49 protein-coding genes (2 of these 49 cut by a window edge) are annotated in these 56,470 nt (G+C 67.3%); 27 read left to right on the forward strand and 22 right to left on the reverse strand.

Annotated features, from left to right (window positions below):
- The 4 genes from ACNFIA_RS19455 to ACNFIA_RS19470 form a co-directional block, all read right to left on the reverse strand.
- Positions 1–1,301 carry the 5' portion of a short-chain fatty acid transporter gene (locus ACNFIA_RS19455; protein WP_259754774.1) on the reverse strand. The gene continues 139 nt to the left of window position 1, outside the view, so 1,301 of the gene's 1,440 nt are visible here — the first part of the coding sequence; the start codon lies at positions 1,299–1,301; its stop codon lies beyond the left edge, outside the window.
- A gap of 252 nt (positions 1,302–1,553) precedes the next feature.
- On the reverse strand, positions 1,554–2,735 hold the full coding sequence (locus ACNFIA_RS19460; protein WP_259754773.1) for an acetyl-CoA C-acetyltransferase: 1,182 nt from the start codon (positions 2,733–2,735) through the stop codon (positions 1,554–1,556).
- 116 nt (positions 2,736–2,851) lie between these two features.
- Positions 2,852–3,508: a CoA transferase subunit B gene (locus ACNFIA_RS19465; protein ID WP_259754772.1), complete on the reverse strand. Its 657-nt coding sequence runs from the start codon at positions 3,506–3,508 to the stop codon at positions 2,852–2,854.
- A 152-nt stretch (positions 3,509–3,660) separates the two neighbouring features.
- On the reverse strand, positions 3,661–4,356 hold the full coding sequence (locus ACNFIA_RS19470; RefSeq protein WP_416787840.1) for a CoA transferase subunit A: 696 nt from the start codon (positions 4,354–4,356) through the stop codon (positions 3,661–3,663).
- A gap of 384 nt (positions 4,357–4,740) precedes the next feature.
- On the opposite strand from ACNFIA_RS19470, the gene ACNFIA_RS19475 reads away from it, so the two are divergent.
- The gene (locus ACNFIA_RS19475; RefSeq protein ID WP_416787842.1) at positions 4,741–5,643 is read left to right on the forward strand and encodes a LysR family transcriptional regulator; all 903 of its coding nucleotides are present in this window, start codon (positions 4,741–4,743) and stop codon (positions 5,641–5,643) included.
- A gap of 298 nt (positions 5,644–5,941) precedes the next feature.
- Here ACNFIA_RS19475 and ACNFIA_RS19480 read toward each other — a convergent pair whose 3' ends face one another.
- The gene (locus tag ACNFIA_RS19480; protein WP_416787845.1) at positions 5,942–6,673 is read right to left on the reverse strand and encodes an IclR family transcriptional regulator; all 732 of its coding nucleotides are present in this window, start codon (positions 6,671–6,673) and stop codon (positions 5,942–5,944) included.
- A gap of 99 nt (positions 6,674–6,772) precedes the next feature.
- Between ACNFIA_RS19480 and hmgA the strand changes: the two genes are divergently transcribed.
- Positions 6,773–8,065, forward strand: a complete 1,293-nt coding sequence (gene hmgA, locus ACNFIA_RS19485) for a homogentisate 1,2-dioxygenase (RefSeq protein WP_416787848.1) — start codon at positions 6,773–6,775, stop codon at positions 8,063–8,065.
- 1 nt (position 8,066) lies between these two features.
- Entirely contained in the window at positions 8,067–9,371 is a 1,305-nt protein-coding gene (gene fahA / locus ACNFIA_RS19490; RefSeq protein WP_416787850.1) for a fumarylacetoacetase, read from the forward strand.
- 270 nt (positions 9,372–9,641) lie between these two features.
- Here the strand turns inward: fahA and ACNFIA_RS19495 are convergent, their stop codons facing one another.
- From ACNFIA_RS19495 to paaY, 5 genes are all read right to left on the reverse strand, one after another.
- Positions 9,642–11,132, reverse strand: a complete 1,491-nt coding sequence (locus ACNFIA_RS19495; protein ID WP_259754766.1) for an aldehyde dehydrogenase family protein — start codon at positions 11,130–11,132, stop codon at positions 9,642–9,644.
- A 16-nt stretch (positions 11,133–11,148) separates the two neighbouring features.
- A complete protein-coding gene (locus ACNFIA_RS19500) occupies positions 11,149–11,553 on the reverse strand; it encodes a c-type cytochrome (protein ID WP_416787853.1) in 405 nt (134 codons plus the stop codon).
- A gap of 405 nt (positions 11,554–11,958) precedes the next feature.
- Positions 11,959–12,876 (reverse strand): transcriptional regulator FeaR, encoded by a 918-nt coding sequence (gene feaR / locus ACNFIA_RS19505; RefSeq protein WP_416787856.1) that lies wholly within the window; start codon positions 12,874–12,876, stop codon positions 11,959–11,961.
- A 165-nt stretch (positions 12,877–13,041) separates the two neighbouring features.
- The gene (gene paaX, locus ACNFIA_RS19510; protein WP_259754763.1) at positions 13,042–13,965 is read right to left on the reverse strand and encodes a phenylacetic acid degradation operon negative regulatory protein PaaX; all 924 of its coding nucleotides are present in this window, start codon (positions 13,963–13,965) and stop codon (positions 13,042–13,044) included.
- 77 nt (positions 13,966–14,042) lie between these two features.
- Positions 14,043–14,648 carry a phenylacetic acid degradation protein PaaY gene (paaY, locus tag ACNFIA_RS19515; RefSeq protein WP_416787859.1) on the reverse strand — a complete coding sequence of 202 codons (606 nt, stop codon included), beginning with the start codon at positions 14,646–14,648 and terminating at the stop codon, positions 14,043–14,045.
- A 376-nt stretch (positions 14,649–15,024) separates the two neighbouring features.
- On the opposite strand from paaY, the gene paaF reads away from it, so the two are divergent.
- The 14 genes from paaF to ACNFIA_RS19585 all read left to right on the forward strand — a co-directional run bounded on the left by paaF (position 15,025) and on the right by ACNFIA_RS19585 (position 30,781).
- Positions 15,025–15,798, forward strand: a complete 774-nt coding sequence (gene paaF, locus ACNFIA_RS19520; RefSeq protein ID WP_416787861.1) for a 2,3-dehydroadipyl-CoA hydratase PaaF — start codon at positions 15,025–15,027, stop codon at positions 15,796–15,798.
- Between the two features lie 51 nt (positions 15,799–15,849).
- Entirely contained in the window at positions 15,850–16,641 is a 792-nt protein-coding gene (gene paaG / locus ACNFIA_RS19525) for a 2-(1,2-epoxy-1,2-dihydrophenyl)acetyl-CoA isomerase PaaG (RefSeq protein WP_416787864.1), read from the forward strand.
- 3 nt (positions 16,642–16,644) lie between these two features.
- Entirely contained in the window at positions 16,645–18,162 is a 1,518-nt protein-coding gene (paaH, locus tag ACNFIA_RS19530) for a 3-hydroxyacyl-CoA dehydrogenase PaaH (RefSeq protein WP_416787867.1), read from the forward strand.
- Complete coding sequence (paaI, locus tag ACNFIA_RS19535) at positions 18,155–18,595, forward strand: hydroxyphenylacetyl-CoA thioesterase PaaI (RefSeq protein ID WP_416787869.1); 441 nt, start codon at positions 18,155–18,157, stop codon at positions 18,593–18,595. The genes paaH and paaI overlap by 8 nt, the downstream gene beginning before the upstream one ends.
- Positions 18,596–18,600: 5 nt before the next feature.
- Complete coding sequence (gene pcaF / locus ACNFIA_RS19540) at positions 18,601–19,806, forward strand: 3-oxoadipyl-CoA thiolase (protein ID WP_416788014.1); 1,206 nt, start codon at positions 18,601–18,603, stop codon at positions 19,804–19,806.
- A gap of 171 nt (positions 19,807–19,977) precedes the next feature.
- Entirely contained in the window at positions 19,978–21,297 is a 1,320-nt protein-coding gene (paaK, locus tag ACNFIA_RS19545; RefSeq protein ID WP_416787872.1) for a phenylacetate--CoA ligase PaaK, read from the forward strand.
- Between the two features lie 671 nt (positions 21,298–21,968).
- Positions 21,969–22,322 carry a DUF1428 domain-containing protein gene (locus ACNFIA_RS19550; protein WP_416787875.1) on the forward strand — a complete coding sequence of 118 codons (354 nt, stop codon included), beginning with the start codon at positions 21,969–21,971 and terminating at the stop codon, positions 22,320–22,322.
- A 423-nt stretch (positions 22,323–22,745) separates the two neighbouring features.
- The gene (paaA, locus tag ACNFIA_RS19555; protein WP_416787878.1) at positions 22,746–23,738 is read left to right on the forward strand and encodes a 1,2-phenylacetyl-CoA epoxidase subunit PaaA; all 993 of its coding nucleotides are present in this window, start codon (positions 22,746–22,748) and stop codon (positions 23,736–23,738) included.
- Positions 23,739–23,888: 150 nt separating this feature from the next.
- The gene (paaB, locus tag ACNFIA_RS19560; protein WP_017520939.1) at positions 23,889–24,170 is read left to right on the forward strand and encodes a 1,2-phenylacetyl-CoA epoxidase subunit PaaB; all 282 of its coding nucleotides are present in this window, start codon (positions 23,889–23,891) and stop codon (positions 24,168–24,170) included.
- A 10-nt stretch (positions 24,171–24,180) separates the two neighbouring features.
- Positions 24,181–24,954 carry a 1,2-phenylacetyl-CoA epoxidase subunit PaaC gene (gene paaC, locus ACNFIA_RS19565; protein WP_416787881.1) on the forward strand — a complete coding sequence of 258 codons (774 nt, stop codon included), beginning with the start codon at positions 24,181–24,183 and terminating at the stop codon, positions 24,952–24,954.
- The gene (gene paaD / locus ACNFIA_RS19570) at positions 24,941–25,474 is read left to right on the forward strand and encodes a 1,2-phenylacetyl-CoA epoxidase subunit PaaD (protein WP_416787883.1); all 534 of its coding nucleotides are present in this window, start codon (positions 24,941–24,943) and stop codon (positions 25,472–25,474) included. Before paaC ends, paaD begins: the two co-directional genes overlap by 14 nt.
- Before the next feature lie 167 nt (positions 25,475–25,641).
- On the forward strand, positions 25,642–26,718 hold the full coding sequence (paaE, locus tag ACNFIA_RS19575) for a 1,2-phenylacetyl-CoA epoxidase subunit PaaE (RefSeq protein ID WP_416787885.1): 1,077 nt from the start codon (positions 25,642–25,644) through the stop codon (positions 26,716–26,718).
- A gap of 313 nt (positions 26,719–27,031) precedes the next feature.
- On the forward strand, positions 27,032–29,083 hold the full coding sequence (gene paaZ, locus ACNFIA_RS19580; RefSeq protein WP_416787888.1) for a phenylacetic acid degradation bifunctional protein PaaZ: 2,052 nt from the start codon (positions 27,032–27,034) through the stop codon (positions 29,081–29,083).
- A 357-nt stretch (positions 29,084–29,440) separates the two neighbouring features.
- Positions 29,441–30,781 carry a hypothetical protein gene (locus tag ACNFIA_RS19585; RefSeq protein ID WP_416787890.1) on the forward strand — a complete coding sequence of 447 codons (1,341 nt, stop codon included), beginning with the start codon at positions 29,441–29,443 and terminating at the stop codon, positions 30,779–30,781.
- 134 nt (positions 30,782–30,915) lie between these two features.
- Here the strand turns inward: ACNFIA_RS19585 and ACNFIA_RS19590 are convergent, their stop codons facing one another.
- Positions 30,916–31,158 carry a DUF2790 domain-containing protein gene (locus ACNFIA_RS19590; RefSeq protein WP_416787892.1) on the reverse strand — a complete coding sequence of 81 codons (243 nt, stop codon included), beginning with the start codon at positions 31,156–31,158 and terminating at the stop codon, positions 30,916–30,918.
- A 261-nt stretch (positions 31,159–31,419) separates the two neighbouring features.
- Here ACNFIA_RS19590 and ACNFIA_RS19595 point away from each other — a divergent pair, with 261 nt between their 5' ends.
- Entirely contained in the window at positions 31,420–32,382 is a 963-nt protein-coding gene (locus ACNFIA_RS19595) for a GlxA family transcriptional regulator (RefSeq protein WP_416787894.1), read from the forward strand.
- A 431-nt stretch (positions 32,383–32,813) separates the two neighbouring features.
- Here ACNFIA_RS19595 and ACNFIA_RS19600 read toward each other — a convergent pair whose 3' ends face one another.
- On the reverse strand, positions 32,814–33,275 hold the full coding sequence (locus tag ACNFIA_RS19600) for an Lrp/AsnC family transcriptional regulator (RefSeq protein WP_416787896.1): 462 nt from the start codon (positions 33,273–33,275) through the stop codon (positions 32,814–32,816).
- Between the two features lie 273 nt (positions 33,276–33,548).
- Here ACNFIA_RS19600 and ACNFIA_RS19605 point away from each other — a divergent pair, with 273 nt between their 5' ends.
- The 6 genes from ACNFIA_RS19605 (at position 33,549) to ACNFIA_RS19630 (ending at position 40,510) form a co-directional block, all read left to right on the forward strand.
- Entirely contained in the window at positions 33,549–34,781 is a 1,233-nt protein-coding gene (locus ACNFIA_RS19605) for a 3-methyl-2-oxobutanoate dehydrogenase (2-methylpropanoyl-transferring) subunit alpha (protein WP_416787899.1), read from the forward strand.
- Complete coding sequence (locus ACNFIA_RS19610; protein WP_081519779.1) at positions 34,778–35,830, forward strand: alpha-ketoacid dehydrogenase subunit beta; 1,053 nt, start codon at positions 34,778–34,780, stop codon at positions 35,828–35,830. The genes ACNFIA_RS19605 and ACNFIA_RS19610 overlap by 4 nt, the downstream gene beginning before the upstream one ends.
- A complete protein-coding gene (locus ACNFIA_RS19615; RefSeq protein ID WP_416787902.1) occupies positions 35,831–37,117 on the forward strand; it encodes a dihydrolipoamide acetyltransferase family protein in 1,287 nt (428 codons plus the stop codon).
- 14 nt (positions 37,118–37,131) lie between these two features.
- Positions 37,132–38,538 carry a dihydrolipoyl dehydrogenase gene (gene lpdA, locus ACNFIA_RS19620; protein WP_416787904.1) on the forward strand — a complete coding sequence of 469 codons (1,407 nt, stop codon included), beginning with the start codon at positions 37,132–37,134 and terminating at the stop codon, positions 38,536–38,538.
- A 671-nt stretch (positions 38,539–39,209) separates the two neighbouring features.
- The gene (gene aroQ, locus ACNFIA_RS19625) at positions 39,210–39,650 is read left to right on the forward strand and encodes a type II 3-dehydroquinate dehydratase (RefSeq protein WP_416787906.1); all 441 of its coding nucleotides are present in this window, start codon (positions 39,210–39,212) and stop codon (positions 39,648–39,650) included.
- A 5-nt stretch (positions 39,651–39,655) separates the two neighbouring features.
- Positions 39,656–40,510 carry a shikimate dehydrogenase gene (locus ACNFIA_RS19630; protein WP_416787908.1) on the forward strand — a complete coding sequence of 285 codons (855 nt, stop codon included), beginning with the start codon at positions 39,656–39,658 and terminating at the stop codon, positions 40,508–40,510.
- A 430-nt stretch (positions 40,511–40,940) separates the two neighbouring features.
- Here the strand turns inward: ACNFIA_RS19630 and ACNFIA_RS19635 are convergent, their stop codons facing one another.
- Both ACNFIA_RS19635 and quiC read right to left on the reverse strand, forming a co-directional pair.
- Positions 40,941–41,606: a TetR/AcrR family transcriptional regulator gene (locus ACNFIA_RS19635; RefSeq protein ID WP_416787911.1), complete on the reverse strand. Its 666-nt coding sequence runs from the start codon at positions 41,604–41,606 to the stop codon at positions 40,941–40,943.
- Between the two features lie 100 nt (positions 41,607–41,706).
- The gene (gene quiC / locus ACNFIA_RS19640) at positions 41,707–43,617 is read right to left on the reverse strand and encodes a 3-dehydroshikimate dehydratase QuiC (RefSeq protein ID WP_416787913.1); all 1,911 of its coding nucleotides are present in this window, start codon (positions 43,615–43,617) and stop codon (positions 41,707–41,709) included.
- A gap of 540 nt (positions 43,618–44,157) precedes the next feature.
- On the opposite strand from quiC, the gene ACNFIA_RS19645 reads away from it, so the two are divergent.
- Positions 44,158–45,492 (forward strand): MFS transporter, encoded by a 1,335-nt coding sequence (locus ACNFIA_RS19645; protein WP_259754735.1) that lies wholly within the window; start codon positions 44,158–44,160, stop codon positions 45,490–45,492.
- A 168-nt stretch (positions 45,493–45,660) separates the two neighbouring features.
- Here ACNFIA_RS19645 and ACNFIA_RS19650 read toward each other — a convergent pair whose 3' ends face one another.
- The 3 genes from ACNFIA_RS19650 to ACNFIA_RS19660 form a co-directional block, all read right to left on the reverse strand.
- Positions 45,661–46,074, reverse strand: coding sequence for a cupin domain-containing protein (locus ACNFIA_RS19650; RefSeq protein ID WP_416787917.1), 414 nt, complete (start codon positions 46,072–46,074; stop codon positions 45,661–45,663).
- Between the two features lie 248 nt (positions 46,075–46,322).
- A complete protein-coding gene (locus ACNFIA_RS19655; protein ID WP_416787919.1) occupies positions 46,323–47,204 on the reverse strand; it encodes a Dyp-type peroxidase in 882 nt (293 codons plus the stop codon).
- Positions 47,205–47,271: 67 nt separating this feature from the next.
- Positions 47,272–47,880, reverse strand: a complete 609-nt coding sequence (locus ACNFIA_RS19660) for a DedA family protein (protein WP_416787922.1) — start codon at positions 47,878–47,880, stop codon at positions 47,272–47,274.
- Positions 47,881–48,261: 381 nt separating this feature from the next.
- Here ACNFIA_RS19660 and ACNFIA_RS19665 point away from each other — a divergent pair, with 381 nt between their 5' ends.
- Complete coding sequence (locus ACNFIA_RS19665) at positions 48,262–49,713, forward strand: sodium:solute symporter family protein (protein ID WP_017520910.1); 1,452 nt, start codon at positions 48,262–48,264, stop codon at positions 49,711–49,713.
- 422 nt (positions 49,714–50,135) lie between these two features.
- Positions 50,136–51,707 carry a diguanylate cyclase gene (locus ACNFIA_RS19670; RefSeq protein ID WP_416787924.1) on the forward strand — a complete coding sequence of 524 codons (1,572 nt, stop codon included), beginning with the start codon at positions 50,136–50,138 and terminating at the stop codon, positions 51,705–51,707.
- On the opposite strand, the gene ACNFIA_RS19675 is transcribed toward ACNFIA_RS19670, so the two are convergent.
- The 5 genes in view from ACNFIA_RS19675 to ACNFIA_RS19695 are tightly spaced (at most 13 nt apart) and all read right to left on the reverse strand, a layout consistent with a single transcriptional unit that may run on beyond the window.
- Positions 51,704–52,600, reverse strand: a complete 897-nt coding sequence (locus tag ACNFIA_RS19675; protein ID WP_416787927.1) for a LysR family transcriptional regulator — start codon at positions 52,598–52,600, stop codon at positions 51,704–51,706. The two genes, ACNFIA_RS19670 and ACNFIA_RS19675, sit on opposite strands and share 4 nt — an antisense overlap.
- A gap of 2 nt (positions 52,601–52,602) precedes the next feature.
- On the reverse strand, positions 52,603–52,920 hold the full coding sequence (locus ACNFIA_RS19680) for a DUF202 domain-containing protein (protein ID WP_259754729.1): 318 nt from the start codon (positions 52,918–52,920) through the stop codon (positions 52,603–52,605).
- A 10-nt stretch (positions 52,921–52,930) separates the two neighbouring features.
- Positions 52,931–53,296, reverse strand: coding sequence for a YidH family protein (locus tag ACNFIA_RS19685; RefSeq protein ID WP_416787929.1), 366 nt, complete (start codon positions 53,294–53,296; stop codon positions 52,931–52,933).
- 13 nt (positions 53,297–53,309) lie between these two features.
- Entirely contained in the window at positions 53,310–54,662 is a 1,353-nt protein-coding gene (locus ACNFIA_RS19690) for a DUF1329 domain-containing protein (RefSeq protein ID WP_416787931.1), read from the reverse strand.
- 13 nt (positions 54,663–54,675) lie between these two features.
- On the reverse strand, positions 54,676–56,470 hold the 3' portion of the coding sequence (locus ACNFIA_RS19695; RefSeq protein ID WP_416788016.1) for a DUF1302 domain-containing protein. It continues 35 nt past the right edge of the window; 1,795 of the gene's 1,830 nt are visible here — the last part of the coding sequence; its start codon lies beyond the right edge, outside the window; its stop codon occupies positions 54,676–54,678.

Below are 56,470 nucleotides of genomic sequence, written 5' to 3' on the forward strand. Positions count from 1 at the left end.
AGCGGCAGCATGTAGAACGGGTTGATCAGGTTCGGCAGCGCCTCGGCGGCGTTGTAGATCTGCACCGCCCAGCCCAGGTGGTATTGCAGCTCGTTGGCCACCTGCATCACGTAGGGCGCCTCGATGATCCACTTGCCGCCGCCGGACGGGATGAAGAAGCCCAGCACCGCGGAATACACGCCCATCAGCAGCGCGTAGGTGTCGTGGGAGGCGATCTGCACGAAGAAGGTGGAGATGTGGTGGGCGATGGTAGAGCCGTCGCCGCCCTTCACGGTGGTCAGGATCGCGGCGATGGAGCCGTACAGCGGGAACTGGATCAGCACACCGGTGGTGGTCGGCACCGCGCGGGCCACGGCGTCAAGGAAGTTGCGCGGACGCCAGTGCAGCAACGCGCCGGCCATGATGAACAGCAGGTTGTAGGTGTTCAGCCCGGAGATCGCGGTGATCGCCGGCTTGGTGCTGAATTCGTGGACCAGCCAGCCACCGGCCAGTGCCACCAGCATCAGGATCAGCAGCGGGCTGTGCTCCAGCCATTCGCCAGGGCGGGTAGCCTTCGGCGCGCTCGGCGGGGTGAAGCTGACGTCCACGCCGCAGGCCTTGGCGTCACGGGCGCTGGCCGCGCCGGGCGCGGTCATGTAGGCGATGACCAGGGACACCAGCACCAGGGCCAGCAGCATCACGCCGGATTGCCAGAGGAAGATGGTCTCGGTGAACGGGATGACGCCGGTGATCGCCAGGATCGACGGTGGCAGGCTGGCAGGGTTGGCCTGCAGCTGCGCGGCCGACGACGACAGGCCCAGCGCCCACACGGCGCCCAGGCCGAGATAGGCGGCGGCGCCGGCGGCGCGGTAGTCCATCTTCAGGTCTTCGCGGCGCGCCAGGGCGCGCACCAGCAGGCCGCCGAACACCAGCGACAGGCCCCAGTTGAGCAGCGAAGCGACCATGGAAATCACCGCGACCCAGGCGACCGCCGAGCGGCCGTTCTTCGGCACGCGGGCGAACAGGTCGATCAGTCTGGAAGCCGGTCCGGAGCTGGCCACCACATAGCCGCCGATGACCACGAAGGCCATCTGCATGGTGAACGGGATCAGGCTCCAGAAGCCGTCACCGAAGGCCTTGGCGGTCTCGGTGGCCGGCGCGCCGATGGCCAGCGCAGCGACAGTGACGATCAGCACCGCGAGCGCGGCGAAGACCCAGGAGTCGGGGAACCAGCGTTCGGCCCAGTTGGAGCAGGCCATCGCGAAGCGTGCCGAGCGGCTGTCCTGCAGGGCCGTGCCGGCGGTGTGCACGTGGGAATTCATAAGGCTCTACCTCGTTGTTCTTGTAATGGCTCATCGTCGAACGGGGTTTGTGGCAATACCCGTCCTGGAATGAAAAACCGCCCGGCCTGCGTGGGGCCGGGCGGTGACGCAAGGGTTTGCCGACGCCGGGGGACGTCGAAAAACCGCGGCAGGATGTGCGTCTGTCGGTGTGCCCACCGTCCATCCCGCCTGCCGGTACGGCATTGCTACATGCCGGCCGGCGCTCGCCAATCAAACGTTGGTCGGATGGCCTCAGTCGCGCACGAGGGCCATCGCCACACCCTGGCCACCGCCGATGCAGAGGGTCGCCAGGCCCTTCTTCGCATCGCGGCGGAGCATTTCATGGAGCAGCGTCACCAGCACGCGGGCCCCCGAAGCGCCGATGGGGTGGCCGAGGGCGACGGCGCCGCCATTGACGTTGACCTTCTCGGCGTTCCAGCCCAGTTCCTTGCCGACCGACAGGGCCTGGGCGGCGAAGGCTTCGTTGGCTTCGATCAGTTCGACCTCGTCGAGGCTCCAGCCGGCCTTCTCCAGGCAGCGGCGGGTTGCGGTGACCGGGGCGATGCCCATGATCGACGGGTCGACGCCGCTGCTGGCATAGGCTTGGATGCGCGCCAGCACCGGCAGGTTCAGACGGCGTGCGCGTTCGGCGCTCATCAGCAGCACGGCGGCGGCGCCATCGTTGAGCGTGGACGCGTTGCCGGCGGTGACGGTGCCGTCCTTCTTGAAGGCCGGCTTGAGCTTGGCCAGGGATTCGGCGGTGGTGCCGGCGCGCGGTTGCTCGTCGGTGTCGAAGGCCACCGGGTCGCCCTTGCGCTGAGGGATCAGCACGGGGGTGATCTCGTCCTTGAAGCGACCGGCTTCGATGGCCGAGGCGGCTTTGAGCTGGGACTGCGCGGCAAAGGCGTCCTGCGCCTCGCGGCTGATGCCGAACTTCTCGGCCAGGTTCTCCGCGGTGATGCCCATGTGGTAGTCGTTGAAGGCGTCGATCAGGCCGTCGCGCAGCAGGGTGTCCTGCAGCTCGGCGTGGCCCATGCGCAGGCCGGTGCGGGCCTTGGGCAGCACGTAGGGCGCGAGGCTCATGCTCTCCTGGCCACCGGCGATGATGGCATCGGCGTCGCCACAACGGATCGCCTGGACACCGAGGAACAGTGCCTTCAGGCCCGAGCCGCAGAGCTTGTTGATGGTCATCGACGGCACTTCCACCGGCAGGCCGGCGCCAATGGCGGCCTGGCGCGCGGGGTTCTGCCCGGCGCCGGCGGTGAGCACCTGGCCGAGGATGACTTCGTCGATCTGGTCGGCTTTCACGCCGCTGCGCTCGAGCAGCGAACGGATGACCAGGCTGCCCAGTTCATGGGCGGGAATGTTCGCCAGGCTGCCCTGGAAGGCGCCGATGGCGGTGCGGGTGGCGGCGACAATCACTACGTCTTGCATCGTGGACTCCGAAGCTGGCATTTGCCCCCTGTAGGAGCGAGCTTGCTCGCGAACGCTCTTGCCCCGGAGTCCGGGCGGGTTCGCGAGCAAGCTCGCTCCTACAAGGGATCACGGGATCAGAAGGTCATTTCCTTCACATCGTCCGGCACGATCAGGCGGCCGGCGGTCTTCTCGGCGATTTCGGCGACGCTCACGCCCGGCGCGGTCTCGCGCAGGATGAAGGCGCCGTCCTCGATCTCCAGGTAGGCCAGATCGGTGAGCACCTTGCGGATGCAGCCGGCGCCGGTCAGCGGCAGCGAGCAGCGCTCCAGCAGCTTGGATTCGCCGTCCTTGGAGGCATGGGTCATGGTGACGATGATGTTGTCCGCGCCGGCCACCAGGTCCATGGCGCCGCCCATGCCCTTCACCAGCTTGCCGGGGATCATCCAGGAGGCGATGTTGCCCTGTACGTCCACCTCGAAGGCGCCCAGCACGGTGAGGTCGACGTGGCCGCCGCGGATCATCGCGAAGGATTCGGCGGAGGAAAAAATCGACGCGCCCTTCACGGCGGTCACAGTCTGCTTGCCGGCGTTGATCATGTCGGCGTCGACGGCGTCTTCGGTGGGGAAGGCGCCCATGCCGAGCAGGCCGTTTTCCGATTGCAGCATCACTTCCATGCCCTCGGGCACGTAGTTGGCGACCAGGGTCGGGATGCCGATACCCAGGTTCACGTAGAAACCGTCCTGCAGCTCGCGCGCCACGCGCTGAGCCATTTGTTCGCGGGTAAGTGCCATGGCTGAATCTCTTCTCTTTTCAATGCGGTTGAAGATCGAGCGAGCTAGCGACTGGCTAGGCGGATCTGAAACGAGGACGCGGAGTTTAGATGCCCTAAATGAGCAGGCCTTGTTTCAAATCCAACGCCGCCAGGCCGACGCGCAGCCGATCCTTAGCGAGTCGTGCGTTTTTCGATGCGCTTCTCGAAGGTGCCTTGGATGATGCGGTCGACATAGATGCCGGGGGTGTGGATCTGGGTCGGGTCCAGCTCGCCCGGCTCGACGATCTCCTCCACCTCGACGACCGTGATGCGGCCCGCGGTGGCGACTACCGGATTGAAGTTCTGCGCGGTGTGGCGATAGATGACGTTGCCGTAGTGGTCGGCCTTCCAGCCCTTGACGATGGCGAAGTCGCCGGTGATGGCGCGCTCCATCACGTAGTGGCGGCCGTCGAACTCGCGCACTTCCTTGCCTTCGGCGACCGGGGTGCCGTAGCCGGTGGCGGTGAAGAAGGCCGGGATGCCGGCGCCGCCGGCACGGAGTTTTTCCGCCAGGGTGCCCTGCGGGGTCAGTTCGACCTCCAGTTCACCGGACAGCAGCTGCTGCTCGAACAGCGCGTTCTCGCCGACGTAGGAGGCGATCATCTTGCGGATCTGGCGGTCCTCCAGCAGCACGCCGAGGCCGAAGCCGTCGATGCCGCAGTTGTTGGAGACCACGGTCAGGCCCTTCACGCCCAGCTTGCGGATCTGTGCGATGAGGTTTTCCGGAATGCCGCAGATGCCGAAACCGCCCGCCAGTACCGTCATGTCGTCGGTGAGCCCGGCGAGGGCTTCCTCGTAACTGCCTACACGCTTGTCGAGTCCTGCCATGTTGCTGCTGCCTCTTGTATTTGTAGGGCCTGCTCCCGCTTCGGCGTGAGCCGCGTTGCCGCGACACGTGTCGCCAGGCTAGACGCGGGACGCAGGCAATGGTGGTCCCTTGGCAAGTCCCGCAACAACGCATGGCGACACGTGTCGCGCAACCCGAAGGGACGGGCCATTTTTTGCGCGGTGCTGCCGTTTCGTGGCTGCCTGGAATCACCAGTAGTCTCTCCTCGCGCCTTACTCCGTGCAGAAAATGGTTCGTCGCGACCGCGACGAAGCGGGAGAAGGCCCTGGGTCCGACCAGCCGGTCAGAGAGCGATTGCAGCTTCACCGCCCTGGACTGATTTGTTAAGTTTGTTTTTCCAATGGATTGATCCGGATTTCTTATCAGTGACCGTCAAGCAACTGCGCGCCTTCCTTGCCGTCGCCCAGACCCTGAGCTTTGCCCAGGCCTGCGAGCGCCTGCACCTGTCACAACCGGCGCTGAGCCTGGCGATCAAGAGCCTGGAGGAATCCCTGGGCGGCCAGTTGCTGGTGCGCACCACCCGCAGCGTGGCGCTCACCCCGGAGGGCGAAACGCTGCTGCCCCTGGCGCGCCGCCTGCTGGCGGACTGGGACAACGCCGAGGAAGTGATGCACCAGCACTTCACCCTGCAGCTGGGCAAGGTTTCCATCGCCGCCATGCCCTCCTTCGCCGGCAACCTGCTGCCCGCCGTGCTGCGGACCTTCCGAGATCGCCACCCGAAGGTGAACGTGGCGGTGCACGACGTGATCAACGAACAGGTGCTGGAGATGGTGCGCAACCGCCGGGTGGAACTGGGCATCGCCCTGGAGCCGGACAGCCTCGACGGGCTGAGCTTCACGCCCTTCTACACCGACCGCTTCGTTGCGGTGCTGCCGGCGGATTCACCGCTGGCGGGCGAATCCAGGATCACCTGGGAGCAATTGCTGGAGAACCATTTCATCACCCTGCAACGCCCGTCCGCCGTGCGCTTGCTGCTGGAGGACCAACTGGCCTCGCGGCATGGGCGGCTGCCGGTAGCGTTCGAAAGTCATCAGTTGGTGACCGTGGGCCGCATGGTCGCCGAGGGGCTGGGCGTCAGCGCCGTGCCGCGCCTGTGCCGGCAGCAGATGGAAGAACTCGGCGCGCGCTGCGTGGCCCTCGACGAACCGCGCATCGAGCGCCGCGTGGGGTTGTTCTGCCTGGCCGAACACCAGCTCTCCAGCGCCGCGCAGGCGTTGAGCGATGTGCTGGTGAAGGGGACGGACTGGGCGGGGATGGAGCGGGAGTGAGCAGGGATTTGTAGGAGCGAGCTTGCTCGCGAACCGGCCCCGCTGCGGAGCTGTTCGCGAGCAAGCTCGCTCCTGCGAAGGCTCTCTCCCTGAAGGCGACTCGCTCTGCCCACCACCCTCTCCCCCGCCCTCTCCCTGAAGGGAGAGGGAGCCGAATCGGCATGAAGCGCAGCGATGGTTTCCTCCTCATGCCAAGGCGTCAGCAAAGCACAGACGCCGCGCCTCACTCGGATACCCCCTCTCCCTTCAGGGAGAGGGCTGGGGAGAGGGCACGCCCGAGCACCGAAACCTCAGACAGTCAAACCTCTCCCCCCATCCGCCCACTCACCTCCCGCGCCATCGCCAGCAACGCTTGGGCCGCCTCGCCATGAGCTTCGGCCGCAAAGCTCGCCTGCGATCCCACCACGGTAATCACCCCAGCCAGTTCCCGGCCGGTCTTGAACAGCGGCACCGACAGCGCATTCACGCCCGGCATCAGCAACCCATGGATGGCGTGCAGCCCTTCGCGGCGAATGCGCTCCAACACCGCCACGTCCGCGCCCTCTTCCAGCCCGGTCTTGTAGGCCGCGAACACCAGCCCGGTGGACGAACCGTGCAGCGGCAGCACCGATCCCACCTGGGTGACCAGCGTGACCATGCCCTGCGCCGGCTCGACCTGTACCACGGTCGGCCCGTGGCTGCCCCAGATGGCCAGGAAGCAGGTCTGCCCCAGCGCATCTCGCAACTCGGCCAGCGCCGGGCTGGCGAGCTTCACCACGTCCAGCCGGCGGATCGCCGCCAGCCCGACATACAGCGCCTCGCGCCCCAGGCCGTAATGGTTGGTGACCGGGTCCTGCTCGGCGAAGCCGCTGGCGATCAGCGCCTGCAAATAGCGGTGGACCTTGGCCGCCGGCATGTCCAGGTACTCGCCCAGGCGCTTGAGCGAGGTGCTCGGCGCCAGGTCCGCAAGCGCCTTGAGGATCTCGGTGCCGACCTCGGCGGACTGCACCTTCTTGCCCTTCGTCGGGACGGAGTCTTCAGCGTCGTTCATGGTCTTCAACTTAAAGGAACCCCCAGACGGGCTTGACGGCCCGCCGACACGAAATTACGTTAATCGTAATTCAATTACGATAACAAGAGAAAAACCACCATGACCGCCTCTCCTGCCTACCAATCCGGGTTCGGCAACGAATTCGCCAGCGAGGCCCTGCCGGGTGCCCTGCCAGCGGGCATGAACTCGCCGCAGCGGGTGCCCTTCGGCCTCTACGCCGAGCAGTTCTCCGGCACAGCCTTCACCGTGCCGCGCAGCGAGGCCCGGCGCACCTGGATGTACCGCATCCGCCCGTCCGCGGCGCACCCGCGCTTCGAGCGCCTGGAACGGCAGATCACTGGCACCGCCCTCGGCCCGGTGACGCCCAACCGTCTGCGCTGGAACAGCTTCGCGATGCCCGAGGAGCCTACCGACTTCGTCGACGGCCTGCTATGCATGGCGGCCAATGCCGAAGCCGAGGCCGTCAGCGGCGTCAGCCTGTATGCCTACCGCGCCAACACTTCCATGCGCCGGGTGTTCTTCGACGCCGACGGCGAGCTGTTGATCGTGCCCCAGGCCGGCCGCCTGCGCCTGGTCACCGAACTGGGCGTACTGGAGGTGGAGCCGCTGGAGATCGCCGTGATCCCCCGTGGGATGCGCCTGCGCGTCGAACTGCTGGATGCTGAAGCCGCCGGGTATGTGGCGGAGAACCACGGCGCCGCCCTGCGCCTGCCCGACCTCGGCCCCATCGGCAGCAACGGCCTGGCCAATCCCCGCGACTTCCTCGCCCCGGTGGCGCACTACGAGGATGTGGACGCCCCGGTGCCACTGGTGCAGAAGTTCCTCGGCGAGCTCTGGGTCACCCAGCTCGACCACTCGCCCTTCAACGTGGTCGCCTGGCACGGCAACAACGTGCCCTACAAATACGACCTGCGCCGCTTCAACACCATCGGCTCGATCAGCTACGACCATCCGGACCCGTCCATCTTCACCGTGCTGACCTCCCCCAGCGACACCCACGGCATGGCCAACATGGACTTCGTGATCTTCCCGCCGCGCTGGATGGTCGCCGAGAGCACCTTCCGTCCGCCGTGGTTCCACCGCAACCTGATGAACGAATTCATGGGCCTGATCCAGGGCGTGTACGACGCCAAGGCCGACGGCTTCGTCCCCGGCGGTGCCTCGCTGCACAACTGCATGAGCGCCCACGGCCCGGACAACGCCACCACGGTGCAGGCGATCGCCGCCGACCTCAAACCCCACAAGATCGACAAGACCATGGCCTTCATGTTCGAGACCGGCCGCGTGCTGCGCCCCAGCCGCTTCGCCCTCGACTGCCCGCAACTGCAGCGTGACTACGACAGCTGCTGGAGCGGCATGCAGAAGACCTTCGACCCGTCCCAGGAGCAGTAACATGAGCGTCGCCCACAACGCACAAAGCTGGATCGAATCGGCCAACGGCCACCCCGACTTCCCCCTGCAGAACCTGCCCCTTGGCGTGTTCAGCCCACCCGGCGACTCTCCCCGTGGCGGCGTGGCCATCGGCGACTACATCTTCGACCTGAAGACCGCCTGCGAAGCCGGGCTGTTCCACGGCGCCGCGCACCAGGCCGCGCTGGTGGCCAGCGGCGACAGCCTGAACGCCTTCTTCGCCGCCGGCCCCACCGCCCGCCGCACCCTGCGCGAGGCCCTGCTCCACCTGCTCAGCGAAGGCAGCAGCGAACGCAAGCGCATGGAGCAACTGGGCGCCGCGCTGCTCAAGCCGCAGGCCGCCTGCCGCATGCACCTGCCGGCCAGGGTGGGCGACTACACCGACTTCTATGTCGGCATCCACCATGCGCAGAACGTCGGCAAATTGTTCCGCCCGGACAACCCGCTGCTGCCCAACTACAAATACGTGCCCATCGGCTACCACGGCCGCGCCTCCACCATCGTGCCGTCCGGCACCGAAGTACGCCGCCCCAACGGCCAGACCCTGCCCGCCGGCCACGACGTGCCGGTGTTCGGCCCCTGCGCGCGGATGGACCTGGAGCTGGAGCTGGGTATCTGGATCGGCCAGGGCAACGACCAGGGCAAAGCCATTGCGATCAACGCCGCCTCCGGGCACATCGCCGGTTTCTGCCTGCTCAACGACTGGTCCGCCCGTGACGTACAGGCCTGGGAATACCAGCCGCTGGGGCCGTTCCTGTCCAAGAGCTTCGCCACGAGCGTGTCGCCCTGGGTGGTCACCGCCGAGGCCCTGGAGCCCTTCCGCGTCGCCCAGCCGGCGCGCCCGGAAGGCGACCCGCAGCCCCTGCCGTACCTGTATGACGAGGGCGACCAGCAGCACGGCGCCCTGGATATCGAACTGGAAGTCCTGCTGCACACCGCGCACATGCGCCGCGAGCACCAGGGCCCGGAACGCATCGCCCTGAGCAACACGCTGAACATGTACTGGACCGTGGCGCAGATGGTGGCGCACCACAGCGTCAACGGCTGCCGCCTGCAACCGGGCGACCTGTTCGGCTCCGGCACCCTCTCCGGCGAAACCCCGGACAGCTTCGGCAGCCTGCTGGAGCTTACCGGCGGCGGCAAACAGCCGGTGGTACTGAGCAACGGCGAAGAACGGCGCTTCCTCGAAGACGGCGACGAAATCATCCTCCGCGCCCGCTGCCGCCGCGAGGGCCATGCGTCCATCGGCTTCGGCGAATGCCGCGGGCGGATCCTGCCGGCGCACTGACGCAGCCCCCGCCGATCGTAGGGCGCATAACGCGCCAGCGTTATCCGCCGGATCGCCGGCGCGCGTTGCGCGTTGCGCGATCGCGGGCATGGCCCGCTCCTACAAGGAGCAACTGCTCTTCGTAGGAGCGAGCTTGCTCGCGAACCGCCCGGCCGCATTGTCATCAGCTGTTCGCGAGCAAGCTCGCTCCTACAAGGTGCCGCTGAACTCCGCGCAAAAAAACGGGCCCGAAGGCCCGCTGCTAAACGAGGGTGTTGCTCTCACTCTCCATCAGTGCGCAATGCACACCGACTTGATCTCGGTATAGGCCTCGACCACCGCGCGGCCGAATTCGCGCCCCATGCCCGACTGCTTCACGCCACCGAACGGCATGCTCGGGTCGAGCAGGACGTGGGCGTTGACCCACACGGTGCCGGACTCGATGCGCGGCACCAGGTTCAGGGCCTTGGTCAGGTCGTTGGTCCATAGGCTCGCGCCCAGGCCGTATTCGCTGTCGTTGGCCATGGCGATGGCCTCGTCGTCCTCGTCGAACGGCAGCACCGCCAGCACCGGGCCGAATACTTCGTCGCGGGCCACGGCCATCTGCATGGTCACGTCGGCCAGCACGGTGGGTTGCACGTAGAAGCCACCGCCGCCGACCCGCTCGCCACCGCAGACGATGCGCGCGCCCTGCTCGCCGGCGCGGGCGATGTGGTCGAGCACGCTGCGCTGCTGTTTGGCCGAGACCAGCGGGTTGATCTGCGCGGTCGGGTCCATGCCCTCGCCCAGGCTCATGCCGGCCACGGCAGCGGCCAGCTTCTCGACGAACTCGTCGTAGCGCGAACGGTGCACGTAGAAGCGCGACGCCGCCGCGCAGACCTGGCCGTTGTTCAACAGCCCGCCCAGCAACGCGCCCTGCACGGCGTTGTCGATGTTGGCGTCGGCGAGGACGATCATCGGGTTCTTGCCGCCCAGCTCCAGGGCGAAGCGGGTCATGTTCTGCACGGCGGCCAGACCAACGCTGCGGCCCACCGCCGTGGAGCCGGTGAAGGAGACCTTGTTGACCAGCTTGTGGCTGGCCAGGCCGCCACCGATGCGCGGGCCGTCGCCGGTCACCAGGTTGAACACGCCGGCCGGCACGCCAGCCTCGAAGGCCAGCTCGGCCAGGCGCAGGGCCGTCAACGGGGTTTCCGAGGCGGGCTTGATCACCACGCTGTTGCCGGTGGCCAGGGCCGGGATCAGCTTCCACACGGCGATCATCAACGGGAAGTTCCACGGCACGATGCCGGCCACCACGCCCAGCGGCTCGCGGCGGGTATACGCGGTGAACTTGGCGCCCGGCGGCAGCGGGATGGACACGTTCAGCGACTGGCCTTCGATCTTGGTCGCCCAGCCGGCCATGTAGCGCATGAATTCGACGGTGGCGCCGACATCCAGCATGCGCGAGATGTTGATCGACTTGCCCTGGCTGAGGGTTTCCAGCTGGGCCAGCTCTTCGCCGTGGGCTTCCACCAGGTCGGCGAAACGCAGCAGGATGCGCTCGCGGTCGGCCGGGCGCAGGTCGGCCCATACGCGGGATTTGTAGGCGGCCTGAGCAGACTGCACGGCGCGGTCGAGCAGGTCGGTGTCGATGTCGGCGACGCTGGAGATCGCCTGGCCGGTGGCCGGGTTGAGCACGTCGGTGCGTGCGCCCTCGGGCACCACCCAGGCGCCGTCGATGAAGCAACCGTGCTTGCGGGCGAGGAAGGCCGTGACCTGAGGCAGGGTCTGTGTGACGTTCATGGTCTCTCCTGGAGGTTCAGTGCTGCTGGCTCAGCCAGCAGGTGAGCGCCCGCCGCTCGGCCGCGTCGGCCAGGCCTGCGAAGGGCATGTAGGTTCCGGGCACGGCGGCCTGGGGGTGGCTGACGAAGGCGTCGAGGTTGTCCCGCGACCAGGCCGCGCCCTTGCCCTTCATCGCCTGCGAATAGCTGAAGCCAGCGAGCGAACCGGCCAGGCGGCCGACCACGCCGTGCAGGTTGGGGCCCATCATTGCGGGGCCGTCGGCCTTGGCGGTGTGGCAGATCGAACAGTCGCGCGCGAAGACGGCTTCGCCCTGCTGGGCGTCGCTGGCCGGGCAGTCGCCGGCGAATGCCAGCAGCGGTTGCAGCAGGGCGCCGGCCAGCAGCAGGCCGAGGGCGCCGAATCGGAGCGTATTGCGGGACATCGGGACTTCACCTTCGAGTATAGCGTGCGGCCGGAGGGCGCGCGTCATCGAAGGTGATTGTTGCCAGCGGCGTCGGGGCGGGTCTTTTCCTCTGTGCCAGTCGTGTTGGCGGGAGTGCCAAGGTGGCGCTCAGGTGACCGGCATCATGAGGGGAAAGCGTTCGCGAGCGAGCTCGCTCCTACAGGATTGGGCTCGGAGCGCTCTTCGTAGGAGCGAGCTTGCTCGCGAACCTGCCTGGCGAGTGAGCAGGCCCCAGGCGGCATGGGTATCGCTGCGCTCCTGCCATCCTACAAGGGGCAGTCGGGGAAGATGGCACAGGGAACGTCAGCGTAGGATGGCGTGGAGCGCAGCGATACCCATCATTCACGGCACGCCACCGTCAGGTATCGCCGTCCACCCAAAGACTCAATTCGCGTAACGCTTGCGGTACTCGCCCGGCGACACCCCGAAGCGGCCCTTGAACGCCGTGGAGAAGTAGCTCGAATCGGAGAAACCCCAGGCATAGCCCAGCGCCGAGAGCTTCTGCTCGAACTGGGCGTTGCGCAGGGTCTCGGCGCAGAAATCCAGGCGGCGGTTCTTGATGTACTGCGCCACCACCAAGCCCTTCTTGGCGAACATGCGGTAAAGGCCGCGCACCGAAATACCTACCTCACGGGCGATCAACTCCGGGCAGAGCTCTTCGGCGCCGATGTGCTGGTCGATGAAGGCGGTGGCCTTGCGGAACATGCGTTCGTGGTTGTCGTGCTCGCCGTCCTGGCTGGCCAGCGCCGGGCGCAGCAGCGTGACGAGGGCGTCCAGCGTCGCCTCGCTCTCCAGCATGCCGAGGCTTTCCTGCTGGCTGGTCTCGACGATCAGGCGGTTGGCGAGCACGGCGATGGGCGAGCTGGCGGGAATCTTCGAGGCGCAGGCCACTTCCGACATGCGCAGGCCGCGCTCGATCACCTGGCGCGGCAGGATCAGCGAGAGCTGCTGGGATTCCTCCAGGTAGGTCATGTCGCTGGGCCGGCTGGCATCGATGAGGGTGATGTCGCCGCGCGACAGCTCCACGCGGTTGTCGCCCTGTTCCAGGCGCGAGCGCCCCTCGAGCTGGAACACCGCGTAATAGTGACCGCCGGCGCTGGCGCCGACCTCCTTGCTGGTCCGGTACAGGTGCACCTGGGCCATGTCGACCACCGAAAGCTTGATCGCACCGCCCTGATATTCGCGCAACCGTCCATGGAACTGGGGGCCCAGGGTGCGCGCATCGAAACGACCGCACGCCCGGTTGACCTGTCCCAGCCACGCCTCGAAAGCGTCATCCCTCAATGTCGATGAAGAATTCATGACCTGCAAAGCCTCACACGCATTGTTTGTTGTTATTCAGCGACGGCCTCCAGGGCCTGTCGTCATCGTTCGCGGCGCCCCGCCGTCAGGAAGGTCGCTTTGCGCTGTCTCCGCCGGGCAACCGCAGCGTTGCAGGGCGAGAGGCATTTTTCACGCCAACTCCTGTCAGTTCAATCCGCCGAAGCGCTTGTAGAAGCTCTCGCCGACGTCCGGTAGCGGGCCGTCGGCGGTTTCCAGATTGCGGTTCAGCCAGTCCTCGGCCTTGGCGTAGATCAGTCGGTAGATGTTGCGGCACAGCTGCCGCGCCGCGCGCCCTTCCCAATCGCCCGGGAGCAGTTCATCGGGCAGTTGTGGGTCACGCAGGAGCAGCCGGCGGTATTCGTGGATCAACAAGGTGCGCGCGAGGAAACAGTCCTCCGGGCGCAGCTGGTCCTGCTCGCGCAGCGCTTGCCAGAGCGGGCGGAACAGCTGGATGAACTCGCTGTAGTGCTCGCCGAGTTCGTCGATCTTCCAGCTTTCGCGCACCTGCAGGCGCATGGCGCGGGAGGCCAGCACGTCCTGGGCGCGGGTCTCGAAGACGATGCTGTCCTCGGTGGCATCCAGGTCCTGCAGGGTGGCCATGACGTCGCTGCGGTCGGCTCGCGGGCAGGCCATGACGGTGGGCGAAATGGCGCCGAAGCCCTGCCACTCCAGTTCCTCGCGGACCTGCTTGCGCTTGTCGGCGGCGATCTGCGAGAGCATCACCAGCGTCCAGGAACCATCCCAGGCCGGCAGGCTGGAGCTGTAGACGCGCTTGAAGGCCTTCTCGAAACGCCGCCGGCCGGTGCCGGTCAGGCTGTAGTAGCTGCGCCGGCCGACCTTCTCGGCGGTCAGCCAGTCTTCCTTGGTCAGGCGGAAGATCGAGGTGCGGATCAGCCGCTCGTTGATGCCGAAGGGTTCCAGCAGATTGATCAGGCTGCCCAGCCAGACGGTGCCGCCGTGGGGCTCGATGGCATCGCCATAGAGGGTGATAATCAGCGAGCTGGCGCGGATCGGCGTCTGTTCCTGGAAGCGATGGATCAGCTGGTTCAGCGGTGCTAGAGCGGTCATGGCACGTTGCGCAGGCGAAGGAGCGGCGACTATACCTGCCCGCCGCACCGCCTGGCCATTGGAGCGAACCCCAGTACTCATGCGCCCTTCCCTGTCTCAACCTTGGGACGGAAGCCGGAGTCGCCCAGGCGCGGGCGCTCCGCTTCCATTTCCGCCAGCGGCTCACACTCCACCAGGCTGTCGATGCAGCGCCGCGCCAGGGCCTGGTACTCCTCGGTGCCACGGCGCTTCCAGGCAATCTCCTCGTCACTGAGGCTGCGCTTGACGCTGGCCGGCGCGCCCATCACCAGGCTTTGCGGCAGACAGTCGAACCTGGCCTTGACGAAGGCGGCGGCGGAAACGATGGAGCGCGCGCCGATCTGCGCGTAATCCATGACCACCGCATTCATGCCCACCAGGGCATCCTCGCCGATACGGCAGCCGTGCAGCACCGCGCCATGGCCGATGTGCCCGTTGCGCTCGACGACGGTGTCGCTGTCGGGAAAGCCGTGCATGACGCAGGTGTCCTGCAAGTTCGCGCCCTCTTCGAGGACGATCCGCCCAAAGTCGCCGCGCAGGGCCGCCAGCGGGCCAACATAGCAGCCGGGGCCGACGATGACGTCGCCGATCAGCACGGCGGTGGGATGGACATAGGCGGTCGGATGAACGACCGGGCGCACACCTTCAAGACTGTAGCTGGGCATGGGTTTCTCCAACGGCGCTGTCGGCATTCCGGCATTACCGCACAAAGCGATTTATTCTTTTGCAAATTTTGTATCACATCAAAGCGAGCACCTCCAATCTAAATCTGACGTATCGCTTCTGAACGACAGCGCCCGGATGGCAAAAAGCCTTAAAAGACCAGTAAATACGCGCATAAGGCGCAAGCATCCAGCACCTTGGACGCCCCACCTGTGGCACTGCGAGAAACACTTTAGACACGCTAATTAACTTTTACAGTTGTTTTTCCGTATCACTTCAGGCCTATACTGCGAGAAGACCGAAGACGGGCCACGCCTGCCTCCCATAATTCCAATACAGCCGGCCATGCCGCCGCGCGTGCAGCCTGAGGACGATGCCATGCCTCGCACCCTTGCCGTTCAGATGCCAGAAGCGGGCGTCCGCCTCATCACCCTGCAGCGCCCCGACGCGCTCAACGCGCTGAACACCGAACTGCTCGGTGAACTGGCCGCCGAACTCGACGCCGCCGAGCAGGACGGCAATACCCGCGCCGTGGTGCTCACCGGCAGCCGCAAGGCCTTTGCCGCGGGCGCTGACATCAAGGAGATGGCTAAGCGCGACCTGGTCGGCATCCTCAACGACCCGCGCGTCGGCTACTGGCAGCGCATCGCCGCCTTCTCCAAACCGCTGATCGCCGCCGTCAACGGCTTCGCCCTGGGTGGCGGCTGCGAGCTGGCGATGCACGCCGACATCCTGGTCGCCGGCGAAGATGCCCGTTTCGCGCAGCCGGAGATCAACCTCGGCATCATGCCGGGCGCCGGCGGCACCCAACGCCTGTTGCGCGCCGTCGGCAAGCCGCTGGCGATGCAGATGGTGCTCACCGGCGAGGCCATCGACGCCCGCCACGCCCAGCGCGCCGGCCTGGTCAGCGAAGTCACCCAACCCGAGTTCACCGTCGAGCGCGCCCTGCAGATCGCCCGCAGCATCGCCACCAAGGCGCCGCTGGCCGTGCGCCTGGCCAAGGAAGCGCTGCTCAAGGCGCAGGACACCGACCTCGCCAGCGGCCTGCGCTTCGAACGCCACGCCTTCACCCTGCTGGCCGGCACCGCCGACCGCAGCGAGGGCATCCGCGCCTTCCAGGAAAAGCGCCCGCCGGCCTACGAAGGCCGCTGAACGTCACCCCTTTCTGCCCACTGTCTGCCCACTGATGGAGCGAGCCCGCCCATGAACTTCGAGCACATCCTGTTTTCCATCGAGGACGGCGTCGCCCTCCTCAGCCTGAACCGCCCGGAGCAGCTCAACAGCTTCAACGCCGCCATGCATGGCGAAGTGCGCGAAGCGCTCAAGCAGGTCCGGCAGAACCCGGACGCCCGCGTCCTGCTGCTGACCGGCGAGGGCCGTGGCTTCTGCGCCGGGCAGGATCTGTCCGACCGCAACGTCGCCCCCGGCGCCGAGATGCCCGACCTTGGCCAATCCATCGAGCAGTTCTACAACCCGCTGATCCGCGCGCTGCGCGACCTGCCGCTGCCGGTCATCTGCGCGGTCAATGGCGTGGCCGCGGGCGCCGGCGCGAACATCCCGCTGGCCTGCGACCTGGTGCTGGCCGCGCGCTCGGCCAGCTTCATCCAGGCGTTCTGCAAGATCGGCCTGATTCCCGATTCCGGCGGCACCTGGACCCTGCCGCGACTGGTCGGCATGGCCCGCGCCAAGGCGCTGGCGCTGCTGGGCAATCGCCTCTCCGCCGAGCAGGCCGAGCAATGGGGCCTGATCTACCAGGTGGTGGATGACGCCAAGCTGCGCGACGAAGCCCTCACGCTCGCCCGCCACCTCGCGACCCAGCCGACCTACGGCCTGGCGCTGATCAAGCGCAGCCTCAACGCCAGCCTGAACAACAGCTTCGACGAGCAACTGGAACTGGAGCGCGACCTGCAACGCCTGGCCGGACGCAGCGAGGACTACCGCGAGGGCGTGTCCGCCTTCATGGAAAAACGCACCCCCTGCTTCAAGGGCCGCTGATCGATGAGCGCACTTTCGAACCACAGCAAGGTCGCGGTGATCGGCGCCGGCGCCATGGGGGCGGGTATCGCCCAGGTCGCCGCACAGGCCGGCCACCCGGTGAAGCTGCATGACAACCGCCCCGGCGCCGCCGCCCAGGCCATCGACGGCATCGACCGCCAGCTCGGCCGCCTGGTGGAAAAAGGCAAATTGCCCGCCGAGGAACGCGCTGCCATCGTCGCTCGCCTGCAGCCGGTGGAAGCCGTCGAAGCGCTGGCCGATTCGCAGCTGCTGATCGAGGCCATCGTCGAGAACCTGGAGGTCAAGCGCGGCCTGTTCCAGCAGCTGGAAGCACTCTGTGCCGAGGACTGCATTCTCGCCAGCAACACCTCGTCACTGTCGATCACCAGCCTCGCCGCCGGCCTGCAACGCCCGCACCAGGTGGTCGGCATGCACTTCTTCAACCCCGCGCCGCTGATGGCGCTGGTGGAGGTCGTCTCCGGCCTCGCCACCGATCCGGCGCTGGCCGACCGGCTGTACGCCACCGCGCTGGCCTGGGGCAAGCAACCGGTTCACACCCGATCCACACCCGGCTTCATCGTCAACCGCGTGGCGCGCCCCTTCTATGCCGAAAGCCTGCGCCTGCTGCAGGAAGGCGCCGCCGACTGCGCGACACTGGATGCGCTGCTGCGTGACGCCGGCGGCTTCCGCATGGGCGCCTTCGAGCTCACCGACCTGATCGGCCACGACGTCAACTACGCGGTCACCTGCTCGGTATTCGCCGCCTACTACGGCGACTTCCGCTTCCAGCCCTCGCTGATCCAGAAGGAACTGGTGGACGCCGGCCGCCTTGGCCGCAAGAACGGCCGCGGCTTCTACGACTACACCGAAGGCGCCGAGCGCCCACAGCCGGCCAGCCTGAGCAGCAACGCCAGCGTCACTTCCTGCGTGCTGGAAGGTGACCTGGGCATCGCCCAGCCGCTGGTGCAGCGCCTGGAAGACGCGGGCATCGCGATCATCCGCCGCGCCGGCAGCGGCCTGCTGCGCGTGGGCGATGCGGTGGTGGCGCTGTCCGACGGCCGCCTCGCCAGCCAGCGCGCCCGGGAAGACGGCCTGCGCAACCTGGTGCTGATCGACCTCGCCCTGGACTACCGCAAGGCCTCGCGCCTGGGCATTGCCGCGTCGGCGGATACCACGCCCGCAGCCCTGGACCCAGTCGTCGCCCTGCTGGCCAAGGCCGGCATCGCCGCCAGCCGCCTGAGCGATACGCCCGGCCTCGCCGTGCTGCGCACCGTCGCCATGCTCGCCAACGAAGGCGCCGATGCGGTGCTGCACGGTGTGGGCAGCGCCCGCGACATCGACCTCGCCATGCGCGCCGGCGTGAACTACCCGCAGGGCCCGCTGGCCTGGGCCGGGCAGATCGGCATCGGCGCCGTGCTGCGCGTGCTCGACAACCTGCAGGCCGCCTACGGCGAGGACCGCTATCGCCCCTCCCTGCTGCTGCGCCGCCTGCACGCCGAAGGAAGCACTTTCTATGACTGACGCCACCCAACTGGCCCGCGCCTGCGCCGAAGCCCTGTACGAGCGCGACGAGGCCACCCGCCGCCTGGGCATCCGGCTGCTGGATGCCGGCCCGGGCAGCGCGACGCTGTCGATGCGCGTGCGCGAGGACATGATCCAGGGCCACGGCACCTGCCACGGCGGCTACCTGTTCGCCCTCGCCGACTCGGCCTTCGCCTTCGCCTGCAACAGCTACAACGACGCCACCGTCGCCATCGGCTGCAGCATCGACTACGTGGCGCCGGCCCGTGAAGGCGACGAACTGATCGCCAGCGCCTTCGAGCAGAGCCGCAGCGGCCGCACCGGCAACTACGACGTGCGCATCGAGAATTCCCAGGGCCGGCTGATCGCCCTGTTCCACGGCAAATCCTACCAAGTGCGCGGCACCGTGCTGGCGCAGGAGACCTCCGAATGAGCGATATGACCGACGCCCTGATCATCGACGCCGTGCGCACGCCCATCGGTCGCTACGCTGGCGCCCTGTCCGGCGTGCGCGCCGACGACCTCGCGGCGATCCCGTTGAAGGCCCTGATGCAACGCCATCCGGAGCTGGACTGGAGCGCCATCGACGACGTGATTTTCGGCTGCGCCAACCAGGCCGGCGAAGACAACCGCAACGTCGCCCACATGGCCTCATTGCTGGCCGGCCTGCCGGTGAGCGTGCCCGGCACCACGCTCAACCGCCTGTGCGGCTCGGGCCTCGACGCCGTGGGCAGCGCCGCGCGCGCCCTGCGCTGCAATGAAGCCGGGCTGATGTTGGCCGGCGGCGTGGAATCCATGTCCCGCGCACCCTTCGTGATGGGCAAGTCCGAGCAGGCGTTCGGCCGCAGCGCGGAAATCTTCGATACCACCATCGGCTGGCGCTTCGTCAACCAGCTGATGAAGCAGCAGTTCGGCATCGACTCCATGCCCGAGACGGCGGAGAACGTCGCCGAGCAGTTCAACATCAGCCGCGCCGAACAGGACGCCTTCGCCCTACGCAGCCAGCACAAGGCCGCCGCCGCGCAAGCCAGTGGCCGCCTGGCGAAGGAAATCGTCCCGGTGGAAATCCCCCAGCGCAAGGCCCCGCCCAAGGTTGTCGAGCAGGATGAACATCCGCGCGGCGACACCACCCTGGAGCAACTGGCCAGGCTCGGCACGCCGTTCCGCGAAGGCGGCAGCGTCACCGCCGGCAACGCCTCGGGCGTCAACGACGGCGCCTGCGCCCTGCTGATGGCAACCCCGGCCGCCGCCGCGCGCCATGGCCTGAAGGCCCGCGCCCGCGTGGTGGCCATGGCCACTGCCGGCGTCGAGCCGCGGATCATGGGCATCGGCCCGGTGCCGGCGACCCGCAAGGTGCTGGAGCTGGCCGGCCTGTCGCTGGGCGACATGGACGTGATCGAGCTGAACGAAGCCTTCGCCGCCCAGGGCCTCGCCGTCCTGCGCGAACTGGGGCTGGCGGACGACGACGCCCGGGTGAACCCCAACGGTGGTGCCATCGCCCTCGGCCATCCACTGGGCATGAGCGGTGCGCGCCTGGTCACCACCGCCCTGCACGAACTGGAGGAACGTGGCGGCCGTTACGCCCTGTGCACCATGTGCATCGGCGTGGGCCAGGGCATCGCCCTGATCATCGAACGGATCTGAGCCATCGGCGGGATCGAACCCCGCGCCGCCAGTCGCTTTGTGCACCGACTGACACGCAGAGCAACGTCCCTGGCAGGGGTTCGAATCCGTCCGCGAACGGGGGCGCTATGCTGCTCCCATGACACTCGCAGCCCTCACCGGCTGGCGTACAAGAACAAATCGAGTGAACCCATGAACATGTACCATGATGCCGAACGTGCCCTGCTTGACCCGATGGAAACCGCCAGTGTCGACGCGCTGCGCCAGCACCAGCTGGAGCGCCTGCGCTGGAGCCTCAGGCACGCGTACGACAACGTCCCGCTGTACCAGAAGCGCTTCAGCGAGGCGGGCGTCCACCCGGACAACCTGACCTCCCTCGACGACCTGGCGAAGTTCCCCTTCACCGGCAAGAACGACCTGCGCGACAACTACCCCTACGGCATGTTCGCCGTGCCGCAGAACGAGATCGTGCGCCTGCACGCCTCCAGCGGCACCACCGGCAAACCCACCGTGGTCGGCTACACGCAGAACGACATCGACACCTGGGCCAACGTGGTCGCCCGCTCCATCCGCGCCGCTGGCGGCCGCAAGGGTGACAAGGTGCACGTGTCCTACGGCTACGGCCTCTTCACCGGCGGCCTGGGCGCCCATTACGGCGCCGAGCGCCTGGGTTGCACGGTGATCCCCATGTCCGGCGGCCAGACCGAGAAGCAGGTCCAGCTGATCCGCGACTTCCAGCCGGACATCATCATGGTCACCCCGTCCTACATGCTCAACATCGCCGACGAGATCGAGCGCCAGGGCATCGACCCGCACAGCCTCAAGCTGCGCCTGGGCATCTTCGGCGCCGAACCCTGGACCGCCGAGCTGCGCCGCGCGGTCGAGGAGCGCATGGGCATCACCGCCCTGGACATCTACGGCCTCTCGGAAATCATGGGCCCGGGCGTGGCCATGGAATGCGCCGAGACCAAGGACGGCCCGACCGTCTGGGAAGACCACTTCTACCCCGAGATCATCGACCCGGCGACCGGCGCCGTGCTGCCCGACGGCCAATACGGCGAGCTGGTGTTCACCTCGCTGTCCAAGGAAGCGCTGCCGATGATCCGCTACCGCACCCGCGACCTGACCCGCCTGCTGCCGGGCACCGCGCGGCCGATGCGGCGCATCGACAAGATCACCGGGCGCAGCGACGACATGCTGATCATCCGCGGGGTCAACGTCTTCCCGACCCAGGTCGAGGAGCAGGTGCTGAAGATCAAGCAGCTCGCCGAGTGCTACGAGATCCACCTGCACCGCAATGGCAACCTCGATTGCATCGACGTGCACGTCGAACTGCGCCACGACCTGCAGGCCCTCTCGGCGGACGAGCAGAAAGCCATCGGCAGCGAGCTGGGCAAGCAGATCAAGACCCACATCGGCGTCAGCGCCCGCGTGCTGGTGCAGCCGTCGCACAGCCTGAAGCGCTCGGAAGGCAAGGCCTGCCACGTGTATGACAATCGGCCCAAGGGCTGAGTGTCGGCGTGCTTGAAAAGCCCCGCTTCGGCGGGGCTTTTGATTTTTTGAAGGAGCGAAGGGGACGCCCAGTCCTTGCTCGCGAACCAGTCTCGCCAGGCGCCGGCTAGCCGGCGGATCGCGGGCATGGCCCGCTCCTACAGGTGAATCGCGGGGCCGGCCTGTAGGAGCTGGCCATGCCTGCGACAGCCCACGTGCTGGAGAATCCCGGTTGACGCCCGTTCGCGAGCAAGCTCGCTCCTACAGGTAATCCGACACCTGGGCGGATATCTTCTTCCCCTGTGACAATCGGCCCAAGGGCTGGGTCTTCGCGTGACAGAAAAGCCCCGCCTCCGCTGGGCTTTTGGTGTCGCGAACCACTCTCGTCAGGCGCCGGCCTTGCCGGCGGATCGCGGGCATGGCCCGCTCCTACAGGTGAATCGCGGGGCCGGCCTGTAGGAGCTGGCCATGCCTGCGACAGCCCACGTGCTGGAGAATCCCGGTTGATGCCCGTTCGCGAGCAAGCTCGCTCCTACAGGTAACCCGGCACCTCGGCGGACATCTTTCCCCCGCCCCGACTCACGGCCACCCGTCGCCCCGCCACCCTTCCCTGTCGATCCCCCGCCCGCCCCTTCGACTACTCCTCAACAGCAGGCGGCATCCGGCCGTCCGTGACCCGCAGGAGATGAACGATGAACTATGTTGATGGCTTCCTCGTACCGGTGCCCACCGCCAGCAAAGCGCGCTACATCGAGGTGGCGCGCAAGGCGGCGGCGATGTTCAGGGAATACGGCGCGCTGGGCGTCGTGGAGTGCTGGGGCAGCGACGTGCCCGAGGGCAAGGTGACCTCCTTCCCCATGGCGGTGAAGCTCAAGGAAGACGAGACGGTCGTATTTTCCTGGATCACCTGGCCCAGCAAGGCGGCGCGCGACGAGGGCATGAAGAAATTCATGGAAGACCCGCGGATGAAGACCGAATTCAGCGACATGCCCTTCGACGGCCAGCGCATGATCTTCGGCGGCTTCGAGGTGATAGTCGAAGCCTGACCCATCCCCGCTCCTGCAGGCGCGCCACCTGTAGGAGCGGGCCATGCCCGCGATCCGCCGGCAAGGCCGGCGCCGGTCCGTACCGCCGCCCTCACACCCCACCACACCGCAGCAACTATTCACCAATATGATACGGTTTACGTATCACTTCGTCGCTTTATGCTCCACCTCAAGCGCATCCTCCTGCCGCGAAAAAACACAACAACCTCCCGAATTTTACCCACGTAATCATTACATTTATCGGAATAAATCCCGATAGATGCGCTTTCTTTTGCCCGCGAAAGCCTCCCAAAGCCTATCCAAGCGATACCAAAACCAATTACGACACATCATTTATTGTTAGACATTCATTTCTGTATCATTTAAAACTACAGCCATGGCCAAGGCCGCCCCACGAACACGACAAAAGGCTGGAGACACAGCATGTACGCACAACTGGTTGAGACCGGCGTGAAGCGCATCAAGGCGCTGGAGGAGATGTCCCCCGAGGAACGCGCCTTCCAGGAAAAGATCGATGCCGAGATCAAGATCGAGGCGAAGAACTGGATGCCCGACGCCTACCGCCAGACGCTGATCCGGCAGATTTCCCAGCACGCCCACTCCGAGATCGTCGGCATGCTGCCCGAGGGCAACTGGGTGACCCGCGCGCCGACCTTGAAGCGCAAGCTGCAGCTGATGGCGAAGATCCAGGACGAGGCCGGCCACGGCCTCTACCTCTACAGCGCCATGGAAACCCTGGGCGCCGACCGTGACGCCGAGATCGCCAAGCTGCACAGCGGCAAGGCCAAGTATTCCAGCATCTTCAACTACCCGACGCTGAACTGGGCCGACATGGGCGCGGTGGGCTGGCTGGTGGATGGCGCCGCCATCGTCAACCAGGTGGTGCTCCAGCGCACCTCCTACGGCCCCTACTCCCGCGCGATGATCCGCATCTGCAAGGAAGAGAGCTTCCACCAGCGCCAGGGCTACGAAATCCTCCTGACCATGATGCGCCACGGCAACCAGGCGCAGAAGGACATGGTCCAGGACGCCATCAACCGCCTCTGGTGGCCGGCCCTGATGATGTTCGGCCCGAGCGACGCCGACTCCCCCAACAGCGCCCAGTCCATGGCCTGGAAGATCAAGCGGCAGAGCAACGACGAGTTGCGCCAGCGTTTCGTCGACCAGACCGTGCCGCAGCTGGAACTGCTCGGCTGCACCGCGCCGGACCCGGACCTGAAGTGGAACGAGGACCGCGGCCACTACGACTTCGGCGACATCCAGTGGGAAGAATTCTACGAAGTGCTCAAGGGCAACGGCCCGTGCAATACCGAGCGCGTCGCCACCCGCCGCAAGGCCATCGAAGACGGTGCGTGGGTCCGCGAAGCAGCGGTCGCCTATGCCCGCAAACAACAACACAAACGCGACGCCGCCTAATTCCGCCTCTGAGCCAGCGAGCTAGAGCAGAACCAGGCGGAAGCAGGCGCGGGCACGGAGTTTACGGTTGTAAATGAGCAAGCCCGTGCCTGTTTCCAACGACGTTATGCCGACGCGCAGCAGCTCATGCCCAACGATCAGGAGAACACCATGAGTGAGTGGACCCTTTTTGAAGTTTTTGTCCGCAGCAAGCACGGCCTGAACCACAAGCACGTGGGCAGCGTCCACGCCGCCGACGCCGCCATGGCCATCGAGAACGCGCGGGAGCTGTACACCCGCCGCAACGAAGGCGTGAGCCTGTGGGTGGTGCCCTCCGCGCTGATCACCGCCTCCTCCCCCGACGAGAAGGACCCGCTGTTCGACCCGTCGCAGGACAAGGTCTACCGCCACGCCAGCTTCTACGAGCTGCCGCCCGAAGTCGGCCACATGTGAGACGCGTGCGATGAACCCGAACAACGACAAGATCGAATACCTGCTGCGCCTCGCCGACAGCGCCCTGATCCAGGGCCAGCGCCTGTGCCAATGGTGCGGCCACGCCCCGGCGCTGGAGGAAGAACTGGCGCTGATGAACGTCGGCCTCGACCTGGTGGGGCAGGCGCGCAACTGGTACGAGTACGCCGCGGAGCTGCTGGACGACGGCCGCGACGCCGACGCCCTGGCCTTCCGCCGCGACGAGCGGGCCTTCCGCAACCTGCTGCTGGTGGAGCAGCCCAACGGCGACTACGCCGTGACCATCACCAAGCAGTTCCTCTATGACGCCTGGCACTTCCACGTGCTGCACGCCCTGAGCGCCTCCCGCGACGAGCGCATTGCCGCCATCGCCGCCAAGGGCCTCAAGGAAGTCACCTACCACCTGCGCCGCTCCAGCGAGTGGATGCAGCGCCTGGGCGATGGTACCGACGAGAGCCATGCGCGCATGCTCGCGGCAATCCCGCAGGTGTGGCGCTTCACCGTCGAGCTGTGCCCCTCTCAGGAGCAGGCGGATGACATCGAGCAACGCCTGTTCGCCGCAGGCGTCGCACCGAACCCGGACGAACTGGCCGCCGCGTGGAAGGCCAAGGTTGCCGACATCTTCGCCGCCGCGACCCTGCCGCTGCCCGAGCCCGCGGTGAACTTCTACCTCAGCGGCCGCCGCGGCCTGCACACCGAACACCTGGGCATTCTCCTGGCCGAGATGCAGTTCCTCCAGCGAGCCTACCCCGATGCAACCTGGTGAGCTGATCAGCAGCGACCGCGGCGCCCGTGCCGGCACGGCTGACGACCTCAGCCGCGCGTGGAACGTGCTCGGCGCGGTGATGGACCCGGAGGTGCCGGTGGTCAGCGTCGTCGACCTGGGCATCGTGCGCGGGCTCGACTGGCGCGACGGACACCTGCATGTGGTGGTCACCCCCACCTACTCCGGTTGCCCGGCCACCGAGGTCATCGAGCAGGACATCCAGCACGCCCTGGAGCACGCCGGCTTCGCCGCGCCACGCCTGGAGCGCCGGCTGAACCCGGCCTGGACCACCGACTGGATCAGTGACCAGGGCCGCCAGGCGCTGCGCGACTACGGCATCGCCCCGCCGGCCGGCAGCACCAGCAAACGCAGCCTGCTGGGCGAGACCCCGGAGGTGCGCTGTCCGCAGTGCGGCAGCCTGCACACCGAGCAGCTCAGCCAGTTCGGCTCGACCGCCTGCAAGGCGCTGTACCGCTGCGTCGACTGCCGAGAGCCGTTCGATTACTTCAAGTGCATCTAGGAGGACGAAGACAAACTGCTGCGCTCGGCCATGCGTCGTTGGAAACGACTTCGAAATGCTCATTCACAGATGTGAACTCCGCTTCCGAAGCCGCTTCCGCCTCGCCTGACCTTCGCTCGCGACGTTTGTATTCGCCCTCCGCGCGGTAGAACCGCAGGAGAACGATAATGAGCAAGTTCCACAGCCTGAAAATCAAGGAATTGCGCGCGGAAACCCGTGACGCCGTGTCCATCGCCTTCGACGTCCCGGCGGACCTGGCCGACAGCTTCCGTTTCCAGCACGGCCAGCACCTGGTCATGCGCACCCGGCTCGACGGCGAGGAAGTGCGCCGCTCCTATTCCATCTGCAGCGGCGTCAACGACGGCGAGCTGCGCGTGGCGATCAAGCGCGTGCCGGGCGGGCGTTTCTCCGCCTATGCCAACGAAGCCCTGAAGGTCGGCGCCAGCCTGGAGGTCATGCCGCCGGCCGGCCACTTCAACGTCGCACTCGACCCGGCGCGCCATGGCAACTACCTGGCGGTCGCCGCCGGCAGCGGCATCACGCCGATCCTGTCGATCATCAAGACCACCCTGGAAACCGAGCCGCACAGCCGCGTCACGCTGCTCTACGGCAACCGCTCCAGCAACGCCGCGATGTTCCGCGAGCAGCTCGAAGACCTGAAGAACCGCTACCTGCAGCGCCTCAACCTGATCTTCGTGTTCAGCCGCGAACAGCAGGACGTGGATCTCTACAACGGGCGCATCGACGCCGACAAGTGCGGCCAGCTGTTCAGCCGCTGGCTCGACGTGAAGAGCCTCGACGCCGCCTTCATCTGCGGCCCGCAGGCGATGACCGAGACCGTGCGCGAGCAGCTCAGGGGCAACGGCATGCCGGCCGAGCGCATCCACTTCGAACTGTTCGCCGCCGCTGGCAGCAACGAGAAGCGCGAAGCCCGCCAGGCCGCCGCCGTGACCGACAGCGCGACGAGCCGGATCACCGTGATCAGCGACGGCCGCGAGCTGTCCTTCGAGCTGGCCCGCAACAGCGCCAGCGTGCTCGATGCCGGCAACCAGCACGGCGCGGAACTGCCCTACTCCTGCAAGGCCGGCGTGTGCTCGACCTGCAAGTGCAAGGTGGTTTCCGGCGAGGTGGAGATGGACAGCAACTTCGCCCTGGAGGACTACGAAGTGGCGGCCGGCTACGTGCTGAGCTGCCAGGCGTACCCGATCAGCGACAGCGTGGTGCTCGATTTCGACCAGCTCTGAGCCACCCCCTGTAGGAGCGGGCCATGCCCGCGAACCGCACGCTGCCGAAGCCCCGGCATTAAGCGGAACCCTGATCGCGGACGGAGTCCGCTCCGACGCGGGGATCGGCATTGGGTAGGAGCGGACTCCGTCCTCGATGGTCCCGCCCAGCGACGAATCGTTCATGTTCCACCGCCCACGGCCCACAAAGCCCTGGCGGACCTTATCCGGCGGCCTCGTCCCGCCACCTGACAACACGCCGCCAACGCCCACCCGGCGTGGCGGCCACCGGCACCTGCCGGCCCCTTGCGTAGCGATCCGGAGGAAAACAACCATGGCCCAAGCGCCAATCCTGCAAAGTTTCATCGGCGGCCGCTGGGTCGGCCAGCATGGCGCCCAGGCGCTGCGTAGCGCGCTCAACGGCCAGACCGTGGCGCGCACCCACGAAGAGACGCTGGACTTCGGGCAAGCCGTCGCCCATGCCCGCGAACAGGGCCTGAAAGAGCTGATGTCCATGGACTTCCAGCAGCGCGCCCAGCGCCTGAAGGCCCTGGCGCTGTACCTGACCGAGCGCAAGGAGCAGCTCTACGGGATTTCCCGCCACAGCGGCGCTACCCGCGCCGACAGCTGGATCGACATCGAAGGCGGCGCCGGCACCCTCTTCGCCTACGCTGGCGTCGGCGGCCGCGAGCTGCCGTCGGGCAACGTCGTCCACGAAGGCCCGGCCATCCCCCTGGGCAAGACCGGCACGTTCGCCGGCAGCCACATCCTGGTGCCGCGCGGCGGCATCGCCGTGCACATCAACGCCTTCAACTTCCCCATCTGGGGGATGCTGGAGAAGTTCGCGCCGAGCTTCCTCGCCGGCATGCCGTGCATTGTCAAACCGGCCACCGCCACCAGCTACATCACCGAAGCCGCCGTGCGCCTGATGCACGAGTCCGGCCTGTTGCCGGCCGGCAGCCTGCAGCTGATCATCGGCGGCACCGGCGACCTGCTCGACCGCCTGCAGGGCCAGGACGTGGTGACCTTCACCGGTTCCGCCGACACCGCCGCCAAGCTGCGGGTCAATCCGAACCTGATCCGCCACTCGGTGCCGTTCAATGCCGAAGCCGACTCGCTGAACTGCGCCATCCTCGCCCCTGACGTCACCCCCGACGACGAGGAGTTCGACCTCTTCGTCAAGGAAGTCGCCCGCGAGATGACCGTGAAAGCCGGGCAGAAGTGCACCGCCATCCGCCGCGCCATCGTTCCCGCCCGGCACATCGACGCCGTGGCCGAGCGCCTGCGTGCGCGTCTGGCCAAGGTCGTGGTCGGCGACCCGTCGGTGGAAGGCGTGAAGATGGGCGCCCTGGCCTCCCACGCGCAGCAGTCCGACGTTGCCGAGCGCGTCGACGCGCTGCTGAAATCCAGCGAGCTGATCTTCGGTGCAAAAGATGGCTTCGCCCCACGTGGCGACGGCGTCAACGAAGGCGCTTTCTTCGCCCCGACCCTGCTGCGCAGCCGCGATCCGCACGCAGAAGGCGGCGCCCACGACATCGAGGCCTTCGGCCCGGTGAGCACCCTGATGGCCTACGACGACATCGACGAAGCCATCGCCCTCGCCGCCCGTGGGAAGGGCAGCCTGGTCGCCAGCCTGATCACCCGTGATCCGCAGGTAGCGGCGAAAGTCGTTCCGGTCATGGGCGCGCTGCACGGCCGCCTGCACATCCTCGACCGCGAATCCGCCGCCGAATCCACCGGCCACGGCTCGCCGCTGCCGGTGCTCAAGCACGGCGGCCCGGGTCGCGCCGGCGGTGGCGAGGAGCTGGGCGGCCTGCGCGCGGTGAAGCACTATCTGCAGCGCACCGCCGTACAGGGCTCGCCGACCATGCTGATGGCCGTCACCGGCGAATACGTGCGCGGCGCCAAGGTCTACGAGACCGAGGTCCACCCGTTCCGCCGCCATTTCGACGACCTGAAGATCGGCGAGTCGCTGCTGACCCACCGCCGCACCGTCACCGAAGCCGACCTGGTCAACTTCGGCTGCCTGTCGGGCGACCACTTCTACATGCACTTCGACGAGCTGGCGGCGAAGGACTCGCAGTTCGGCAAGCGCATCGCCCATGGCTACTTCGTGCTCTCGGCGGCGGCCGGCCTGTTCGTCTCCCCCGGCGTCGGCCCGGTGCTGGCCAACTACGGCCTGGACACCCTGCGCTTCATCAATCCGGTGGGCATCGGCGACACCATCCAGGCGCGCCTGACCTGCAAGCGCAAGATCGACCAGGGCAAGAAGAGCCCCAAGGGCGAGCCGCAGGGCGTGGTGGCCTGGGACGTGGAGGTCACCAACCAGCTCGGCGAACTGGTGGCCAGCTACGACATCCTCACCCTGGTCCTCAAGCGCCCCTGACGCGCTGAGCGCAGCAACCCCCGCGCCACTCTGAACCGGCCTTCGGGCCGGTTTTTTCATCTCTGCGAGGCCCGCCCGGCGTCTACGAAAAGCATCCGGGCCTGGACTGTAGGAGCGAGCTTGCTCGCGAACGAGCCCCCCGGCAGCTCCGCGTCAAGCGGGTTCGCGAGCAAGCTCGCTCCTACGAAAAGCGTCCGGGCCTGGACTGCGGGAGCGAGCCTGCCGAAAAGCCCCGCGATCTGGCAACGACACCCAATCACTTGGCAGACACACGCAACGGCACGGGGCCAGCCCTTACTTAGCATCGGCAGAAGCCACATCCCCTCAATCGACAATAACGAAACGGATGCCTTCGCCATGACACACGCCGCCGTGCTGCGCCCCGCCCTGCTCGCCCTGCTCGTCGCCGGGGCCGGTTCCGCCAGCGCCTACCAGCTCTACGCCACCGACGACACGCACCTCAACGCCGACCTCTCGGCGACCTTCGGACTGTTCCACAGCCAGGAGCGCTACACCATGAGCGGCACCCTGGATCAAGGTTCGTCCTCCTGGCAGGAAGGCTTCGTCAAGTACGGTCTGAGCGGGGACCAGAAGCTCGGCGGCACGGGCACCGCCTACGGCGCCTTCAACCTGCTCAGCTCCGCCACCTGGGGCGACGGCGATGCGGCCGGCTTCAGCGACGGCTCCGAACGCACCACCCGGATCGAGGACGCCTACGCCGGCTGGCGTTCGGCCGGGCTGTTCCCGGTGCTGGGCGAGGATGGCATCGACCTGTCCTTCGGCCGCCAGAACATCGTGGTCGGCGACGGCTTCCTGATCGACGGCGACGCCCTGAACCTGGGCAAGGGCGTCGCCGATGGCGAATTCAACCGTGGCGGCGCCTACTACCTGGCCGGCCGCCGCGCCTTCGACGAAACCGCCGTGCTGCGCATCGGCGGCAAGGAAGGCTGGCGTGGCGACCTGATGCGCCTGAAGTCCGACAACCGCGCCCAGGCGAAGTCCGAGCTATACGTCGCCACCCTCGAACACGTCGCCCAGGCAGGCACCGTCGGCCTGACCTACATCGACGTGAACGACATCGACGAGCAATACGCCTCGCCCGCCCAGCTTGCCCGCAAGGACATGAAGACCTACAGCCTGCGCGGCACCGGCAACGCCGGCGTGGAGAACCTGTTCCTCTCCGGCGAATACGCCTGGCAGGACAAGCGCCACACGGACAATGGCGCCTCATCCGACGAGAATGCCTGGTACCTGGAAGCCGGCTGGACCTTCGCCGACGTCGCGTGGAAGCCCTACGTCAGCTACCGCTTCAGCCGCTTCTCGGAAGGCTACGATCCGCTGTTCTATGGCTTCAGCCGTGGCTTCGGCACCTGGTTCCAGGGCGAAGTGGCGGGCAACTATGCCGGCCCGTTCAACAGCAACACCCGCGTGCACAACATCGGCGCCAAGGTCACCCCGCTGGAGAATGTCAGCGTTGGCCTGCAGTGGTTCGACTTCCACACCCTGGACACCGACCTGGGCAACACCGACGCCAACGAGCTGGACCTCTACGCCGAGTGGGCGGTCAACGAGCACCTGATGATCATCCCGCTGGTGGGCCTGTACCAGCCGAAGAAGAGCGCGGCCGAAGGCGGCACCCAGCTCGGCAACGACAACAGCAACCTCTACAGCCAGTTGCTGTTCTCCACGACGTTCTGAGGGCCGCGTCGCCGGGACGCTCGCGCGCTATGCGGCGATGTCCGGACCGGGACGGCAAACTGCCGGCGCCAGCCGTTCACCGAACGCGCTGGCCAACCGGCAGTGATGAAGGCTGGAGCCGCTTGGCGCCTGGCTCAGACGTCGCTGCAGCTCGGGGTCTGGCGCAGGTATTTGACGGTGTGCTGCTGGCCGTGGGAGTCCAGGTAGACCATGGTGGCCTGGCTGACTTCGCAGCCGGTGTCGGGCTGGGTGATGCTCAGCACCTGGGCGACGTCCAGCGGCATACCGTAGTGGTAGACGACGGCGTCGTCGGCGAAGGCGCTGACGGTCAACAGCAGGGCGGGAATGGCGAACAGGCTGGAAAGGAGGGTTTTCATGGCAGGAACCTCAGGGATCACGCGGGTCGCGTTGATCGTGGCCCACTGCCATAAATCTAGCCGATGCCCACTGCCAGACACAGACCGATTTCGACAATGCATTTCTGCAAATCGCGCAACAATAAAGCCTTGCTAGCCGCGATTCAGCTGTGATTGTGGCGCGCATTGTTGGCTAATTGGCAGCATTCGCTCCCTCGTTGCATTTGCAGCCAGGCGCACCGGCCGCAAGAATGAATGCCATCGATCGGATCGGGAGGCGCGATGAAGCGCGTGGCCATGCTGCTGTTCCCCGGCGTACAGGCGCTGGATGTGTCCGGGCCACTGGACGTATTCGCCGAGGCCAACGCCTTCGTGCCCACCGGCCAGGGCTACCAGGTGGTGACGCTGGCCGCGCCGCCCTTGCCGTTGCGCGCCTCCAACGGGCAGTGGCTCGGTGCCGATTGCACTCTCGATCAGGGCCATCCCGCCGCCGATATCCTGCTGGTGCCGGGCGGGCCGGGATTGCCTGAAGCAGCGCCGGCGCCCGAATTGCTCCACTGGCTGCGCGATGCCTGCGCGCGGACGCCGCGCTACGGCTCGATCTGCACCGGCGCCTTCCTGCTCGGCCACGCCGGCTTGCTCGACGGCAGGCAGGTGACGACGCACTGGAGCGATGCGCGGCGCCTGGCCGAGTTGTTCCCGCGCGCGCGGGTGGAGCCCGATCGCATTCATGTGCGCGATGGCGCGCTGGTGACCTCGGCCGGCGTCACGGCCGGCATCGACCTGGCGTTGGCCCTGGTTGCCGAGGACCACGGCGCGGCGGTGGCGCTGTCGGTGGCGAAACGGCTGCTGGTGGTGGCGCAGCGCCAGGGCGGTCAGTCGCAGTTCAGCCCCTTCCTGCAGGCGCCAGCGGATGAAGCCTCGCCGGTGGCGCGCATCCAGCGCCATGTGCAGGAACATCTCGACCAGCCACTGGGCGTGCCGCAGCTGGCCGCCGAGGTGGCGATGAGCCCGCGCAGCTTCGCCCGCCTCTTCGTGCGCGAAGCGGGCGTGACGCCGGCGGAGTTCGTCCAGCGCGCGCGCATCGACGCGGCGCGCGGGATGCTCGAGGGCAGTGATCACGCGCTGAAGATGATCGCCTGGCGCTGCGGCTTCGGCAGCGCGGCGCGCATGCGCCTGGTGTTCGTCCAGCGCCTGGGCGTGACGCCGACGCAGTATCGCGAGCAGTTTCGTCGCGAGGGGTGATCGGCTCTTGTAGGAGCGGATTCATCCGCGATCGGGTCGGCGCCACGCCGGGCCGCGGGTTCGCGAGCAAGCTCGCTCCTACAGCCAGCCGGGCGGCCCGCAATGGGCCTGTTGGATTCGCGGACAAGGTCCGCTCCTACGCCTGGGCGGGTGCGGGCTCTTGCAGGAGCGGATTCATCCGCGATCGGGTCGGCGCCGCGCCGGGGCGACTGGGTTCGCGAGCAAGCTCGCTCCTACAGACAGCCGGGCGGCCCGCAATGGGCCTGTTGGATTCGCGGACAAGGTCCGCTCCTACGCCCGGGCGGGTGCGGGCTCTTGTAGGAGCGGATTCATCCGCGATCGGGTCGGCGCCGCGTCGGGGCGGCGGGCTCGCGAGCAAGCTCGCTCCTACAGCCAGCCGGACGGCCCGCGACGGGCGCCCTGGCCGCCCGTCAGATCGGCGGCGCCGACCGCAGCATCACCGACTTCAAGGCGAACGCCGACTTGATCCCCGCCACACCCGGGATCTGCGTCAGCGTGTTGGTGAGAAACAGCTGGTACGCCGACAGGTCCTTCACCACCACCCGCAGCATATAGTCGGCGTCGCCGGTCATCTGGAAGCAGCTCATCACCTGCGGCGCCTGGACGATGCGTTCTTCGAACCGCGCGAGGTAGTCGCCGGTCTGTTTTTCCAGGGACACCGAGACAAACACGCTCATGCCGCCGGACAGGCGCTCCTCGTCGAGGCGGGCAAAGTAGCCCTGGATGTACTGCTCCTCCTCCAGGCGGCGCACCCGGCGCAAGGTCGGGGTCAGCGACAGGCCGATGTTCTGCGCCAGGTCGCGCCAGGAGAGCCGGCCGTCGTCGGCCAGGGCGCGGAGGATTTTCAGGTCGGTGCGGTCCAGTTCAGGCATTTTTCCTCAGTACTACGGAAGGTTGTTTTTATAGTTCAAACACACTAATCCGTAAGTTCTGACCTAGTCAATTTGGAGCAAAAAACCAATCGGTCACACCTATACTGAAACCACAACTACAACAACCGAGGACCTCACCATGAGTGATGTCACCACCCGCTGCGCAACCCTGCGCGGCACCCGCACCGTAGCCTTACCCGGCCGGGTGCGCCCGCCAGGCATGGCCGCTTCCGTTCGCTGATCCACACCCACGATCACAACTGGAGACCCGCCATGACCGACTACGCTCCGCTCCGCCTGCACGTCCCCGAGCCCACCGGGCGCCCGGGTTGCAAGACCGACTTCTCCTACCTGCACCTGTCGCCCGCCGGCGAGGTGCGCAAGCCCGCCATCGACGTCGAACCCGCGCAGACCACCGACCTGGCCTTCAGCCTGGTGCGCGTGCTCGATGAAGGCGGCAACGCCGTCGGCCCCTGGGCCCCGGACCTGAGCCACGAACAACTGCTGCGCGGCATGCGCCTGATGCTCAAGACGCGCATCTTCGACGCCCGCATGCTCACCGCCCAGCGCCAGAAGAAGATGTCCTTCTACATGCAGTGCCTGGGTGAAGAGGCCATCGCCACCGCCCACACGATGGCCCTGCGCGATGGCGACATGACCTTCCCGACCTACCGTCAGCAGGGCATCCTGATCACCCGCGACTACCCGCTCAAGGACATGATCTGCCAGCTGCTCTCCAACGAGCAGGACCCGCTCAAGGGCCGCCAGCTGCCGATCATGTACTCCAGCCGCGAGAAGGGTTTCTTCTCCATCTCCGGCAACCTCGCCACCCAGTTCATCCAGGCGGTCGGCTGGGGCATGGCCTCGGCGATCAAGGGCGACACGCGGATTTCCTCGGCCTGGATCGGCGACGGCGCCACCGCCGAATCCGACTTCCACACCGCCCTCACCTTCGCCCACGTGTACCGCGCGCCGGTGATCCTCAACGTGGTCAACAACCAGTGGGCGATCTCCACCTTCCAGGCCATCGCCGGCGGTGAAGGCACCACCTTCGCCAACCGTGGCGTGGGCTGCGGCATCGCCTCGCTGCGGGTCGACGGCAACGACTTCCTCGCCGTCTACGCCGCGTCGCAATGGGCCGCCGAGCGCGCCCGCCGCGGCCACGGCCCGAGCCTGATCGAGTGGGTCACCTACCGCGCCGGCCCGCACTCCACCTCGGACGACCCGTCCAAATACCGCCCCGCCGACGACTGGACCAACTTCCCCCTGGGCGACCCCATCGCCCGCCTCAAGCAGCACCTGATCGGCCTCGGCATCTGGTCCGAGGAGCAGCAGGAAGCGCTGAAGAAGGAGCTGGAAGCCGAAGTGATCGCTGCCCAGAAGGAGGCCGAACGCCACGGCTCGCTGGTGGACGGCCACGTATTCAGCGCCGCCAACCTGTTCGACGACGTCTACAAGGACCTGCCGGAACACCTGCGCCGGCAGCGTCAGGAGCTCGGGGTATGAATGCCATGAACCAGCAACACGAGAACGCCCAGGCGGTCACCAGCATGACCATGATCCAGGCGCTGCGCTCGGCCATGGACGTGATGCTCGAACGCGATGACAACGTCGTGGTGTTCGGCCAGGACGTCGGTTACTTCGGCGGCGTGTTCCGCTGCACCGAAGGCCTGCAGAAGAAGTACGGCACCTCGCGGGTGTTCGACGCGCCGATCTCCGAGAGCGGCATCATCGGCGCCGCCGTCGGCATGGGCGCCTACGGCCTGCGCCCGGTGGTGGAAATCCAGTTCGCCGACTACGTCTACCCGGCCACTGACCAGCTGGTGTCGGAAGCCGCGCGCATCCGCTATCGCTCGGTCAACGACTTCACCGTGCCCATGGTGGTGCGCATGCCCTGCGGCGGCGGTATCTACGGTGGCCAGACCCACAGCCAGAGCCCGGAGGCGATGTTCACCCAGGTCTGCGGCCTGCGCACCGTCATGCCGTCCAACCCCTACGACGCCAAGGGCCTGCTGATCGCCTGCATCGAGAACGACGACCCGGTGATCTTCCTCGAACCCAAGCGCCTGTATAACGGCCCGTTCGACGGCCACCACGACCGCCCGGTGACCCCGTGGTCCAAGCACCCGGCCAGCCAGGTGCCGGAGGGCTACTACAGCGTGCCGCTGGACAAGGCCGCCATCGCCCGCCCGGGTAGCGAGCTGACCGTGCTCACCTACGGCACCACCGTCTACGTGGCCCAGACCGCCGCCGAGGAGACCGGCATCGATGCCGAGATCATCGACCTGCGCAGCCTGTGGCCGCTGGACCTGGACACCATCGTCGAGTCGGTGAAGAAGACCGGCCGCTGCGTCATCGTCCACGAGGCCACCCGCACCTGCGGCTACGGCGCCGAGCTGATGTCGCTGGTACAGGAGAACTGCTTCCACCACCTCGAAGCCCCCATTGCCCGCGTGACCGGCTGGGACACGCCCTACCCGCACGCCCAGGAATGGGACTACTTCCCCGGCCCCGCCCGCGTCGGCGCGGCCTTCAAGCGCGCCATGGAGGTCTGAATGGGCACTCACGTCATCAAGATGCCGGACATCGGCGAAGGCATTGCCGAGGTCGAGCTGGTGGAGTGGCATGTCCAGGTCGGCGATGAGGTCCAGGAGGACCAGTTGCTGGCGGAAGTCATGACCGACAAGGCCACCGTGGAAATCCCCTCGCCGGTGGCCGGCAAGATCCTCGCTCTGGGCGGTGTGCCCGGCCAGGTCATGGCTGTGGGCGGCGAGCTGATCCGCCTGGAGGTGGAAGGCCACGGGAACCATCGCGAAGCCGCGCAGCCCAAGCCCCACGAAGAGGCGCCGGCGGTGAAGCCGGACGCCAAACCGGCGCCGGCCGCCGAAGCCCCCAAACCGGCTCCGCGCGTGGAAAGCAAACCGGTCGCCCCGGCCGCGCGCCCCGCTCCGTCGCCGGCTCCGCGCCGCGCGCCGGGGGAGAAGCCCCTGGCCTCGCCAGCGGTGCGCCAGCGCGCCCGCGACCTGGGCGTGGAGCTGCAGTTCGTCCAGGGCAGCGGCCCGGCCGGGCGCATCCTCCATGAAGACCTGGAGCACTACCTGGAGCACGGCGGCGCGACCATCGCCTCCGGCTACGCCGCGCGCCACGACGAGCACCAGATCCCGGTGATCGGCCTGCGCCGCAAGATCGCGCAGAAGATGGCCGAGGCCAAGCGGCGCATCCCGCACTTCAGCTACGTCGAGGAAATCGACGTCACCGACCTCGAAGCGCTGCGCGTGCACCTCAACGCCAAGCACGCCGCGGCCCGCGGCAAGCTCACCCTGTTGCCCTTCATCGCCCGCGCCATGGTCGTCGCCCTGCGCGACTTCCCGCAGCTCAACGCGCGCTATGACGACGAAGCCGACGTGATCACCCGCTACGGCGCGGTGCACCTGGGCGTCGCCACCCAGAGCGACAACGGGCTGATGGTGCCGGTGCTGCGCAACGCCGAATCCCGCGACCTGTGGGGCAACGCCGCGGAAGTGGCGCGCCTCGCCGAAGCCGCGCGCCACGGCAAGGCCAGCCGCGAGGAACTGTCCGGCTCGACCATCACCCTGAGCAGCCTCGGCGCCTTGGGCGGCATCGTCAGCACGCCGGTGATCAACCTGCCGGAAGTCGCCATCGTCGGTGTCAACCGCATGGTCGAGCGGCCCATGGTGGTCAACGGGCAGATCGTCGTGCGCAAGATGATGAACCTGTCTTCGTCCTTCGATCACCGGGTGGTCGATGGCATGGACGCAGCGGCCTTCATCCAGGCCGTGCGCGCCCTGCTCGAACATCCCGCCACCCTGTTCATCGACTGACGGAAGCCGCTGACATGAAACAGAACCAGACTCTCGAAACCACCCTGCTGGTGATCGGTGGCGGCCCCGGCGGCTACGTGGCGGCGATCCGCGCCGGGCAGCTGGGCATCCGCACCGTGCTGGTGGAAGGCGCCGCCCTGGGCGGCACCTGCCTGAACATCGGCTGCATTCCCTCCAAGGCGCTGATCCACGCCGCCGAGGAATACCTCAAGGCCCGCGAGTTCGCCGGCAAATCGCCGCTGGGCATCAGCGTGCAGGCGCCGAGCATCGACATCCAGCGCACCGTGGAATGGAAGGACGGCATCGTCGATCGCCTCACCACCGGCGTCGCCGCCCTGCTCAAGAAACACGGCGTCACCGTGGTGCACGGCTGGGCGAAGATCGTCGATGGCAAGACCGTCGAGGTCGAGCTGAGCGACGGCGGCACCCAGCCCATCCACACCGAGCACCTGCTGCTGGCGGCCGGCTCGAAATCCGTGGAGCTGCCCTTCCTGCCGGTGGGCGGCAACGTCATCTCCTCCACCGAGGCGCTGGCGCCGAAAACGCTGCCCAAGCGCCTGGCGGTGGTCGGCGGCGGCTACATCGGCCTGGAACTGGGCACCGCGTACCGCAAGCTGGGCGTAGACGTCACGGTGGTGGAAGCGCAGCCACGCATCCTGCCGACCTATGACGAAGAGCTGACCAAGCCGGTGGCCAACGCCCTGCGCAAGCTGGGCATCGAGCTGTACCTGGGCCACAGCGTGATGGGCCTGGAGCCGGACGGCAAAGGCCTGCGCGTGCAGGACGGCGCCGGGTCCCAGCGGGTGATCGAGACCGACCAGGTGCTGGTCGCCGTCGGCCGCCATCCCAATACCGCCGGCTGGAACCTCGATACCCTGCGCCTGGACATGAACGGCCGCGCCGTGCGGATCGACGACCAGTGCCGCACCTCCATGCGCGATGTGTGGGCCATCGGCGACATCGCTGGCGAGCCGATGCTGGCCCACCGCGCCATGGCCCAGGGCGAGATGGTCGCCGAGATCATCGCCGGCAAGCGCCGCGCCTTCACTCCCACGGCGATCCCGGCGGTGTGCTTCACCGATCCGGAAGTGGTGGTGGTGGGCTTCTCGCCGGAACAGGCGCAGGCCGCCGGCTACGAGGTGCTGAGCGCGAGCTTCCCGTTCGCCGCCAACGGCCGCGCCATGACCCTGGAATCCAGCGATGGCTTCGTCCGCGTGGTGGCGCGCAAGGACAACCACCTGATCCTCGGCTGGCAGGCCGTGGGCAAGGCGGTGTCGGAGCTGTCCACGGCGTTCGTGCAGTCCCTGGAAATGGGCGCCTGCCTGGAAGACATCGCCGGCACCATCCACGCCCACCCGACCCTTGGCGAAGCGGTGCAGGAAGCGGCGCTGCGCGCGCTCGGGCACGCCTTGCACGTCTGAAGCCGCCGCTCTCCAACTCTCCAGGCTTCCCCCTCTGACCCGCCGATTGGCGGGTCTTTTTTTGCCGGGAGGGCTTTTCGTAGGGCGCATAACCCGGAACGGGTTATCCGCCGTTGACCAGGCGGCAGATAACGCTGCGGGTTATGCGCCCTATGTCGAAACGCTCATATAGGAGCAGCCGTCTTTCTCTGGTAGTTCCGTGTTTGTGCTTTCCCCCTCACCCCAGCCCTCTCCCTCAGGGAGAGGGAGCAAATCGTGCCGGCTGACGCTGTGGTTTCATACGGCACCGCACGGTCCCCTCTCCCCCTGGGAGAGGGTTAGGGTGAGGGCCGATCCGAACACAGATCTATCCGGTAGGAGCGGGCCACGCCCGCGATCGGCGGACAACTTCCGCCTAGTGGTCCTCTGCCACATCGGACCGATCGCGGACGGAGTCCGCTCCTACGCACCCTGGTCGATTACCGCACGGATTGTGGCATTGCGGCCGACCGGGGCGATTGCCTCGCCCGCATCCTTTCGCGGCCGTTTCAGCCTATTTACCGGCACGAACGCGCTCTTTCGCCACAGTAACGGCGAGAACCCGCCACATTGACCTAATTAACTATTTGGTACATTTTGCTCCCATAGGCCCTGAATCCTGCGGCCATACAACAACAACGGAGCGCCCCTTCATGCCCCACACCCTGCTCGTGCTCAACGGGCCGAACCTCAACCTGCTCGGCACCCGCGAGCCGGCCACCTATGGCCACGAAACCCTCGACGACATCGCCGCGCTGTGCCAGCGCACCGGTGCGGAGAACGGCCTGGACATCGAATTCCGCCAGACCAACCACGAAGGCCAGTTGATCGACTGGATCCACCAGGCGCGCGGCCGCTGCGCCGGCATCCTGATCAACCCCGCCGCCTGGACTCACACCTCGGTGGCCATCCGCGATGCGCTCGCCGCCGTGGAGCTGCCGGTGATCGAAGTGCACCTGTCCAACGTGCACGCGCGCGAGGCGTTCCGTCAGCACTCGTACGTGTCCGGGATCGCCGTGGGCGTGATCGCCGGGCTGGGCAGCGATGGCTACCGCGCCGCCATCCAGCATCTCGCCAAGCGACTGCAGGGGTGAGCACGATGAGCGAATACCGCACCGTACTGGCCGGCCTGATCGGCGCCGGCATCCAGGCGTCGCGCACGCCGACCCTGCACGAACGCGAGGGCGACGCCCAGGGGCTGCGCTATGTGTATCGCCTGATCGACCTGGATGCCCTGGGACTCGACGCCAGCGCCCTGCCCGACCTGCTCGCCGCCGCCGAGCGCATGGGCTACACCGGCCTGAACATCACCTTCCCCTGCAAGCAGGCGGTGATTCCGCTGCTGCACGAACTCTCCGACGAGGCGCGCGGCATCGGCGCGGTGAACACCGTGGTGCTGCGTGAGGGCAAGCGCATCGGGCACAACACCGACTGCCTGGGCTTTGCCGAAGGCTTCCGGCGCAACCTCAACGATGCCCCGCGCGAGCGCGTGGTGCAGCTGGGCGCCGGCGGCGCGGGCGCGGCGGTGGCCCATGCGCTGCTCGCCGAAGGCGTGGGGCAATTGACCATCGTCGAGGTGGACAGCGCCCGCGCCCAGGCGCTGGTGGACAACCTCAACGCGCATTTCGGCGGCCAGCGCGCGCGGGTCGGCCACGACCTGGCCGGCGCCGTCGCCGAGGCGGACGGGCTGGTCAACACCACGCCGGTGGGCATGGCCAAGCTACCCGGCGCGCCGTTGCCGCTGGAGCTGCTGCACCCACGCCTGTGGGTGGCCGAGATCATCTACTTCCCGCTGGAAACCGAGCTGCTCAGGCACGCCCGCAGCCTCGGCTGCCGCACGCTGGATGGCGGCAACATGGCGGTGTTCCAGGCCGTGAAGGCGTTCGAGCTGTTCAGCGGCGTCGAAGCGGACAGCGAGCGGATGCTGGCGCATTTCGCCGCGATGGGAGCGTAGGAGCGGGCTCAGTCCGCGATGATTACGCCCCCCTTGCGCGCCCCCAGCAACGCCGACCCAATCGCGGACAGAGTCCGCTCCTACGCCAACTCCCACCTGTAGGAGCGGGCCATGCCCGCGATCCGCCGGCAGCGCCGGCGCAAGACCGGGCTCGCGAGCAAGCTCGCTCCTACAAAAAGCGCCGATGCGGACCTGTAGGAGCGGGCCATGCCCGCGATCCACCGGCAAGGCCGGCGCAAATCCGGGTTCGCGAGCATGGCTCGCTCCTACAAAGAGCGCTGATACGGACCTGTAGGAGCGGGCCATGCCCGCGATCCGACGGCAAGGCCGGCGCAAGCCCGGGTTCGCGAGCATGGCTCGCTCCTACAAAGGGCACAGATCTGTAGGAGCGAGCTTGCTCGCGAACCGCCCGAATGCGAACGCCCCCGGCTCAGGGCCGCACGTAGCGCAACACCGCCTCGACGATCATGTCCTTGTGCCGCGCCTTCACCGCCGCGTCTTCCAGTTCGATCTGGAACAGCGACCCCACGGTGTGGCGGTTGGACACGCGGTAGAAGCAGAACCCGCTGATCAGCATGTGCACGTCGATGGCCTGCAGGCCGTCGCGGAACTGGCCGCTGGCGGCGCCGCGCTGGAGGATGTCCTCGATGGTGCGCAGGATGTTGCTGTTCATCGAGCGGATCGCCTCGGAGCCTGCGGCGAACTGGCCGTAGTGGATGTTCTCGATGCAGACGATGCGCACGAAATCGACGTTGCGGTCGTGGTGGTCGAAGGTGAAGTCCACCAGCCGGCGCATGGCCTCCAGCGGCTCCAGCTCGGCCAGGTGCAGCGTCTGCTCGGTGCCGCGGATGTCGCCGTAGAGCTTCTCCAGCACCGCCTGGTAGAGCTGTTCCTTGCTGCCGAAGTAGTAGTAGATCATCCGCTTCGAGGTGTTCATGCGCTCGGCAATGGCATCCACCCGCGCTCCGGAAAGGCCCTGCTGGACGAACTCGACGATGGCCGCCTGGAGAATGTCCTCGCGGGTCTTCTCCGGGTTGTTCTTGCGGCCCCGGCGAGCGGTTGCGGCGGGAATCGGCTGGGTAGCGCTGTCGGTCATGGCTCGGCATCGTCTGGCAGGCGCCGGGCGGCGCCTGCTTGGGTGAAGGGATGCGCGGATTATGCGCGCCCCCACCCTTGCGAAGCAAAGCGCGGCGGGGCTAGACCTTGGGCCGCCGCGTCGTGCCGTTGCGCGCCTGGGCCATGGCCGCCAGACGCACCGCCACGTTGGCCGCGCCGTAGCCGGCATAGCCGCCGCGGCGCTGGATGATCTCGAAGAAGAAGCGTCCTTCGAACGGCTCGGTGTACACGTGGAACAGCTCGCCGCCGCTGGCGTCGCGGTCGTAGAGCACGTTGTAGTAGGCCAGCTCGCTGAGGAACTCGTCGTCGAAGTCGAAGCGCGCGGCGAGGTCGTCGTAATAGTTCAGCGGGATTTCCAGCAGCGGCACGCCGGCATCCTTGGCCCGCGCCACCTCGGCGAAGATGTCCTCGCAGGCGAAGGCGATGTGGTGCACGCCGGAGCCGCGGTAGCTGGACAACGCATGGGAGATGGCGGTGTTGCGGTTCTCCGAGATGTTCAGCGGCAGCCGCACGCTGCCGTTGGCGCTGCGCAAGGCGCGGCTCTTCACCAGGCCGTAGGGGTCGGGCAGCACCACCTCGTCGTCGGCCTCGAAGTCGAACAGGCCCTTGTAGAACAGCACCCAGCTGTCCAGCCCGTCCGCCGGCAGCGCCATGGCCATGTGGTCGATGCGCTGCAGCTGGCCGGTCGGCTTCGCCGCGGGGTCGAGGCGGAAGTCGACGTCATAGATGGTCTGCCCGGCGGCGCGCTCCTCCACCAGGTAGATCAGGCTGCCGTCCGGGGCGCGCACGGCGGGAATCTCCCGCTCGTTCGGCCCGACCAGCCCGCGATATGGCTGGCCCTTGTAGTCCTGCGCGCGCTGCAGGGCACCGGCGGCGTCACGCACGCGCAAGGCGGTGGCGCACAGCGACGGGCCGTGGGCCTCGAAAAAGCTGTGGCCGAAGGAGTAAGGCTCGGCATTGAGCACGATATTGATGTCGCCCTGGCGCAGCAGGCTCACTGCCTTGGAGCGGTGCTCGCCGGCGCGGGCGAAGCCCAGGCGTTCCAGCCAATTGCCCAGGCGCGCGCCAAGGGCTTCATCGACGGCGAATTCGAGGAATTCCACCCCGTCCAGCTGGCTGGCCGGCGGCGGCGCGAACAGGCAGTCGAGCTGCTCCTTCGGCGTGCCTTCGCTTTCCAGCCGGGCGCGCGTCTTCTCCTCGAGGTAGAGCAGCGAGCGCAGGCCATCGGCGGCGTTGGCGCGCGGCGGCGCGGCGCGGAAGCCGTCGTTGAAGATTTCCAGCGACAGCGGGCCGCGGTAACCGCTCTTCAGGATCGGCGCGAGGAAGCCCGCCAGGTCGAACTCGCCTTGGCCGGGGAAGTTGCGGAAGTGCCGGCTCCACTCCAGGACGTCCATCGCCAGGACCGGCGCATCGGCCATCTGCACGAAGAAGATCTTCTCCCCCGGAATCTGCGCGATGCCGGCCGGGTCGCCCTTCAGCGAGAGGGTGTGGAAGCTGTCGAGAATCACCCCCAGCGCCGGATGATCCACCTCGCGCACCAGGTCCCAGACCTGCTGCCAGGTATTCACGTGGCGGCCCCAGGCCAGGGCTTCGTAGCCCACGCGCAGGCCGCGGGCGCCGGCGCGCTCGGCGGCCAGCCCGAGGTCTTCGAGGAGGAATTCGCGCTCGCCCAGGGAGTCGGCGGCAACGTTGCTGCACATCAGCACCAGGTCGGTGCCCAGTTCCTGCATCAGGTCGAACTTGCGCTCCAGGCGGTCGAGGTTGCGCGGCAGGCGGTCGCGGCGACAGCCCTCGAAGTCGCGGAACGGCTGGAACAGGGTGATCGCCAGCCCCAGGTCTTCACAAAGCCGACGCACGTCGCGGGGGCTGCCGCCGTAGTAAAGAAGATCGTTCTCGAAGATTTCCACGCCGTCGAAACCGGCGGCGGCGATGGCTTCGAGTTTGTCCGGCAGGGTTCCGCTCAAGGAGACGGTGGCGATCGAACGATGCATTGCTTTGACTCCCGCCGGATGTGCTGAGGGGCTTGTTGGAATCGGTTTCCGGCTGAGTCTGATTATTCTGGCGGTCCGGGTCGCGGGCAATTTAAAGTGTACTAACTGGTTAGTTTTGTGTTCGATTACCGAACCAAAGGCCGTTTATCGAATTGACGCTGTTTCGGCGGCTGCTCAAGATTTAGCCACGTCGACGCAATCCGGCTGCTCCCCAGGCACCTGCCTCCGCCTGGTGAAGTACGCAAAGCCGCTGCGAGATGGCCTGCGTGTCATCCATAACAATTTCAAGAACGGGTAAATGCTCATGTACGTACCTCAGCCTCGCCTCGCCGCCGCCCTTCCCCACCGGCAAACCCTCCTGGCCCGCCGCCTGCCAGGCCTCTGCTCGCTGCTCGGGCGCCCTCGCGCGCACTGATTTTCGCCAGCCACCGCTCGTCTTTGCGATGCCCACGCCGACTGGCGGAGGCGCATGCGCAACGCCTGCGGCACGACAATAATTCCTGAGGCTGCGCGTCAGCCCGATAACGGATGGCCCCGATCATGATCCAAACGCAATCCGCTCCCCTCGCCGCGGTCGCCCCGCACGGTTCTTCCTTCTTCGGCAAGGTGCGTGGCGCCATGGCCGTCGGCAAGGTGCGCTGGGGCATGCTTGCCCTGGTGTTCTTCGCCACCACCCTGAACTACATCGACCGCGCCGCCCTGGGCGTGATGCAACCGTTGCTCGCGCAGCAGATGGCCTGGACGGCCATGGACTACGCCAACATCAACTTCTGGTTCCAGGTCGGCTATGCCATCGGCTTCGTGCTGCAGGGCCGGCTGATCGACCGCATCGGCGTCAAGCGCGCGTTCTTCTTCGCCGTGCTGCTGTGGAGCTTCGCCACCGGCGCCCACGGCCTGGCCAGCTCGGCGGCCGGCTTCATGGTCTGCCGCTTCATCCTCGGCCTGACGGAAGCCGCCAACTACCCGGCCTGCGTGAAGACCACGCGCCTGTGGTTCCCCGCCGGGGAGCGCGCCATGGCCACCGGCATCTTCAACGCCGGCACCAACGTCGGCGCCATGCTCACCCCCGCCCTGTTGCCGCTGATCCTCGCGGCCTGGGGCTGGCAGGCGGCGTTCCTGTGCATGAGCGCGCTGGGCTTCGTCTGGGTGGTGCTGTGGAGCCTGAAGTACTTCAACCCCGAAGACCACCCGACGGTGAAACAGAGCGAGCTGGACTACATCCAGGAAGCCGCCGAGCCGCCGGCCGAGCGCGTGCCCTTTTCCGCCATCCTGCGCATGCGCGGCACCTGGGCGTTCGCCGTGGCCCTTTCGCTGACCGCGCCGGTGTTCTGGTTCTACCTCTACTGGCTGCCGCCCTTCCTCAACCAGCAGTACGGCCTGGGCATCAGCGTGACCCAGATGGGCATCCCGCTGATGCTGATCTGGCTGACCGCGGACTTCGGCAGCATCGGCGGCGGGATTCTCTCGTCCTGGCTGATCGGCCGCGGCATGAAGGCGATCAATGCGCGCCTGCTCTCCATGTTCATCTGTGCCTGCTCGATCATCGGCGTGGTCTTCGCCGCCAAGGCCAGCGGCCTGTGGATCGCCGTGGGCGCCATCGCCCTGGGCGTGGGCGCGCACCAGGCCTGGACGGCGAACATCTGGAGCCTGGTGATGGACTACACGCCCAAGCACATGATGAGCACGGTGTTCGGCTTCGGCGGCATGTGCGCGGCGATTGGCGGCATGTTCATGACCCAGATCGTCGGCTACATCCTCACCGTCACCCACAACAACTATGCGGTGCTGTTCACCATCATCCCCACCATGTACTTCCTGGCGCTGACCTGGATGTTCTTCATGGCCCCGCGCAAGGTGCCCGGCGCGCCGGACTGAGGTCCGATCTGCGCCGCAGTCACATTTGGCAGGCGTAGGGCGCATAACCTGGAACAGGTTATCCGCCCGAACCTTTTTGGCGGACAACGCTGACGCGTCATACGCCCTACGCCCCCTGTCAGGGCCCATTACAGAACCCCGCCAATCGGCGGGGTTCTTTGTTTGCGCTCATTGCTTCAGTGGGGTCAGCACCGGCGCCTTCTCGTCCAGCAGCAGCCACACCAGCAGCTTGGCCGGCTTGTCGTTGCTGGCATTGCGCGACACCAGGTGCGGCGTGTTCGGCGCCTCGTACCAGGACTGGCCGGCCCGGTAGGTCACCGGCTTCTGCCCTTCCAGCTGCGAGATAACCGCGCCTTCGAGCACGTAGGCGAACACCGAACCGCTGTGCACATGGGCACCGGAGGACTGCCCGGGCGCATAGGAGACGGTGACCATCAGGCCCTTCTTGCCCGCCGCGTCGGGAAGTTTCTGCTCCTGCTGGACCTCGACCTGTTCCTGGGTGGCGTCGTGGGCGAAGAGCGGCAGGCTCAGGGCCAGGCCGACGCCGGCGAAGAGGTATTTCAGGGAAGTGGTGGCGGGCATGGCGGGTTCCTCGGAGAGTGAGTGGATGAGTCCACGCTACGCCCGGTGACGGTGAGGGCCAACAGCCAATTCGACGGAAGATCGGGGTGCCATTGGCGCGGCGGTGCCGTGCGGTTCGCGAGCAAGCTCGCTCCTACGAAGAGCACGCAGGAGTCCCCTGTAGGAGCGGGCCACGCCCGCGATCAGGCCGCGCAGCGGCCACAAAAAAGCCCCGCACGATGGCGGGGCTTTGCGGCGCAACGGCAGGATCAGCCCAGCAGCGCGCTCAGGTCCAGCAGCCCATCCTTGCGCGGCGGGCACCAGTAGTAGCCGCCGGTCAGCGGCCGGCTGAAGCGGTACAACGCATCGGTGATGCCGTCTTCCAGCCCGCTCATGCGGCGCAGCTGCACTTCGAAGGCGTCCAGGGTGCAGCCGAAGGCGAGGAACATCAGCCCGGCGTCCTGGCCCTGGGTCCAGGGCATCGAGCGGCGCACGATGAAGGCTTCCGGGGCGAAGCTCTCCTGGGCGGTGCGCTTGACGTGGGCGGACTCCGGCGCGTCGTCCAGCTCTTCGTTGTCGCTCAGGCGACGGCCCATGATGTCGTCGCGTTCGTGCTGCGGCAGCGCCGCGAAGTCCTGCAACTGGTGGCGCCATTGCTGGATCGCGGCGAAGCTGCCGCCGGCAAGGCCAGCGCCCTCGGCGACGATGGCCGCTCTCACGGCGTCCTCATCGTGCGGGTTCTCGGTGCCATCCTCGTAGCCGGTCAGGTCGTGGCCGCTGCCGTGGCGGAAGGCCTCGGTCAGGCTGTTCAGCTCCAGCGCCGGCGCCAGCAGGGCCTGCACTTCCTGGGTGCGCAACAGCAACTCGCCGCGCTCGTCACCGCGCAACCACACCCACAGCGCGTGGGGAGTGGACGGGTTGTCGACGCCCACGCCGGACATCGCCGGGAACTCCCGCAGCCCCTCGATGCGGCGGCCCAGCGCACGCACCAGCGACTCGCCGAAACCGACCACCGCGCGCTCGCCGTCGGCGAACTGCATCAGCCGATCCAGCGCGGCGGGCAGGTCCTGCAGCGACTTCAGATCGAAGAACAGATGGCGGGCGTGGGCGGGAACCGGAGTGGCGAGAATGCCGGGCTGGTAGAGGCTCATGACAGCGTCCTTGAACGAAAGAGCGGCGATTCTAATCGCCCCGCGCGCGAAGCAAAACCGCCCTGTATCAAGGACTTGGCGATCCGTTCGGCGAGGTGCCGGCCTTGCGCTTGCGCCGGTGCCGCGCATACCGCCACACCGCCAGCCCCGCGGACAGCAGCAATACCGTGACGAATACCGGCAGCCGGTAGGGCCGCAGGTTGCCCAGCCATTGTTCGAGCAACTGCCCGGCCCAGTAGCCGGCGCTGGCGAACAGCAGCGCCCAGCAGAACGCGCCCAGCAGGTTGATCAGCAGGAAGCGCAGCGGCCCTACCCGGCTGGCGCCGATCAGCAGCGGCCCCGCCAGGCGCATGCCATAGAGAAAGCGCACGGCGAAGATCGACAGGTGCGGATAGCGCTCGATCAACCCGGTGACCCGCTCGACAGCCAACCCGCGCCGTTGCAGCCAGGGCACCGCCCGCGCGCCGGCGCGCCGCCCGCTCCAGAACAGCAGCTGGTCGCCCAGGGTGCCGGCCACGGTGGCCCAGAACACCACCGGGACGAAGCCCAGCAGCCCCTGGTGGGCGGCGATGCCCGCCAGCAGGAGCATCGATTCGCCCTCCAGCAGGCAGCCGACGAACAGCACCGGATAGCCGTAGCTGGCCAGCAGTTGCGCCAGTGGAATGTGCTCGAACATGCAGTTCCTTGAAAGGGGCCGAAGCCAAGAGCCTAGCGGCTTGACAAGCGTTCTGCTTATCGAACAGAGGCTGTAAAAAATAAACGACTAACCAGTCAGTCAGATTCGTTAGCAACCAATCAAATCAGTCTTTTACCTACTCCATTCGTCTTGAGATGTAATTTTTTTCGCTCATGAGCGATTCAAGTGTTTGACATATTTGACGGATTTGGCAGACTGCGGCCCGTTGTCGCAACTGGTTACGTTTTTCCGGCTCCCCTGCCTGGTGCACCGGACGACCTTGGCCGCGCAACCCAACAAAAACAACTTTGTCAGTCGTGGCCCACCTGCCCGAGTTTCGTCTCGAGGGTGCGGTTCCCGGCGAGCCAACGGAACGAACAAATGCTGATCTGGTTTGTAGCGGTGTATCTGGTGATCACCGTAGCTGTCGGTTTCTACGCCACCACCCGCGTGCACAACTCCTCGGACTATGCCGCCGCCGGCCGGAGCATGTCCTTCCCCCTCGTCGTGACCATGGTGTTCGCCACCTGGTTCGGCTCCGAAGCCGTGCTGGGCATTCCCGCCACCTTCCTCGAAGAAGGCTTCGCCGGGATCATCGAAGACCCCTTCGGCTCCTTCGGCTGCCTGATGCTGGTCGGCGTCGTCTTCGCCCGCCCGCTGTACCGCCTCAATCTGCTCACCATCGGTGACTTCTTCCGCAAGCGCTTCGGCCAGCACGTGGAAATCTTCACCAGCCTGGTGATCATCATTTCCTACATGGGCTGGGTCGCCGCGCAGATCACCGCGCTGGGCGTGGTCTTCAGCGTGCTCTCCGACGGTGGCCTGACCACCACCCAGGGCATGATCATCGGCACCATCATCGTCCTGCTGCACACCCTGTTCGGCGGCATGTGGTCCGTGGCGCTGACCGACTTCCTGCAGATGATCATCATCGTCTGCGGCCTGTTCTACCTGGTCTGGCTGATCGGCGACATGGCCGGCGGCCCGGTCAACGTGATCAGCCACGCCGCCAGCGAAGGCAAGTTCACCTTCCTGCACGGCACTTCGGCCAAGGACATCGTCGCCTTCATCGGCGCCGCGGTGACCATGATGTTCGGCTCCATCCCGCAGCAGGACGTGTATGCCCGCGTGATGTCGGCCAAGACCGAGAAGATCGCCCAGCGCGCCACCATGACCGGTGCCTGCTGCTACCTGGTCTTCTGCATGCTGCCGATCTTCCTGATCTACGCCGCCTCGATGATCGAGCCGGAGATGGTCAAGCACTGGCTGGCCGAGGACTCCCAGCAGATCCTGCCGCACCTGATCCTGGAACGCACCCCGCTGTTCGCCCAGATCATGTTCTTCGGCGCCCTGCTCTCGGCCATCATGTCCTCCGCCTCGGGCGCCCTGCTGGCCCCGTCGGTGACCCTGACCGAGAACATCGTCAAGCACTTCCTGCCCAACATGAACGACCGCCAGGCCCTGCTGGCCATGCGTTGCAGCGTACTGGCGATGACCGTCGCCACCTGCGTGTTCGCGCTGTTCTCCAACGCCAGCATCTACGAGATGGTCGGCAACGCCTACAAGGTGACCCTGGTCGCTGCCGTGGTGCCGCTGTTCTTCGGCCTGTTCTGGAAGCGCGCCACCACCCAGGGCGCCCTGACCGCCATCGCCTGCGGCCTGATCGGCTGGGTGTCGCTGGAGCTGGGCTACCAGGAAGGCGACTTCTGGCCGCCGCAGCTGGTCGGCCTGATCTGCAGCGCCATCGGCATGATCGTCGGCTCCCTGGCTCCGCAGTTCAGCGCCCACCGCGGCGAGAGCGTGTCGGAAATGGCAGCCGCCGCCGGCAACTGATCGCCCGAGCGACACACGAGAAGCCCCGCCTGGTGCGGGGCTTTTTTGTGGGCGATTGCCATGCACCCCATGCCGCGCACCGAGGCTTTTCGTAGGAGCGAGCTTGCTCGCGAACCGCCCGGCATCGGAGCGTCCGGCCGCCTCGTTCGCGAGCAAGCTCGCTCCTACAGGTTGGCCCCTCGCCCTGTGTGCGGGCGCACTGCCGGCGGGCAAACGCGCTCTGCAGCAGCCCGGGGCGGAAAAGCGCCGACGGGAACGACGGCGGTTTCGTCCCGTCGATGTGACGATCGCCGCAAGCCTGCCTATCCTCAACCTCGCCCCGTCACGCATTGGCGGGTAGGCTGCACGTCTTTCACCAGCGCCGGCGCTTACATGGCTCAGACCCCGACACCGCGAACACGCCCCACCCCACAGGCCGGCCCATGAAGCGCTGGAGCCGCAAACCGCTGACCCTGCGGATGCTGATACTGGTCTTCGTGCTGCTCGCCGCGCTGGCAACCCTGGGCAACAGCCTGGTGGTCGCCTACAACGTGCAACGCAGCGCACTGATCCACTCGACCCTGGAAGCCAATCGCGCCTATGCCGCCAAGGTGGCGCAAAGCATCCATGAATTCCTCGGCTCCGCGCGACGCAACCTGGCCTACAGCGCCGGAATACTCGCCAACCATTTCCACGAAGCGCCCGTGCTGCACGCCGAGGCGATGCGCCTGCAGGCGCAGGACACCTTCTTCAACTCCATCATCGTCGCCGACGCCAGTGGCAAGGTGCTGCAGGCCTACCCCGACTCGCTGCAGATCGTCGGCACCACGCTGCGCTCGGAAGCCGTGCAGGACGCCCTGCGCCGCAAGCAACCGACCATCAGCCAGGCCTACGAATCCATCGCCGGCAACCTGGTGGTGCTGATTTCACAGCCGATCACCAGCCCCAGCGGCGAATACCTGGGCCTGGTCGGCGGCTCGGTGTACATCCTCAAGCCCAGCGTGCTGCACAGCATCATCGGCAGCCACTTCCAGCAGGAAGGCACCTTCGCCTTCGTCGCCGACGCCAACCGCCGGCTGCTGCACCACCCTGATCGCCAGCGGGTCGGCGAGATCGTCAAGCACAGCACCACGATCGAAGCCGCCCTGCGCGGCGAGAGCGGCGCGCTGGAAGTGACCAACTACCAGGGCGTGCCGATGCTCGCCGGCTTCGCCCCGGTGCCCGACGCCAACTGGGCGGTGGTCGCCCAGCAGCCGCGCGACCTCAGCCTGTCGCCGCTGCACCTGCTGATGAAGGACATGTTCCTCGGCCTGATCCCGGCCAGCCTGCTCGGTGTGCTGGCGATCTGGGCCGGCACCCTGCTGATCACCCGCCCGCTGCGGCAACTGGCGCAGAGCGCCGAGCAGCTGTCGGACCCGGAGACCCCGCGCGAGCTGCAGGACATCAACACCTGGTACCGTGAGGCGGCGGCGATCCGCAAGGCCTTGCTCACCGGCGTCGGCCTGATGCAGCAGAAGCTCGGCCAACTGAGCCTGGAGGCGCAGAGCGACGCGCTGACCGGCCTGGCCAACCGCCGTGCGCTGGGGGTGGCGCTGGAGGCGCTGGAGCAATCCGGCGTGACCTATTCGGTGCTGGCCGCGGACATCGACCACTTCAAGCGGGTCAACGACACCTGGGGCCACGACGCCGGTGACGAGGCCCTGCGCAGGATCGCCGCGGTGCTGCGCGATTCTTCCCGCGCCGGCGACCTGGCCTGCCGCGCCGGTGGCGAGGAATTCGTCCTGCTGCTGCCGCAGACGTCCCTGGACACCGCCACGGCCATCGCCGAGCGTATCCGCGCCACGCTGGAGACGACCCCGATTCCGCAGGTGGGCCTGCTGACCCTGTCCATCGGCGTCGCCGAGGTGGGGCCGCAGGCGGTGACCCCCGATGCGGTGCTCAAGCTCGCCGACAAACGCCTCTACAGCGCCAAGCAGAACGGCCGCAACCGCGTGGTCAGCGGCGATATCGGCTAGACCGGCGCGTCCAGCGTCGCCAGCCGCGCCGCCAGGGCATGGGCCAGGCCGGCGATCCTGCCGGCATCGCCCAGCCCCGGCGCGATGTAGATGGCCGCGGCGAACGGCACCTCTTCCTCCAGCGGCAACGGCCGGCTGCTCAGGCCCAGCAGGCTGGCCATGCGCGCGGGCACGGTCAGCCCGAGCGGATGGCGGTCCAGCATCAGCCGCGCGGCCAGCGCGCTCTGCACGCGGCAGGCGATGTTCCGGCGCAACCCGCGCAGGCCCAGCTGCAGGTCCACCGGGCAGAGGCCGCCGCGCCGCGCCGAAACCTGGATCTGCGGCTGGCGCAGGTAGTCGGCCAGGGTATCCGGTGGCTGCGCCAGCGCCGCGCCGTGGGCGAAGACGTAGCGGTCAACCGGGACCGCCATGCGCTCGATGCCATAGCCGAACGGCACCACCTGCTCGATATCCAGCAGAATATCCAACTGGCCACCGCGCAATTCGTCGAAGGCGACGCGGCGCTGCGGCTGGTAGAAGCTCACCCGCCAGTCCTCACCCAGGCGCGCCAGCGCCGTGTCGAGGAACAGCGGTTGCAGGCAGTCGATGCAGCTGACCCGCAGCTCGGCCCTGGCCGGCTCGCGCCCGGGCACCTGGCGCCAGCCCTCGCGCAGGCTCTCGAAGGCCAGGCGCACATGGTCGGCCAGGCGATGCGCGGCCGCGGTGGGCGTCACGCCCAGGTGGCTCTTGATGAACAGCGGATCGCCGCAGTGCCTGCGCAGGCGGCTCAGGGCATTGCTCACCGCCGGCTGGCTCAGGCCCAGCAGCCGCGCCGCACGGGTGATGCTGCGCTGCTGGTAGATGGCGTCGAACACCAGCAGCAGGTTGAGATCGAGGTCGTACAGGTCGTGCATGGTCAACCCGCGTCGCGCCACAGGACCAGGCCGAGCAGCAAGCCCGCCGTGAGCATCAGCGCCAGGCACAGGCAGGCCACGGCGCGGCCGTTGCCGCCCCGGCTGGAGCCGGCCAGGGCGCGGCAGCTGCGGCGATAATGGCCACCCTGCCCTACCAGGCAGACCAGCGCACACCCCACCAGCAGCGCCGCGGGGACCAGCGCCAGGGCCGACAGCTCGCCGATCCGCCGCAGCACCAGCGCCGCCAGCACCAGCAGCACCAGCAGGGTTCGGGTCCAGGCCAGGGTGGTGCGCTCGGCCTGCAGGCCGCCATCGCTCATGGTCGGCGGCTCATCGCGGATAGCCGATCAGCCCGGCGGCCAGCACCACGCAGGCCAGCGCCAGCACCGGCACCAGCAGCGGCACCGGCAGCGGCCGGCCATGGCGCAGCGCGCGCTCCACGGTCAGCCAGCGCCAGCCGGCCGCGCCGGCGGTGAGCAGACCGAGGCCAGCCAGCACCACGGCGAGAAAGGTCCGCGCCGCGGGTAGCAGCGCCGGCTCGGCAAAGGCATCCACCGCGATGGCACCGGCCAGCAACGCCATGGCGGTGCGAATCCAGGCCAGGAAGGTGCGCTCGTTGGCCAGGGTGACGCGCGGGTCCGGCTCCTGGCCGCCGCCCAGCAGGCGCTCGGCCAGGCGGCTGCGGCCACTGCTCATCGGCGCGCAGCCATCAGCGGATGCCCAGCCCGCGCAGGGCGCCGGGCGAGTAGTCCGAGGTGGTGGCGCGGAAGCCGAAGTCGTAGCCGCGCGGCTGCTCGTTGCTCATGTTCGAGGCGATGTAGCGGCCGGCCTGCAGGTCATAGAACACCTGGGCGGCGGACAGCAGCACCTGGGCGTCCGGGCGGTAGAAGGTGTGGTTCTCGCCGACCCGCCAGAGCTCGCCGCGACTGTCGTACTGGTCGTTCTCCACCACCGTCCAGCTGTCCTCGTCGAGGTAGAAGCGGCGCTTGGAGTAGATGTGCCGCGCGCCGGGCTTGAGCGTCGCTTCCACTTCCCAGACGCGGTGCAGCTCGTAGCGGGTCGGCGCGGCGTCGATCACGCCGGGCTTGAGGAAGTCCGCGTACTTGAGGCTCGGCGAGGCCAGGCGGTAGCTGTTGTAGGGGATGTACAGCTCCTTCTTGCCGACCAGCTTCCAGTCGTAGCGGTCGGGCGCGCCGTTGTACATGTCGCGGCTGTCGGCGGTGCGCAGGCCGGCGGTGGTCGGGCCGGCGGCGTCGTAGGCGTTGTCCGGGGCGCGGCGCACGCGGCGCTGGCCGGAGCTGTAGACCCAGGACAGGCGCGGCTGCTTCACCTGGTCCAGCGTCTCGTGCACCAGCACCACTTCGCCCACCTGGCGCGACGGCGCGGTAATGCGGTGGCTGTAGTAGAACAGCATGTTGTCCACCTTGCCCGGCTCGTAGTTGCTCACCTGGTCGGCCATGGTGAAGCGCTGCTCGGTGGTGGTGATCACGTAGTCGCCGCCGGCCTGGGGTGCCGCGCTGTCGTTGATCGACAGCAGGCTGCCGCCGCGATAGCGGGTGATGTGGTTCCAGATGGCCTCCAGGCCGTTCTGCGGAATCGGGAAGGCCACCGCGCCGTGGAAGCCCTCGATGCCGTTGCCATCGTTGACCAGCTTCGCGCCCGTGGCGTTCTGCGCCACCCACGCCTTCACCTGCGCCGAGACGCCGACGCTGCGGTGGCTGGGGTAGACCGGCAGCTTGTACTGGCCGGGGTAGCGCTTGAGCAGTGCGATCTGCCCGGCGGTGAGGTTGGCCTGGTACTGCTGGTAGTTGCTCGAATCGATGGTGAACAGCGGCTGCTCGCTGGCGTAGGGGTCGGCCGGCGTGCCGTTGCCCTGGATCTTCAGGCCGTCGCCGGACAGCCCGCCCTGCCAGGCGGGCACCTTGCCGTCGGCGCTGGCAGCGCGCTCGGCGCCCAGGGGAGTCAGGCTGTCTTGCAGCGTGGCGGCCTCCCCGGCCGATACGGCGGCATGCGCGCCGTGGGCCAGGAGGATGGCGGAGAACAGGCAGTAGATGCGTTTCAAGGGGCAGGCTCCGTCAGAAGTTGATGCCGACCGACAGCGAGACGAAATCGCGGTCGCCGCGGGTGCCGTAGTCGCCATCGAAGTAGTTGGTGTAGGAAATGCCGGCGGTGTAGGTGCTGTTGAAGTCCGCATCCAGCGAAACGCCGACCGCCTTGGAACCCTCGTTGAAGCCCGAGACCTCCGCCGGGGCGTAGCCCTTCACGTCGTGGGACCAGGAGAGGCCGGGCTTGAGGTCGATGCCGGCGATGGCGTTGGCGTAGCTCCAGATCGCCCGGGCGCGGTAGCCCCAGGAGAAGGACGTGACGAAGCCGTCGTTGTTGCAGTTCTCCGGCGTCGCCGAGTTGGCGATGCACACCGCGTTGTTGGCCAGCTCGCCGGAGCCGAAGGTGCTGTTGCGCCCGTAGCGTGGGCCGCCATTGCCCTCCAGGCCGCCGACGAAGGTGGCGCCCACCTCGCCCACCAGCACCAGTTGGTCGGCCCCCATGACCTGGCTGACGGTCTGGGTGGCGGTCATCTGCGCCTGGGTCACTTCCTTGCGGCGGTAGCCATCGGTGGCGTGGCTGTCGGCATAGGCCACCACGCCGGCGTCATACAGCGGGGTGCGCGACGGATCGCCCAGGCCGGACTGGATCAGGTCCGGGCCGTTGAACTGCAGCGGCAGGTTCGGCCGGTAGCTGATCTCGCCCTGCAGCGCGGTACCGCTGGACAGCGTGGTGGCGAAGGTCAGGCCGTACAGGCGGATGTCCACGGGGTACTCGACGAAGTAGCTGGAGGTGCCCATGCGCAGCGCGTCGGTCAGCGTCTTGCCGGCGCTGCTGTTCATCAGGCCATTGCACGCCGCGCCGGACAGCCCGAGGTTGCCGCACAACTGCGGCACGAAGCTGGTGTTGGTCAGGTAGGGGCTGCTGACCGAGCCGGTGTAGGGCAGCCGGCTGTGGTAGTTGGCGGCGTAGGCGCCGAACTCGGTGTCCAGGCTTGGCACGAACCAGTGCAGCGACAGGCCCCACTGGCCGCTGTTGCGGGCGTCCTGGTCGGCGCCGCGCTGCAGGCGGATGCCCTCGCTGGTCAGGTCCACGCCGAAGGGCGACAGCGCGCGCACGGCGGCGGCGTTGCCCCGCAGGTTGCGGCCCACGTCCAGGCCCGAGCAGCCTTCGGGGATGTAGTCGTTGCCGGAGAAGAAGGTCCCGCAGTTGTCCAGGTTGGTCTGTTCCCAGTCCAGCTGGTAGAAGAAGTCCGCCGAGAGGTTCTCGCTGAGGTTCTGGGTGACGTAGAACAGGTTCACCGGCACCAGCGCGTCCTTCACCTCCGAACCCGGCCGGCGGATGGCCGACAGGTTGGTCGGGTTGACCACGTTCAGCCCGCCCTGGATGAAGGTGCTCTCGCCCCAGTTCACCACCTGCTTGCCCAGGCGCACCGAGCCCGGCTCATCGGCGATCTGGAAGTTGTGGTAGACGAAGGCGTCCAGCAGTTCGAAGCCTGCTGACTTGTTGGCGTTGCTGCGGCCGGCGTCCTCCACGTCCTTGAAGCGCTGGCCCTCGTCGCGCAGGGCGTAGTCGTACCAGTAGCTGCCGCGCAGGAACACGCCGCTGTCGTTGTACTTCAGCTCCAGGTCGTGGCGGCCCTTGAAGATCTTCGAGAACACGTCGCCGGCGCGGTAGTTGCGACGGCCGTCATCGCCGGACGCGCTGCGCATCAGGCGCTGCTCCGGATTGTGGGTGGACAGGCTGGCGCCCAGCGACAGCGCGGAGTCGAGCTGGCCCTGGACTTCTCCGATTTCGAAGTTGTAACCCCAGGCAGAATGGCAGGTG

This window comes from Pseudomonas sp. NY15437, from assembly GCF_048068435.1.
Classification (GTDB): Bacteria; Pseudomonadota; Gammaproteobacteria; order Pseudomonadales; family Pseudomonadaceae; genus Pseudomonas; species Pseudomonas nitroreducens_B.

Coding starts and splice junctions, on each gene's coding strand:
- paaX (WP_259754763.1), bottom strand. CDS start 13,965: ATGACCGCTCTAGCACCGCTGAACCAGCTGATCCATCGCTTCCAGGAA.
- ACNFIA_RS19630 (WP_416787908.1), top strand. CDS start 39,656: ATGAGCGAATACCGCACCGTACTGGCCGGCCTGATCGGCGCCGGCATC.
- paaH (WP_416787867.1), top strand. CDS start 16,645: ATGAGCGCACTTTCGAACCACAGCAAGGTCGCGGTGATCGGCGCCGGC.
- paaG (WP_416787864.1), top strand. CDS start 15,850: ATGAACTTCGAGCACATCCTGTTTTCCATCGAGGACGGCGTCGCCCTC.
- ACNFIA_RS19465 (WP_259754772.1), bottom strand. CDS start 3,508: ATGGCACTTACCCGCGAACAAATGGCTCAGCGCGTGGCGCGCGAGCTG.
- ACNFIA_RS19605 (WP_416787899.1), top strand. CDS start 33,549: ATGACCGACTACGCTCCGCTCCGCCTGCACGTCCCCGAGCCCACCGGG.
- ACNFIA_RS19635 (WP_416787911.1), bottom strand. CDS start 41,606: ATGACCGACAGCGCTACCCAGCCGATTCCCGCCGCAACCGCTCGCCGG.
- aroQ (WP_416787906.1), top strand. CDS start 39,210: ATGCCCCACACCCTGCTCGTGCTCAACGGGCCGAACCTCAACCTGCTC.
- ACNFIA_RS19495 (WP_259754766.1), bottom strand. CDS start 11,132: ATGAACGTCACACAGACCCTGCCTCAGGTCACGGCCTTCCTCGCCCGC.
- ACNFIA_RS19660 (WP_416787922.1), bottom strand. CDS start 47,880: ATGTTCGAGCACATTCCACTGGCGCAACTGCTGGCCAGCTACGGCTAT.
- paaZ (WP_416787888.1), top strand. CDS start 27,032: ATGGCCCAAGCGCCAATCCTGCAAAGTTTCATCGGCGGCCGCTGGGTC.
- pcaF (WP_416788014.1), top strand. CDS start 18,601: ATGACCGACGCCCTGATCATCGACGCCGTGCGCACGCCCATCGGTCGC.
- ACNFIA_RS19615 (WP_416787902.1), top strand. CDS start 35,831: ATGGGCACTCACGTCATCAAGATGCCGGACATCGGCGAAGGCATTGCC.
- paaB (WP_017520939.1), top strand. CDS start 23,889: ATGAGTGAGTGGACCCTTTTTGAAGTTTTTGTCCGCAGCAAGCACGGC.
- paaC (WP_416787881.1), top strand. CDS start 24,181: ATGAACCCGAACAACGACAAGATCGAATACCTGCTGCGCCTCGCCGAC.
- ACNFIA_RS19600 (WP_416787896.1), bottom strand. CDS start 33,275: ATGCCTGAACTGGACCGCACCGACCTGAAAATCCTCCGCGCCCTGGCC.
- ACNFIA_RS19665 (WP_017520910.1), top strand. CDS start 48,262: ATGCTGATCTGGTTTGTAGCGGTGTATCTGGTGATCACCGTAGCTGTC.
- fahA (WP_416787850.1), top strand. CDS start 8,067: ATGAGCGTCGCCCACAACGCACAAAGCTGGATCGAATCGGCCAACGGC.
- quiC (WP_416787913.1), bottom strand. CDS start 43,617: ATGCATCGTTCGATCGCCACCGTCTCCTTGAGCGGAACCCTGCCGGAC.
- paaI (WP_416787869.1), top strand. CDS start 18,155: ATGACTGACGCCACCCAACTGGCCCGCGCCTGCGCCGAAGCCCTGTAC.
- ACNFIA_RS19670 (WP_416787924.1), top strand. CDS start 50,136: ATGAAGCGCTGGAGCCGCAAACCGCTGACCCTGCGGATGCTGATACTG.
- ACNFIA_RS19680 (WP_259754729.1), bottom strand. CDS start 52,920: ATGAGCGATGGCGGCCTGCAGGCCGAGCGCACCACCCTGGCCTGGACC.
- ACNFIA_RS19675 (WP_416787927.1), bottom strand. CDS start 52,600: ATGCACGACCTGTACGACCTCGATCTCAACCTGCTGCTGGTGTTCGAC.
- paaK (WP_416787872.1), top strand. CDS start 19,978: ATGAACATGTACCATGATGCCGAACGTGCCCTGCTTGACCCGATGGAA.
- paaA (WP_416787878.1), top strand. CDS start 22,746: ATGTACGCACAACTGGTTGAGACCGGCGTGAAGCGCATCAAGGCGCTG.
- paaF (WP_416787861.1), top strand. CDS start 15,025: ATGCCTCGCACCCTTGCCGTTCAGATGCCAGAAGCGGGCGTCCGCCTC.
- ACNFIA_RS19650 (WP_416787917.1), bottom strand. CDS start 46,074: ATGCCCGCCACCACTTCCCTGAAATACCTCTTCGCCGGCGTCGGCCTG.
- feaR (WP_416787856.1), bottom strand. CDS start 12,876: ATGAATTCTTCATCGACATTGAGGGATGACGCTTTCGAGGCGTGGCTG.
- ACNFIA_RS19470 (WP_416787840.1), bottom strand. CDS start 4,356: ATGGCAGGACTCGACAAGCGTGTAGGCAGTTACGAGGAAGCCCTCGCC.
- ACNFIA_RS19590 (WP_416787892.1), bottom strand. CDS start 31,158: ATGAAAACCCTCCTTTCCAGCCTGTTCGCCATTCCCGCCCTGCTGTTG.
- paaY (WP_416787859.1), bottom strand. CDS start 14,648: ATGCCCAGCTACAGTCTTGAAGGTGTGCGCCCGGTCGTTCATCCGACC.
- ACNFIA_RS19585 (WP_416787890.1), top strand. CDS start 29,441: ATGACACACGCCGCCGTGCTGCGCCCCGCCCTGCTCGCCCTGCTCGTC.
- paaE (WP_416787885.1), top strand. CDS start 25,642: ATGAGCAAGTTCCACAGCCTGAAAATCAAGGAATTGCGCGCGGAAACC.
- lpdA (WP_416787904.1), top strand. CDS start 37,132: ATGAAACAGAACCAGACTCTCGAAACCACCCTGCTGGTGATCGGTGGC.
- ACNFIA_RS19655 (WP_416787919.1), bottom strand. CDS start 47,204: ATGAGCCTCTACCAGCCCGGCATTCTCGCCACTCCGGTTCCCGCCCAC.
- ACNFIA_RS19685 (WP_416787929.1), bottom strand. CDS start 53,296: ATGAGCAGTGGCCGCAGCCGCCTGGCCGAGCGCCTGCTGGGCGGCGGC.
- ACNFIA_RS19480 (WP_416787845.1), bottom strand. CDS start 6,673: ATGAACGACGCTGAAGACTCCGTCCCGACGAAGGGCAAGAAGGTGCAG.
- ACNFIA_RS19610 (WP_081519779.1), top strand. CDS start 34,778: ATGAATGCCATGAACCAGCAACACGAGAACGCCCAGGCGGTCACCAGC.
- ACNFIA_RS19500 (WP_416787853.1), bottom strand. CDS start 11,553: ATGTCCCGCAATACGCTCCGATTCGGCGCCCTCGGCCTGCTGCTGGCC.
- ACNFIA_RS19550 (WP_416787875.1), top strand. CDS start 21,969: ATGAACTATGTTGATGGCTTCCTCGTACCGGTGCCCACCGCCAGCAAA.
- ACNFIA_RS19595 (WP_416787894.1), top strand. CDS start 31,420: ATGAAGCGCGTGGCCATGCTGCTGTTCCCCGGCGTACAGGCGCTGGAT.
- ACNFIA_RS19645 (WP_259754735.1), top strand. CDS start 44,158: ATGATCCAAACGCAATCCGCTCCCCTCGCCGCGGTCGCCCCGCACGGT.
- ACNFIA_RS19460 (WP_259754773.1), bottom strand. CDS start 2,735: ATGCAAGACGTAGTGATTGTCGCCGCCACCCGCACCGCCATCGGCGCC.
- paaD (WP_416787883.1), top strand. CDS start 24,941: ATGCAACCTGGTGAGCTGATCAGCAGCGACCGCGGCGCCCGTGCCGGC.
- hmgA (WP_416787848.1), top strand. CDS start 6,773: ATGACCGCCTCTCCTGCCTACCAATCCGGGTTCGGCAACGAATTCGCC.